Source organism: Verrucomicrobiia bacterium, from assembly GCA_023953615.1.
Classification (GTDB): domain Bacteria; phylum Verrucomicrobiota; class Verrucomicrobiia; order Limisphaerales; family JADLHS01; genus JADLHS01.
In genome coordinates, this window is the sequence record JAMLJH010000001.1 from 1,384,117 (window position 1) to 1,441,787 (window position 57,671).

Below are 57,671 nucleotides of genomic sequence, written 5' to 3' on the forward strand. Positions count from 1 at the left end.
TCCAGTTGCGCCCGCACCCGTTCGAATGGCGCGGGAATCAGCGCGCTGGTCTGTTGATTTTCTGGTCCTTCCCAGGCAAACGTCTCCACGTCGGCCCACAGCGCGCGTTGCGGCACGCGATCATGGACGCGACGCAGACGCCCGTAAGCCGCGGCGCTCTGCTCCGGCGTCATCCGCAGACAACCCACTTCGTCCTGGTAAGCGATGATGTCCACGTCGAGCTGTTCGAGCTGACGGGCGTAAGTGTCGTCGTCCACCGCCTTGTGCGTGAAATAGGGCGCGATCAGAATTTTCGTGTGTGGTAAAAGCTGACGTCCTTCGCGACTGCACTCGTTCACATGTCGCTGGAAGCTGTCCGAGTAATACGGCGTCAATCCCGCTTCATTGGGCCAATACCAACCGTAAAAACTGCGGTGCTGTCCATACCGCGCCGCCAGCTCTTGCATCATCTGGAAGCGTTTCGCCGTCAGGTCCGCGTCCAGTAACGTGCGATCATCCCAATCGCCATACCAGTCGCTGCTGATGAAAAATTTGACGCCGTGACGGTCCGCGCTGGTGAGCATCGCGCCGATGGGATCCGGACAGACCAGCTCCAGCTTGGGCAGCAGCGGCGTGTCGTAAAACGCGCGCCCGCCCTTGGCAACCGCCAGCAAAACCAGATATTCCAACCCGAGGTCCGCCATGTCTTTGATGGCCAATTGCCATTGTTCGGTGGTGAACCGGCGACACGTCTCGTTCCAGTAAAAATGCCGGTGATCGTCCCACCAAACACTGATCCAACTGCCGCGGATGGGCTGAATCCGACGCGCTGTCGTCGGGGCGAATGACGTGCCGCGACAACCCAGATTCAGCATGGCGAGTACGCCGCCCGCACCCAGCCCCGTCAGAAAATGGCGCCGATTCATGCGCTACAGTATGGGTAACTCAACTCCCGCTCGTCCACTTTTGCTTTTGCCCCGCGACGGGACGTCGGGTTGACTGGATCGCCGTCTTCGACGACGAATGCCATCAGAGCTTATTGGTGGTTTGATTTAAGTGAGTTCAAAAACTTCGTGTGCTCCGCAACGATCGTCGGCCAATTCGGACGTTCATTGGTGCGGATGAAATCCAGTGTGCCCTCCAGTCGGCGACGGAATTCCGCTTCAGATACCCGCTCGCTGCACTCGCCAGGTTCTCCCCGGTGAGCATCCGCACGGACTCCATCCCCGAAGTCAACGGGCACGATGATCCACCCTTTCTTTTCAAAAATCGTGGGCGGCTTGATATGAACATTCCAACGGGTCGGACGGTTAAAATACAGCAACACCAACTCCGGCGGATCACCTTCCCGCAAACCTGGCACGTAGTTGTAGTCGTTAGTCCAAACCATGAAATTGTTCATGCCTTCACTGGTTGCAGCGAGCGACTCCAGGCTCGAACCCCGCACGTTGGGGAACGGCTCACTTGCGTGCGTAAGGTCTCCACCACCGGGGTGCATCAGGTTGAGGAAGGCGAACATGATTTGCTTGTGACAAAACGGACGCCCCTGCCAATCCAGAATGAAAAAATAGTAACCGAGCGCCAAGCCAATCATGGCCAGCAACACGCCAGCACCCCAGCCAATCAATCGTTTCACGCGCATATCGTCAGCGACTCCCACAGCCATACGGCGATAGTTTGTGGCCGTCAAGGTTGGTGATGTCGGTCATTTTTACTGTGGCAACAGTTCCCGTAATCGGCGCGTAGTCGTGTCGCGATCAATTTGGTTCGTTGCCACATCCAGTATCAAACTTTCCCACGCCTGCCCCGGCTCACCGCCCCGTCAGCGCCAGGCGCACGGTAGCCCATTCGTAGGATTGGTAGGCGTGATGCGCCCGGGGATAGCACACGATGATATCTCCGGTTTCCCGATCTTCCAACAACGTGAAGTGCGAAAGGTCCAATCGCCCCTGCGCCTCGTCTTCGGGACGCTTCGTATCGAGCGTAAGCAGGGTGTTCCGCATCAGTTTCAAGCTGTGCGCATCCACTTCGCCAATAACCAACGGCCAACGCGGCAGATTACCTTCACAATTTGTCGTGGACCAATTGCCCGCCCAAAACACGCGTCCGCTCGAGTGCTTGAAGAGCGTGGACATGCTGCTGGGTGAAAAGAAAGCTTCGCCATCGGTATAAGTCCACACGGCCGGCTGGCTCCAGGTTTCTCCACCATCCTTTGAAACGCAGAACCATTTGCGGCTGGGCAGCTCGGACTGGGGATCCGCTTTGCCGCCGTTGCTGCCGCGCATCACCATGAGAATGCGTCCGTCGGCAAACTCAGCCAACGTGGGTTCGATCAATCCGCGCGTGGTTTGAAAAGCGTCGCCGCGAACCTGCTGACTGGCCGTCCAACGCAACCGCCCTTCCCGAGTCCAGGTGCCGATGAGCACCACGACCTCGGTATAAGTGAAACCGCCGGCGGGATTGGCCAGCTTGCCGTCCGAACCGACGACCGTCATTTGCGCCGGCACGAGCACGTGACCCTGGCGGGTAATGATTGGCAGACAGCCGACATCGCCGAGGTAGATGGCGTTTGTGCCCACCCACACGCCAGCCACCGGATGCTTCGCATCGTAGTCGCCCGTTTGAATGATGGGTTCATCACCGAGCCAGGTGCGCCCGCCATCCGCCGACACACGATAACGCAGATAATACGTTTCCTGCGCGATCGGCGGCTCAATGATGTTCGGGTCCAGGCCCGGGGTATCGAGCGCATTGAACACCACAAGGAGCCGGTCGGTGCGCGCATCGAGAACGGCGGTGACCGGATCGCGACGAAAGCCGTGCGGCAGGTCTACGGCAAAATCCGGCTTCCAGATGAGCGGCGACCAGCTGCGTCCGTTATCCTCCGAAACGGAACTCAGCCCGAACAACCGGCTGCCTTTCGGTTCGGCATAGATTGCGGAAAGAAACCCCGGCCGATTCGTCGTCACGACGCGACTGATGATCTGCAGAGCGGGCCTTGAGGGCACCGGTTCAGCTGCCGTGGATTGGACATAACCGCCACTCAGCGCGCCTAGCAACAGCCATGCGCCGTAGCAAGTGATCCAGGCAATCGGAGAGCAACGGTTATTCATGCGGCGGAGTATGAGTGATTCCACCGGGCCGCGTCCATATCCAGTTCTGGTGTTGCAATGCCAATCACTTCCGCAGAGAGACAAGGGAATGATTGGCAGAGGAATGGGGAATGGGGGAGGCGAATTACGAGGGATGATTTACGAAGGACGAGACATGGGGTGGTGGGGCGCGTTACCGGCTGATCCACTGCCAGTACGTCGCCTCCGTCCGCGAGGTTTTGGAGTGCGGCAGTCTTCTGCCGCTTTCCCGTTGCGGGCCGATGATTCCACAGCGGCAGAAGACTGCCGCAGTCCAAGACGCTGTCGCGCCGGTGCTCGCCCCGAATTCAGGGCGGTAGTCGTTCGCGTCTCGCGGACGACATTCAGGTTCCAAAATTAAGAGCCGCCGAGACGTTTCGACTTGGTTTGGTTGGAACTGCGGCGGGACGCCGCAGCCACCTTGTTGGCCGGGCACACGCTCACGACACCGCCGTCGTTATGTCGGGAGGGACATTTGAGGGTTCGTCCAGAACCGATACCCGCTGAAATTTTGCGCGCTCTTTCTGTCGCCCCGCTGGGGCTTGGGGTGGTGCAACATTCAACCCACGGCTCTCGCCGTGGGCTACCTTCGGTCGCGCTCCGCGCTAAGCCGGAACGATGCGGTTGGTCCAGGTGGAACGGCCAACTTGGCCGTTCTGGGCGGCAACCTGCCGTCCAGCCGAGCGCACGGAGATCGCACCCCATTGGATTCGCACGCTTTGCGTTTGGCGATCGGGCTGGTAGCCCGACCGAACGGGCCAGTGGCCCATTCCACCCAAACTCCAATCGAATCGTTCCGGCTAAGTTTTGCCAGCCTCCCAAACTGTGGACACCCTCTCGAGGATCAACAGTTCTTCCAGATACCGCAACCGCGCGCGCCACCGCTTCACTCCGTTACGCTCCGCGCGTCCAAAACCTCATGGAAAGAAAACCGGCGGAAACTCAGCGACCCGCTTGAAGACCCTCATAGACACTGCAGCGTCCTGATTAAGCATCGTCGTTCCAGTTACTTCTTCAATGCGAGCGGGGATTTCCATTGCTATCTACCCAAAATGACTCGTAAAGCGATTCTCCCAAGCACTTCCATACCTCATCTTCTGTTTGCTCACTCCGCGCACTGTTTCGTGACGCAGCGCAACCTGAAATAAAGATGATGGCAAAAATCAAAACCAAGCGATGCCAAAACTTCGAGAATACTTTCACAGACGCGATGATGCCCAAGCTCAGGGAGTCGGCACACCAAGGCTGAACGCCAGCCTGAACATTCTCGGATAACCCAAGACGCCATGCCGGGTTCGCATCAGTGACGTTGTTAGCAGTTCGTCGCATCTATCTTCTCCTCTTCACCACTTCACCAGTCGCCACGTCGAACTCGTAGAACCGATATCCCTCGGTGGACGGGATGTCCGATACCACTCTCCAGAATGGTCGCCCAACGAACCAACGTCTCCGCCTGCTCACCGCAAACCGCGGCTGTGATCCCGACCAAAGATGCACCGGGGGATCGAACTCCCAGCGTGGACCGTTTAATTGAGTATCAGACGACATATGACTGCGACCTTGACGGCTTCGCGCTGCAGCGCATGGGGCAACATTCTCGCGTGCTTGGGTGGCGGGAGATCGAGTGGAACGGTGAACGACTCTGAACCAATCTCCACGTCGAGATACCGATGGAGAACACCCCCACGCTTCTTCTCGCGTCCCACATCAATAATAACCAACCCTCTGGCATCCTCGTATCGGCTGCGTTCTGTCAGCTTGTAGTGATATGGCGGAAACGGAAGCATCATGGAACAAATCTCTCGATAGGATGTGCCTCCAGCGTAAATCGCGATCGAGTAAACGTTCGTCTGCGCCTGACAGCACAGCGAACCCACAATCAGCGATAGTGAAAGAATCGCTTTCAAATTACATGCGCGCTTACCATTCACGGTTGCCGTCTAACGTCCCACGCCACGCCGACGGGCGAGCGGCTCCGCTGGCTTGATAATCGTTGTATTACTCAAACCATCCATAAAACTCAAGGCGCAGTCGGCGTTGGCTCCAGCGCGGTGTTAGGCGACTGGTAAATCATCTGGTCTATCCTCTCTGATAACATCATGCGACCAAGGAAATGAACCGTGAATCTCTCTCGCGGCAATCTCCTCCGAACCGTAAAAACTCCCCTCTGAACCTTGTCGAACCCAACAATGCTCAAACTCGTCATCGCTATAATACTCGCTGCCGCAAGCAAAACCTCCGTCGTGACGTGCAATCAAATAAACCCGCTGCTTGCCATCTGGATGCGTCCATCGGCACACAACACGGCCAAGTTCAAAGGTCTGCCAAGCATCTGGAATGCTTTTCGTCCGACGCTTTGTGAACCATGTAATCATAATGCGCGAAGTCGCCTAACATTATAGGTGTCTAACTCATCCTCCAAGGCTTCGAGCGCGGCGTTGGTGTCGCCACGATGAATCTGCTGGATAAGTCCTGCCGCGAGAGAAAAGTCTGCTGTAGGGCGACGAACCTCTGGACTCATCAATTTGGCCATGTAGCTGTCAACTGTCCGCTTGGTCTGCCACTGTCCAATGAAGAATCCGGCGATGAGAGCCGCCAGAACCAAAACAGAAACGAGAAGCTTCGATTTCATAGTGCGCGTGGTAGGTGCCTAACAGTTAATTAGGTGGCATAAAATTTGGCTAAATCATCCAGACTCCGAATATCTGGCGTGCTTCTTGACAGATTGGTCGCACGAGCAACCAACTGACGAATAAACTCTCTGTCTGGTGCGCCGCTTGGTCTCAACCGAAAGCTCCCACCACCAAATACACTCGGAGGCGCGACAATCTCCGCAACAAACTGCTGGCCGGTCTCATCACAAAACTCATACTCGCCATTCTCGACATCAATCGTCTCAAACCAACCTTCTGCATTCGCAACTGTCGGCAAGACAAACAGCGAACCATCATCTTTTTCAAGTGCGATAACCATGCCGCCTAACATTATAGGTGAGCGACTGGATTGTCGTTCATTAGGTTCATGGGGTTGAAGGATAAATTTGGGATTAGGGCTTGTCCAGGCGGGAGTTTCTGAAAAATTGAGGGCGATTATTGAATCCGCAAAACCAACCATGAGCGAAGTCGGCCGCCCCCAGGGGAAATGCTGCCCCAATCCGAAGCTGAACGGTACCGACCAAAGGCAAAGTGTGGCGGGCGCGGGCGGCGTGGGGATAAATCAAACGTCAGTGTTGGCTGGTCCCGGTCGCTGAACGTGATCCTTGGCCGCACTTGACCGAAAATTCTTATGCCGTACGGAATGATAGCATTGAGCGTGTTCTGGATTGCGACCATCAAACTGTGGTTCACCGATGGTCCGAAGATTCCAGTCATTGGCATCATTTTATGGTTGATCCTTTTCTTCGGAGTCCCGTGGTTGCACTGGCCCGGCCTCGTCTTGACGGTGGCAGAAGCGATCATGGGTCTGGCTTTGTTGCTGATTGATAGATACAAGTCAGCATTGATGTGAAGCCCGCCGCCAGCGCGGTGGCGGCTTGGCGCGGCGAGCGGCGGCGGGCAGCGTGCGCTTTTTGCTTGAGCACACTGCGGGAATCGGCCAAGTCAGTAATCATGAATCCGCGAATGGTTTTTTCATTTCTGCCGCGAACCGCCACCTGGAGCGGAATGGCGGGATTGCTGAGTGCGCTGGCGCTATTCACCGTCCGGGCTGAATTCCGTGCCGCCACTTTCGAGGCGGACATCACGATTCCCATCGGACACGCGTGCATGGGCGGCGGCGTGGCGGATGCGCGGGAAATCGTTGATCCCCTGTTCGCCAAGGGTTTTGTGCTGCTGGGAGCGGGCCAGCCGATCGTGGTCGTGGCGCTGGATTGGTGTCAGTGCAACAACGATTCCTACGATCGCTGGCGCGAAGTCCTGGCGCGCGCGGCAGACACCACGCCGCAACGCGTGATGCTGGCGACCGTGCATCAACATGACGCGCCCATCAGCGATCTCACCGCGCAACGGTTGCTGGATGATCAGGGGCTGCCGGGCTGGAATTGCAATCCGGAATTTCACGAGCAGGCGGTGCAACGCACGGCGGCGGCTTTGCAACGCGCATTACCCACGGCGCGGCGGGTGACGCATTTTGGTCTGGGGCAGGCGCGCATTGAAAAACTGGCGTCGAATCGTCGCGTCGTCCGACCGGATGGAACAATCACTTGGGAACGTGGCAGCGCGAGCGGTAATCTCTACGACGCGCCGGAGGGCGAGATTGATCCGTGGCTCAAGACCCTGAGTTTTTGGAATGGCGAAACGCCGCTGCTCGCGTGGAGTTGTTACGCCATTCATCCCATGAGTTACTACGGCAAGGGCGGCGTCTCGGCGGATTTTCCCGGCCTGGCGCGGCAACGCCGGCAACAGGATGACCCGTCCGTGTTTCAAATTTATTTCACCGGTTGCGGCGGCGACACGACGGCGGGCAAATACAATTCGGGCGCGCCCACCAACCGCGCGGTGCTCGCGGATCGGCTGTACCAGGGCATGTTGAAAGCGTGGCAACAAACGCAACGCCAGCCGCTGACCCAGATCACCTTTCGCACGGCGGAATTGCGCCTGCCTCCGCGTGATACCGGAGCGTTCACCATCGAAGCCATGCGCGGAACGCTGGCCAATACCAACGCCACACGCTGGCAACGGATTTCCGCCGCGCTCGGTTTGAGTTGGCGCGCCCGCGTGAGCCGCGATCAACCCATCGAGGTGCCGGGTCTGGATTTGAACGGTGGCGCGGCGTTGTTCACCATTTTGCCGGCGGAAAGTTTCGTCGGCTACCAACTCGCCGCGCAACAGTTGCGGCCAAAATCTTTTGTCATGGTGGCGGGATTCGGTGATGGCGCGCCCGGCTACATTCCCACGGATCAATGCTGGCGCGACGGCTACGACGATCATTATTGCTGGGTGCAACCGATGACGGAAACCGCCATGCGCCGGGCGTTATCCCAGGCGCTGGGTTTGCCGGACCGTTGAGCCGATTCGGTTGGATGCAAAAATCTCCACCCGCTGACAATCCAATCAACCCCTTCCCCGCGCGAAATGAATTCCGTCCGCTTCGGTATAGATCAACTGCTGACCGCGCCGCCGTGGTCGCCGGGCCGCCGTTATGGACTCGTCACCAACGCGGCGGCGCGCTGGTCACAAGCTCCGCCCCGTTCCAGCCGAGAGGCGCTGCAATCGGCGGGTTTCAATCTGGTCCGGCTGTTTTCTCCCGAGCACGGCCTGGACGCCAACGCCGCCGATGGAGCCGCAATTGCCGATGGCCATGATCCGTTGACCGGTTTGCCAGTGGTCAGTTTGTATGGAGACCAACTGCGGCCGCCCCGGGCCAGTCTGGCTGACCTCGAGGCGGTGCTGTTGGATCTGCCCGATATCGGAACGCGATTCTACACCTACATCTGGACCCTGTCGCATGTGCTGGAAGCGTGCGCCGATGCTGGCGTTCCGCTGGTTGTGTTGGATCGGCCCAATCCACTCGGTGGCGATCTAGCCACGGCCGAGGGCCCGATGCTGGATGCGGAACGGCACGCCAGTTTTCTGGGCCGCGCGGCTCTCCCCATTTGCCATGCGTTGACAATGGGCGAGCTGGCACGACTTTGGAATTCCGAATGGAACCGACGCGCGCAACTCGAAGTCATTCCGTGCGCCGGCTGGCACCGTTCCATGCGCTGGCCGGCGACCGGACTTCCATTCGTACCCACTTCGCCCGCCATGCCGAGTTATGAATCCGCGCGACTTTATCCCGGGCTGGGTTTGTTCGAAGCCACCAACCTGAGCGTCGGTCGCGGCACGGCTCAACCGTTTCAAGTGCTCGGCGCGCCGTGGTTGCGCGCGCCAACTCTCGTGGCGCATTTCAAAGCCCACGCCATGCCGGGACTGACTCTTGAGGCGTTTGATTTCACGCCCACGCAGAATCCCTTCGCGAACGCGCGCTGCGCCGGGGTGCGTTTGCGAGTGACGCAAGATGCTCACGTTCGACCCGTGGCCGCCGGACTGCGGTTGTTATCGGCCATCATCAACTCGCATCGCGCCGAGTTTCAATGGGTCACCTATCCCACGACGGCGAACCCGAGCGGCGCCGGTCATTTTGAGAAATTGATCGGGCGCGCGGGAATCCGCGAAATGTTGCCGACCGGTCCCGACCATCTTGAAGAACAAATCCGCGCCTGGACCGACGTGACCGGTTGGGCGGAACGAGTGCAACCGCATTTGCTCTACACCTGAACCCACCGGGGCGGGCGCCGGTTGGTTTTCCGGAGATTGCTCCCCGCCGCCCGGTTCACGTATGATCGCCGGCGGCGCGCGCCCAACCAAAGCGACGCCCAATCGAATCCACACACATCATGGCTTTACTCAACGAACATTATCTGAAACTCAAGGCCGGTTATCTCTTCCCGGAGATCGGCCGCCGCGTCAAAGCTTTTTGCGAAGCCAATCCCGTCGCCGCGACGCGCCTGATCCGTTGCGGCATCGGCGACGTGACTGAACCGTTGCCGCCCGCTGTCATCACGGCGTTGCACCAGGCGGTGGATGAAATGGCGTCCCGCGACACGTTCAAGGGCTATGGTCCGGAACAGGGTTATCCCTGGTTGCGGGCGGCCATTGCGCAAAATGATTATCGCGAGCGCGGCCTGGACGTGGCGGACGACGAAATCTTTGTCAGCGACGGCTCGAAATGCGATTGCGGCAGCATCCTCGATATTCTCGGCGACAAGAATAAAATCGCCATCAGCGATCCGGTGTATCCGGTGTACGTGGACACCAACGTGATGGCGGGACACACCGGCGCGGCAAATGCCGCCGGGGCTTACGCCAAACTGGTTTACCTTCCCTGTCGTTCGAGCAACGGCTTCGTACCCGTGCCGCCCAAGCGACACGTGGACGTGATTTATTTATGTTCGCCCAACAATCCGACTGGCGCCGTCGCCACGCGCGAACAACTCGCGGCGTGGGTTCAATATGCCCGCGAACAGCGCGCCATCATTTTGTTTGATGCCGCGTACGAAGCCTACATCACCGACCCGGCAATCCCCCGTTCCATTTACGAAATTCCCGGCGCCCGAGAATGTGCGATTGAATTCCGCAGCTTCTCGAAAAATGGCGGTTTCACCGGCACGCGCTGCGCGTTCACGGTCGTGCCGAAATCGCTGCCGGCGCAGACCAAAGCGGGTGAAACGAAACCGCTGCACCCGCTCTGGGCGCGACGCATGACCACCAAGTTCAACGGCGTGAGCTACATCGTGCAACGCGCCGCCGCCGCGCTCTACACCCCGGAAGGCAAGGCGCAGGTGCGGGAGCTGATCGAGCATTATCTCGGCAACGCGAAAGTGCTCCGCGCCGGAGCGCGTAAAGCGGGGTTGAAAGTCTATGGCGGCGTCAACGCGCCCTATCTTTGGGTGCGCACCCCGGGCGGCATGACCAGTTGGCAGGCGTTTGATAAACTGCTGCACGAAGCCAACGTCGTCATCACGCCCGGCTCCGGTTTCGGCTCGAAAGGCGAGGGCTATTTCCGCATCAGCGCGTTCAACAGTCGCGCCAATGCCGAGGAAGTCGCGCGGCGCCTGACGGAACTAAAGTGGTGATCGCAGGGGGCAGTACGTGCGAGATAGAGAGCTGAAGTCCGCTTCACTATAGCGGTTTAATTAAAGTTGTAACCGTGGCACCGAACGAGTGTAACCCCATGAAGGTGGAGCCCCGATGGGGAATGTCACTTCTGTCCGCGAGGTTTTGGACTGCGGCAGTCTTCTGCCGCTTTCCGGTCGCGGGCCGATGATTCCACAGCGGCAGAGGACTGCCGCAGTCCAAGACGCGGTCGCGCCGGTGCTCGCCCCGAACCCGAAGCGATCGTCCGTTTGACCCAACGCTTGGCTTGAGGTTGGGAGGCCCGTTGCGTCATGTCGGCGGCTATAGGAATACTTAAAGTGCCCTGGCAGAACTCGAATAACGGCTGACCGGAAGCGATGATTCGGCGCCCAACCACTTCAGAGTTTTTCCGGTCGGCGGCTCGTTAAGCTTTTGACGGCGCGGCCAGGCCTCAGTTAAACCGTGTCGCTTCCTATTGCTCCAAACGGATGGGGGCGGGTTCACTACCACCGCCGTCCTGGCGATACACAGGCACCAAGTAACTTTCCCGAAAGTCCAGCCCCGCCAAATCCAGATGGATCACCAATTCCCAGAAGATCGCTTTCGAACCACGGTAACTGAGCGCGGTGCCCACCGCATCGGCCGGCAGGGCAAACTGCAACTCCTCGGTTTTGCCGGGCAAAATTTCGCACGGTTGGTCAAGGTGACCGATGCCGCTCCAGATTTGCTCCTGCACCAGCGTACGATTCCGGTTTCTTCCCGAACCACGCGTCTCATACCACTCCTCGACGCACCGCAAGGTGAACTTGCCGTTCGCGGCGCGCGTCATTCCTCGCGGCACCTGCCAGTAGAGCGATACCGTTTCGCCGGGACGAAATGGAAACCGACCGAATTCGATGCGCGACGGGCCAAATTTTATGGCCTGCCCCAGCGCCATGAACACCTGCCAGACCACCAGCACCAAAACCAAATCGAAGAGACCCACAATAATCTTCACCGGCCACGGACCGTTGTCCCCAAAGGCCCACCAGTTGAACATCGAAAGAAAGAGCGCCAGAAAAATCATCAGCCCGATTCCTTTGATGACCCGCGACCAGCGCGGTGGGGTAAAACCGCGTTGATCCCAGGGGTAATCCGCCAATTCCGGATTCCGCCCACCCAACTCGCGAAGCCGACGATTGGCTCGATGCAACCACCAAGCCATGTTCCAAACGACGCCGCCGGACAAGGTGAAAACCAATCCAAACACCGTCAATATCCAGAGTGGGGCATTCAGTTTCGGTGCTGCCAAAGGGAGGCGTCCGGTGCCTGCCAGGATTGCTCCAAGGCCAACCGCGACGAATGGCAAACCAAACAAAACCAGGACGAGGGCCGACATTCCGGCTTGCGACGCGCGCGCCTGGAGTTGTCCGGTAAGCCGACGGCGTTGGTCGGATGCTTCGTAGCGATCGAATCGCACGGGGCGTCATGATGCCAGTTCGGTTCAACCGGCGCAATGATACAGCGGGTTCGTTTCCGGCAGGCGTTCGACGAACCACCGGCAAAAGTCAAAAGCAGGCGCGCGGATGCTCCGACCAAAGCCCTGCGGAAGCTGGATGAATCATAGACCCGACCTTTGCAACCGGAAATATCGCTGTGGCCCGGTGATGTCAACTGGCACAACCCAATCCGCTCCGACCGCGACCGGCTCATTTGTCACCGGACTCCAGTCACCCGGCAAAACCGGCAGCGCCTCGGCGAATTCCAGGTGAAAACCGGATACATTCGTCGGCCAGCGCGCCTGCAGCGTGGACGAATCCGTCACCACGAGTTGTAACGCGACCAACTCGACAGAAATGCGGGCGCTGAGAAATGCCGAGCTGGAGAAACCGTCGGAGAATCGTACGATCAAAGTCCAATCGTTTGTAGCGTCCGGAACCTGCTCCAACGCCACCGAGCCTCTCCCGCTGAGGACGGTAACCTCCACGCTCATGCTGCCCGCAGGCAGAGACGGCGCAAGCTCGCTTAAGATGGAGGAAGAGGCCTCATAACGAATCTGCGCCGGTGGATCTTCCGGCCAGCTTGGAATCCACGCCAACGCCGCCAGATTGGTCACCCCATTAAGTGTCGAAGTAATTGTGGTGGCGTCATTGCGCCCGGAGTGGCGACCCACCGCCGCCCCGCTGCCTGGATGATACCACTGGGCCTTTGAACCCTGAAGCAGCAACAAATCCGTGGTATCAATGCGCGCGGTGATATCATACGTGATCTTCGTTTGCGCCCACGCAAGTCCGTGGGTGAGAATGATAGCCAGCGGCAGTAGTTTTCGAAGCGTTACATTTGCGTTCATTGGCCGATACCCTTCAGTGTAACTTTGCGATATCAACTAAACAAAACCACCGATAAAAAACCAAAAGGTGGTCGGGTTGATCATCGCGGCCCAGCATAGGCCAACGAGCGGGAACGCCAAGCTCAATTCGCCGTGAATTGGATGTGATTTGAAGGCAGCGGATCAAAGCGGCCGGAACTTCGACGCTCCAACGAACATTGCTTTCGCCGTCCGCGCACGGCACGCTAACCACCGAACTCGAAAGCATTACGCACAAAGTAAAATGGAAAGTTGATGCGCCATGGCCGTTTTAATCGTTTTTCTGATTGGGATCCTGATCAGCCTGCCCATTGCGTGGCTCATTGCTGAATTCTACGGCGGTCGCTGGTTACGGATTTGCTTGGGGGTTTTGGCCATTGGCATAGTCGCTCTCGGCACTTGGGCGCTAAACAGTGTGCTCACGCGATTCAACTACAACGCCTGGTACGGTGGAGCGACGGGTGATTTGATTCGAACTTCAATCAAGGAAACCGAAAACGGGAATTTTGATCGAGTGCTCAAAATCTGGCGTGGACTGGAACAACAATACCGACCGACCTACGAGAATCGCGCTCAATATAACGATCTGGTTAGAGAAGCGACATCGCGGATGCGTGGTGAGGTTCCTATTGAAGCTGGCTCTGACTGGGACGCTCCGGCATTTAATTCGGATACTTGGGTGGGCCATTGGGAGGAAGACTATGGATATTGGATTGTCATCAACAACCTCAAACGACCATTTAACATCGTGCGATCGGGTGACGTGCCCACTGAAATGCATTCCGTCACGATTTCGCCAGATTTCACCGTTCTCACCTTCAAGGAAGGTGATCGGTGGCTGCACACTTTGACGCTCACCAACCAATATGAAGCCCGGCATGAGTGGTTTGATCTGGAGCGAAAGGAGGTCTGGAAAACGCGCTTGATCCATAAATTGATCCGGGCTTCCACCGAACAAAAACGTATGACTCAACAAAAGCCCGTTTCCATCAACCTGCCGTCGCAACCCTTGCTCACCAACGCCTTTTCCGCGACGATTGATCCGCGGCGATAATTTTTATTCATCATGAAATCCACTCCGCTTCGTCTGGGTTTGTTTGGCATCGGCCTCGACACGTATTGGCCGCAGTTCAAAGGTTTGAAAAATCGCCTCCAGGGTTACCAACGGCGCATTGCCGCGCGGATTCGCGCCTTTGGCATGTTAAGTGATTACATTTTAGATCTCCAAGGCAACACGGCTGCAACCTCCTGAATGTCCGTCAAATACTCGCGGAACAAGGCTTCGAATCTTGCGCGTAGTGGCGGTTCGATTACGTCCAAATTCTCCTGGTGATCCCAACACACTAGAGTGTCTGCCAATCGCTCATCCAGTGGATCGCGTTCTGCCCCGCGCCGCTCATAGATCACCGCGCGAAACAGCTTGGGCAGTGTTTCGGAAAATGAGATCACACCAGCTAAGTACGCAAGAACGACAATCTGAACTCTTCGATGGAGAGGTAACGACACCACCGAGTGGATACGCAGAAGGCGCGCGAAATCAACCAAGTATGGCGAGTTCAAAGTAGATAGATCAATAATCCAGCTTGGCGGTCGTTCCATGGCCACGATGATCTCATCGGCCCACCGAACAATATCTTCTCGGCGTAGCAATTCCTGTTCAATGGCCTCAACGAGGATGGCAGACTGTTCGGCAAGGATCATTCCAGTTCGAGTTGCTGTAATGTTATCTCGATGGAGACCGAGTGCAAGCGGGGCTTTCCTAAAGACGGAGCACATGGTAAGTAAGCTCGATCTGATCTTGGCACTTCGTTCCGGTGCAGAGATTCCGTTTTTCAGGGGAATCGCCTCAGTAGCGGCAACGGTGGTTGCCAATGATGGCGGCGTTCGGTAAGTATCAAGGAAATCGTAATCGGTTTGATTGACGCCAACGGCTCGCGTTCGAAAGCGAGGCGCGCGCCAACAATTGCAGAGTTTTATTCATCATGAAATCCACTCCGCTTCGTCTGGGTTTGTTTGGCATCGGCCTCGACACGTATTGGCCGCAGTTCAAAGGTTTGAAAAATCGCCTCCAGGGTTACCAACGGCGCATTGCCGCGCGGATTCGCGCCAGCGGCGTCGAGTTGGTTGATGCCGGGCTGGTGGATCATCCGGCTCAGGCCCGGGCCGCCGCCTCGTTGTTCCGCCGCGAGGAGGTGGACCTGATTTTCCTCTACGTTTCCACCTACGCGTTGTCGTCCACGGTGTTGCCGGTGGTGCAGAGCACGCGCGTCCCGGTGGTGGTGCTGAATCTGCAGCCCGTGCCGCAACTGGATTACGCGCGTTTCAACGCGCTGGGTGATCGCGGCCGGATGACCGGTATGTGGCTCGAGCATTGCCAGTCGTGCGCCGCGCCGGAAATCGCCTGCGTGTTCAATCGCGCCAACATCCCCTACCACCTCGTGACCGGCCATCTGAGCGATCAGGAAGCCTGGACGGAAATTCAGGATTGGGTGGCCGCCGCCAAAGTGGCCGCGGCGCTGCGCCAAAACCGCGTGGGCGTGTTGGGCCATTATTACTGCGGCATGTTGGATGTTTACAGTGATCTCACCCAGCAATCCGCCGCGTTCGGCAATCACTTCGAGTTGCTCGAAATCTGCGCGCTGCACAAATTGCGTCTCGCGGTGACCGCCCGGCAGATCGAGGCGAAGTTGCGGCAATTCCGCCGCGAGTTCGTGGTGTCGCCCGAGTGTGAACAACGCGAACTGGTGCGCGCCGCCAAAACTTCCTGCGCCCTGGACGCGCTGCTAAAACAGCACGATCTCGGCGCGCTGGCTTACTATTACGAAAGCGAGGACGGCACGGCGTACCGCGACCTCGTCACGTCGGTGATCGCGGGCAACACCTTGCTCACCGGGCACAACGTGCCGGTGGCGGGCGAGTGCGAAATCAAAAACGTGCAGGCCATGAAAATCATGGACCTGTTCGGTGTGGGCGGCTCCTTCTCGGAATTTTACCTGACGGATTTCAAGGACGACGTGGTGTTTCTGGGGCACGACGGACCGGCGCATTTTGCCATCGCCGAGGGCCGCGTCGGGCTGGTGCCGCTGCCGGTGTATCACGGCAAACCGGGCAAGGGGCTTTCAATCCAGATGACGGTGAAGCACGGGCCGGTGACGTTGCTTTCGGTGGTGCAGGGGGCGGCGGGGAAATTATCCCTGCTGGTGGCGGAAGGCGAGTCGGTGGCCGGACCGGTGTTGCAGATTGGCAACACGAATAGTCGCTACCGCTTCCGCATCGGCGCGAAGCGGTTCATGAACGAGTGGTCCCAGGCGGGGCCGGCGCATCACTGCGCCATCGGCGTTGGCCACATCGCGAACCAGATCGAGAAACTGGGAGCGCTGCTGGGATTGGAAGTAAAGCGGATCGGTTGAGCGTTGTTCCGGAAGTCAGCGCCGCAAAGTTCTGCTGACCGCGCAAATTGTATTTGTGCATTGCGTTAGGGAATTCGGTTCGGAGAGGTTCGGAGGCAAATTATGAATGGAACAAAACGAGCATTGGGGCTGGTCGTCGGCTTCGCGCTGATGACCGGCGTGGTTTGTGGCGCGTTGCAACCGGCGCAACTGGAGTGTGAGCATCGTCTCAATCCGCTCGGTCTGGAAACGCCGCATCCGCGTCTCAGTTGGACTCTCCAAAGCGACGAAACGTCCGACCGCGATGGCCGCCAAACCGCCTACCAGATACTCGTGGCTTCCAGTGAAAAACTGCTGCGTCCGGGTCAGGCGGATTTGTGGGACAGCGGCCAGGTGAACTCGGAGCAAAGCGTGCTCGTGGATTACGCGGGCGCCCCGCTCGCCGCGCGGCAGGTGGCTTATTGGCAAGTGCGCGTCTGGGACGAGGCCGGTCACGCGTCCGCCTGGAGCGCGCCCGCCCGTTGGACAATGGGCTTGTTGCAACCCACCGATTGGCGACCGGCGCAATGGATTGGGGCGCGTGAAGCAGCGTCACCCCTGCGCGAGAGTTCGTGGATTTGGACCAGCGAACCCAGTGTCGAGGGGCGTTACCCTGCGGGCCGACGCTTTTTTCGCAAACGCCTGGAACTGGCCGCGACGACAAACCTGATTCAGGCGCGCATCCTGATGACGGCAGACAATGGCTTCACGCTGTGGGTCAACGGCAAGGAAGCGCTGCGTGGCGATCAATGGGATCTGGCTTACGATGCCGAAATTCGGTCGCTCCTGGTCGCGGGTGAAAATGTGCTCGCCGTCGAAGCGGTCAATGCCAGTTCAAGTGACAACGAAGCCGGATTGATCGGCCAACTGGAGTTGCGACTGGACGACGGCCGCGTTATTTCCGTACCCGTGGACGAGTCGTGGCAATCGCGGATCAGTGCGCCGCCCGGCTGGCAAACGTCCGCGGATGATTCGGGCTGGTCCGGCGTGCGCAAGTTGGGCGCGCTCGGCATGAAACCGTGGGGCGAGGTGCGCGTGCTGCTGGCACCGCCACCCGTGTTGCGGCGCGAATTTGAACTGACCCAACCCGTCCGCCGCGCGACCGTTTTTGTTTCCGGCCTGGGCCATTACGAACTTCGGCTGAATGGCGCGCGGATTGGCGATCGCGTCATGGACCCGGGTTGGACGGATTATCGCGACACCTGTTTATACAGCACCTACGACGTAACCAGCCAACTGCGGCCGGGGCGCAACGCCCTGGGGGTCATGCTCGGCAACGGCATGTATCACGTCACCGGCGGGCGTTACGTCAAGTTCACGGGATCGTTCGGTTCGCCCCAACTGATTTTGCAACTGCACCTTGAACACCCCGATGGCAGCGTCACGGTGATCGGCACGGATGATCAATGGAAGACGGCCCCCGGCCCCATCACCTTTTCCTGCATCTACGGCGGCGAAGATTACGACGCGCGCCTCGATTTGCCGGGTTGGGATCAACCGAATTTCAACGACGCGAATTGGTCTGCGGCGCAAATCAGCGACGGACCGGGCGGCACGTTGCGCGCGCAGTTGGCGCCACCCATCAAAATCATTCAGGAATTATCCACCGCCAAAATCACCGAGCCTCAACCCGGCGTGTTTGTTTACGACCTGGGCCAGAACTTTTCCGGCTGGCCGAAATTGAAAGTCACCGGCGCGACGGGAACGACGGTTAAAATGATTCCCGGTGAATTGCTGGATGGCGCCGGCCTCGTCTCGCAACGCAGCTCCGGCGGTCCCGTGTGGTTTTCCTACACCCTGCGCGGCGCGGGCATTGAAACCTGGTCGCCCCGGTTTTCCTATTACGGGTTTCGTTACGTGCAGGTGGAAGGCGCCGTCCCCGTCCGGGCCGCTGCCGATCATCCGGACCGGGCGCAGGTGCTGGAGTTGAACGGTCAATGGCTGCACAGCTCCGCGCGCGTGGTGGGCGACTTTGAATGTTCCAATCCGCTCCTCAATCAGATTCACCAACTGATCCTGGCGGCGATTCGCTGCAATCTGCAGAGCGTGCTGACGGATTGTCCGCACCGCGAAAAACTCGGTTGGCTGGAGGTTTCGCACCTGCTCGGTCGGGGGCTGATGTTCAACTACGCGCTGCCGAATTTTTACGCCAAGGTTTCACGGGACATGGATGAATCGCAGTTGGCGAACGGGTTGGTGCCGGACATCGCTCCGGAATACACCGTGTTCAGCGGCGGCTTTCGGGATTCCCCCGAGTGGGGCAGCGCCGTGGCCTTTAACCCGGCGCAGGTGCGGGAATTTTACGGCGACGCCAGTCTGCTGCGTAACCACTTCGCAACCCTCCAGCGCTACACGGATTATCTCTCCAGCCAGGCGAGCCAGCACATCGTCGCGCACGGCCTGGGTGACTGGTACGACATCGGACCAAAAGACCCGGGACCATCGCAACTCACCTCGCTGGGCCTGACCGCCACCGCCGTTTATTACGGCAATTTGCAAATCGTGGCCGACACCGCGCGCCAGTTGGGTCAAACGGAAACCGCCGAACGCTACCACCGTCTGGCAACCGAAGTGCGCGACACCTTTAACGCGCGCTTCTTCCATCCCGACTCGGGCCGCTACGATCGCGGCAGTCAAACGGCCCAAGCCATGCCGCTGGTGTTGGGATTGGTTGAACCGGCCCATCGCGACTCCGTGTTGGCCGCGCTCGTCAAATCCATCCGCGAACCGGGCAACCGTGTCACCGCCGGCGACGTTGGTTTTGCGTACGTCGTGCGCGCCCTGACGGACGCCGGACGCAGCGACGTGCTTTACGATTTGGTCACGCAAACGAACGGTCCCGGCTACGCCGACCAACTGCGGAAAGGCGCGACCACCTTGACGGAAGCGTGGGACGCGGACCCGCGGTCGTCACAAAACCACTGCATGTTGGGTCACGCCGAGGAATGGTTTTACACCGGCTTGGCCGGCATCCGCCCCGATCCGACCGCGCCCGGATTCAAACGCTTCCGCCTGCAACCGGCGATCGTGGGAGATTTGGCCTGGGTGAAAGCGCATCACGATTCGCCCTATGGCCGGATCGCCAGCGCGTGGCGTCGCACCGGCAACCGACTGCAACTGGACGTGACCATTCCACCGAACACCAGGGCGACGATCTTCGTGCCCGCCACCGACGCCCACGCGGTGCAAGAAAGCGGCCAGCCAGCCAACACGGCGCGCGGTTTGACTTTTCTCCGGGCCGATAATGGTCGCGCCATTTATGACGCCGGCTCCGGCCATTACCAATTCACCAGCGAACTGCCACCGCCTTGAAGCGTTTGAAGTATTCCTGAAGCCGATGTGAGGCGGCGAACCTCCCAACTTCATGCCAAGTGTCGGTGTCAAATTGACGGCCGCCGTTGGTTCGGAGCAAGCACTCGCGCGGTAGCGTCTTGGACTGCGGCCGTCTTCTGCCGCTTTGGAATCATCGGCTCGCGACCGGAGAGCGGCAGAAGACTGCCGCAGTCCAAAACCTCGCGGACAGAGGCGCCATTCCCCATCCGGACTCCACCTTCATTGAGTTACACCCGCTCTGGTTCGACGGCTGCAATTTTAATTGAACCGCGATAAAATACGCCATCCGGCAACTCTGAACTTTTCAAGTGTCGTTTCACCGGCTTAAGCTGCCCGCGTCAGTAGAACACCAATGACAAGAAAACCAATTTGACCAAAATATATTTCGCGTAGCTTCGGCTGCTGTCAGTAACGAAACCTAGGAAATTTCAACGAAAGACAGCGCTTGAGTGCGCCCCATCCGGGGCGCATGAAAGCGTTCTTTCGTGGGCCCTCCTAGGTGCCTGTTACTGGACGCAAGTAATGCGTCCCATTTTTTCAGGCACAAGGACCCCACGGAGACAGTCACCAGACAGGGCTGATTCGCGCGCGAGCGAATACAGCCATGCCTGCCAATTCAGACAAGGACGCTTCCGCCTTTCAATGGGGAGTCACCAATCCGCATCCGCTCTCGAAGCTGCACACGGAGCTGGTGTGGGAGGGGAAATATGACGAGTTCGGTCGCCGGCGCGAAGTGGACGTGGCGTCGCTCGCCATGCCGATGCAGCGCATCGAGACGGTGGACGAACCACGCCAACGCGCGGCGGCCACGGGCAATCTGGAGTTGTTCGAAAAGCAGCTTGCCGGACGCAAGCGTGACGATTTCCGCAACCGGCTCATCTGGGGCGACAACAAACTGGTGATGGCCTCGCTGCTCAAGGAGTTCAAAGGCAAGATTGATCTCATCTACATTGACCCGCCGTTTGACGTGGGCGCGGATTTTACGATGGACGTGCCAATTGGCGATGCGAAGGAAACCGTGGGCAAAGACCAATCCACGCTCGAAATGGTGGCCTACCGCGACATGTGGGGCAAAGGCACGGACTGGAGTCGTTACGCCTTCAAGATGTCGCGCCGCTCGATAGCCAAATCAGTGAAGCGAAGGCGGAGGAAGTTGTGCCGCAGCAACTGGTGGCGGAGCTGCCCGAACGGCTGCGCAAGGCGGTGGACGAAGCGGTTTCGCTCTACCTGTTCTTCGAGAAAAAGCAGGGGGTGAATTTTGCCCCGGTCTTCACAGCTTTGCTGGGGGTGATGGATGAGGCCGCGAGAGGGTTGCTGCTCCAGAAGCTGCAAAGTCACGTTCCGCTTGCGACACCCGACCAGACCAAGTGGTTTGAGCCGTATCTGGCCAAGGTGGATTCCAGGAGGCACCGGCATTACCTCGAGCTGGCTCGCAATCTTCGGAAGACGCTTGTCTATCAGACTGGCGTGTCGCCGCTTGGTTTGTTGCGGAACTGCTACGACTACGCTTTGAACGACGGAACAGCGCTGACGGGAGTATTTGACGCGGTGCGCGACGAGTTCCGTTCGCCGGGCGCCCGGGCGATGTATGCTGCGGTTCAGTCCGTCAATGAGTTTCGCAACACCAGGGTGGCGCATCAGGAGCAGCCGTTGACGGATGCGGTGGCGGCAAAGGCAGCCCTGCGGGATTGGGTGAAGACATTGGCCGCGTTATGGCGGAATGTTCGAGCCGCAACTGACGCCGGTCGGTAGGGTGTGTCACTTCGGGCGCGCCGCCATCAACTCCGATCACCTCGAACGCATCCTCACCAGTTGGCAGGGCGCAGCCTGATCTCGGGCGGCAAACGGTAAGCACACAAGCGGCAAGCACAAGCGGCAAGCAGACTTGCCACCAGTGCGAAAGCGGGTCACACTCCGCGTGGAATATCTAGCGAACGCTTGCATGGGCATCAAATTAACTTTTCACGGCGCGGCGGGCACGGTCACGGGCTCCGCCTATCTGATCCAGACCAGTCGGGCCACGGTCCTCATTGACCTCGGTTTGTTTCAAGGATTCAACAATCATAAAGATCACAATCACATTCCCCCCGGGTTGGAGGTCGCCAAGCTGGACGCCGTCCTCGTCACGCACGCTCATTTGGATCACACGGGGCGTCTGCCGTTGTTGGCCAAGCATAATTTCCGCAAGCCCATCTACGCCACCGAGGCGACGATTCCGCTGACCGAATTGATCCTGCGGGATTCCGCGCATCTGCAGGCCATGGATACCGAACGCGCCAATCGGAAGCGCCAGCGCGCGGGCGAACCGATGCAAGAGCCGATCTACACGGCCGAGGACGTGGGACGCATCATGCAGCAGTTTCAAGCGGTCCCGTTCGGCGAGCCGATGGAAGTGGCGCCGGGAATTCGGGCGCGTTGGGTTGAAGCCGGTCACATGCTCGGCGCAGCCAGTCTGCAATTATGCGTGCAGGACCAGGGCCTCACGCAAAGAATCGTCTTCTCCGGCGACCTAGGCCCGAAGGGGGCGCCGATCCTCCACGACGCGGTGGGTTTTGAAAAAGCCGACATCGTGGTGATGGAATCCACGTACGGGGATCGCGACAACAAGCCGTTGGTCGAAACGGTGCGCGAGTTTGAAACGCTTGTAAAAAACGCGGTCGCCAAGCGAAGTAAAATCCTCGTGCCGGTTTTTGCCGTCGGACGCACGCAATTGCTGCTCTATTTGTTGGCGTTGATGTTCCGCCGCCGGGTCGCGCCGAAGTTCCCCATTTTTTTGGACAGCCCCATGGCCGTTGAGGCCACCAAGATTTACTGGGCGCACCTGAATTTGTTCGACGCGGAATTTCAAACGCTGAACGCTGAACGCCCGGTGCTCGCCGATCTGGACACGCTCAAAGCCACGCCGACGGCGCAGGATTCAATGGCGCTCAACGAGCTGCATGGACCGCTCATGATTTTGGCGGGCGCGGGCATGTGTACCGGCGGCCGCATTCTGCATCATTTGAAACAAAATCTCTGGCGCGAGAATACGCAGGTGTTGATCGTCGGTTATCAAGGTGAAGGGTCCTTGGGACGCCGGCTCGTGGAAGGCGCCGAGCAAGTTTCCATTTTCGGCGAAAAGATCGCGGTGCGCGCCACCATCCACACGTTGAACGGATTCAGCGCGCACGCGGGGCAAACGGAATTGCTCCGTTGGTTCGGTCAGATGGCGCATTGTCGCCCCCGGCTCTTCCTGACCCACGGGGAAGCGCGCGGTCGCGAACCCCTGGCGCAATTGATCAAGCAACGGCATGGCATCATTGCCGAGCTGCCGGAATTGGGCGCGGTCGCGCACCTGAATGAACCCGTGGGGCAATGTCGGGAATCCTGCGCCTAGTGCATCATGAGCGATACCGTTTTCACCCTTTGCCCCCCCAAACGCATTGGCTTCATTTCCACCCGGTTTCACGGCACGGACGGCGTCACGCTGGAGGCGCGCAAATGGGCCGACATTCTCGCCAAGATGGGGCACGAAAATTTTTGGATGGCGGGATTGCTGGACGCGCCGTCCGACCGGCGCTACGACGCACCGCTGGCTTTTTTCAATCACCCGCGCGTGGCGGCGCTGCAACACAAGCTGTTCAACGTCACGAAACGAAATCGCGAGATCACCGACGAGATTCAAACCGTCAAGGAGCTGCTGAAGGATGAAATTTATCAGTTCATTACCCGGTTTCGACTGGAAGTGTTGATTCCGCAAAACATCATGGCGATCCCCATGCACGTGCCGCTGGGCCTGGCCATGGCGGAAGTCATCGCGGAAACCGGTCTGCCCACGATTGCGCACCATCACGACTTTGCCTGGGAACGCGAACGCTTCACCTTGAGCGCCGTGAATGATTACCTCCGCGCCGCGTTCCCGGCTTCCCTGCCCGGCGTGGAACATGTCGTCATCAATTCCATGGCGCAAAAGGAACTGGCGCGGCGTTGCAGTCTGCCGGCCTCCATCATTCCCAACGTGCTGGATTATGAAACGCCCGCGCCGGGATTGGATGACTATAACCGCGACGTCCGGCGGGAAATTGGACTGGCGGATTCGGATTGGTTCATCCTGCAGCCCACGCGGGTGGTGGCGCGCAAAGGCATCGAGCACGCCATCGAGTTGGTGCGTCAGTTGAAAGACCCGCGTGCCAAACTGGTCATCTCGCATCCGGCCGGCGACGAAGGCAACGCCTACATGGAAATGATGCGCGACCGCATCGAAGAGGCAAAAATTGACGTTCGGTTTATCGCGGATCGCGTGGGCGAAACGCGCGGACGCACCGCTGACGGCAAAAAAATTTATACGCTGTTTGACGTTTATCCACATGCTGATCTGGTGACTTATCCGAGCCATTACGAGGGATTTGGCAACGCCTTTCTGGAAGCAATCTATTTCGGCAAACCGGTGGTCGTGAACACTTACGCGGTTTACGCACGGGACATCGGCCCGCTCGGATTCCAAATCATCGCCATGTCCCAATTCGTCACCCGCGACGTGGTGGCGCAAACCCGCGAGCTGCTGGAAAACACCGCCTTGCGCGCCAGTTGGGCGGTCAAAAACTATCAGCTCGCGCTGAAGTATTTTTCCTACGCCGTCGCCCGACGCAAACTAACCGCCCGCCTCGCCAATCTGTTTGGTGAAGGCTTCTGAAGCATGACCATTGGACCACCTTACTTTTTAACATGAAGTCGCTTCGATTTTTCTCCCTGCTGACGATCGCGTTGATTTTACCGCCCGGCGCGGCGCGCGCCGACGAAACCCAAACCAACGCGCCCGCCAAGACGGAAGCCAAGGCCCCGGTGGCGACGGTTCCCGATGCGGCCACCCAACCGGTTTTCACCACCAACACCGTGGTCATCGCGGGAACGTGCGTCACTTATGTGACCGAGACCGGAATGTTGCCGCTGCTGAAAGCTGATGGAAACTCGCGCGCCTCGGTTTTCTACATCGCCTATTCCGTCGTCGGCGTCACCAACGCGAGCCAACGTCCCGTCACGTTCTCCTTCAACGGCGGGCCGGGTTCATCCTCGGTGTGGTTGCATTTGGGCGCCCTGGGGCCGCGCCGCGTGAAGCTGAATCCCGACGGCACGCTGCCGCCGCCACCGTTCGGTTTGATGGACAATGAATTCTCCATTCTGCACGCGACGGATCTGGTGTTCATTGATCCGGTGGCCACGGGTTACAGTCGCCCCGCCAAAGACGAAAAGGCCGAGCAATTTTTCGGTCAATCGGGCGACATTGAGGCGATTGGCGAATTCATCCGGCTCTGGACCACGCGGCACCACCGCTGGCTTTCGCCCAAGTATTTGTGCGGCGAAAGCTACGGAGTGTTTCGCGCCGCCGGGTTGGCGGACTATTTGCACTCCCGCTACGGCCTGTATTTGAACGGGCTGATCCTGGTGTCGGGCGTGTTGGATTTTGCCACACTTCAGGATAGCGTGGCCAACGACCTGACTTATCTGGTCTTTCTCCCCGCTTATACCGCCACCGCGCATTACCATCACAAGCTGCCACCTGATTTGCAGGCGGACCTGCCCAAGGCGTTGGCCGAAGCGCGGGAGTTCGCCCGGGTGGATTATCCCGCCGCTTTGTTGGCGGGCCACTCGCTATCGGCGGCGGACCGCGACCGGATCAGCGCCAAGCTCGCGCGCTTGACGGGTTTGCCCGCGGATTGGATCACCGCCAACAACCTGCGCATTTCCCCAACGGGGTTCCGCAAAAAATTGCTCGCAGCGGAAGGTTTGATCCTCGGCCGCTATGACGCGCGCATCACGGGGCGGGATGGTGACGCCGGTTCGGATCGCCCCGGTTTTGATCCCTCGTACGCCGCCACCTACGGACCGTTCGCCGCCGCCATGAACGCTTACGTGCGCGAAGAGTTGAAGTTTGAAAATGATCTGCCCTACGAAATTCTGGCGGGAGTGTATCCTTGGAATTTCGACGCGCGCAACAGTGCGCCCACGGTTTCTGAACGACTCGCCGGCGTGATGAATCAAAATCCATATCTACGCCTCCTGGTGCTCGGCGGATTGCGTGATCTCGCCTGTCCGATTGACGGCGTCCACTACAGCCTGAATCACATGCCCCTGGCCGAGCCGTATCGAACCAATATCATTTACGAAGAATACGAAGCCGGCCACATGATGTACGTCAACCAACCGGATTTGCAGAAGATGCAGCGGGATATTGAATCGTTTCTGCAACGGTAAACCACGGTCGGCCCATCCGACCGCCAAATCATGCACTGCTCAAAACTTGAAATGCTCCAATCACCTGACTCCCGCCACCGCGCCATCAGCTTATTGGCGCTTCTCGGGCTGTTGAGCGGTCCGCTTGGGTTCGCCGCGGATTTCCACGTTTCTCCAACTGGCGACGACACCAATCCAGGCAGTGAATCAAAACCGTTCGCTTCGCTGGAACGCGCGCGCGACGCGGTCCGCCAGAAACAGGCCGCCGGAGAAAAGATCACCGTATGGTTGCACGGGGGCGATTATCTCCGCACCCAGGCTTTCGAGCTGGGTCAGGCCGATTCCGGCCAACCGGATGCACCCATTGTTTGGCGCGCCTGGAAAGAGGAACGCGTTCGCCTGCTCGGCGGCCGAACGCTGACCGGATTTCAAGCCGTCACCGACACGAACCTTCTGGCGCGGCTCGATGAGAAGGCGCGATCGCAGGTGCGGCAGCTTGACCTACATTCCCTCGGGATCACCGACTATGGCGAAATGAAATCGCGCGGTTTTGCCCGCCCGACGGCGGCGGCGCACTGCGAGTTGTTCTTTGATCATCGTCCGATGACGCTGGCGCGCTGGCCCAACGCCGGTGAGTTCGCCCCGATTGCGGGCTACCCGGTTGGTGAAAAAGATGAGCACGGCGGCCAGTTGGGCGCGCTCACCAACGGCTTTTTCTACCGTGGCGATCGCCCGCGCCGCTGGCAGGATCGCGACAACCTCTGGGTGCATGGGTATTGGGCTTATGATTGGGCGAACTCGTATGAAGCGGTCGCCTCGATTGATCTGGAGCGGCGACTGGTGAAAACCGCGGCGCCGTACGGACATTACGGCTTCCGCAAAGACCAACGAATTTATTTTCTGAACGTGCTCGAGGAGTTGGATCAACCCGGCGAGTGGTTTCTTGAACGTCGAACCGGCCGGCTTTACTTCTGGCCGCCACCAACGCCCAGCGCCGCGCCGGAAACCCTTCTGTCATTGCTCAACCAACCTTTGCTCAGACTCAACTCGGTTTCCAACGTCGTCTTCCGCGGACTCACACTCGAAGCCACGCGCGCTCATGCCGTCGAAATCAATGGCGGCGCCAGCAATCGCATCACCGGTTGTCTCATTCGCAACATTGGCGACAGTGCGGTGGTGGTCAGTGGCGGGTTCGGACACGGCGTGGAAGCCTGCGACATTTTTGACACCGGCGACGGCGGGGTGGATTTGAACGGCGGCGATCGCCAGACCCTCACGCCCGCCGGACATTTCGTCACGAACTGCCATTTCCAACGTCAGGGGCGGTGGTCCAAATGTTATGTGCCGGCCATTCACCTGAACGGCGTGGGCCTGCGCGCGACGCATAACCTGATTCACGATCACCCGCACTGCGCCATTCTTTTCTGGGGTAACGATCATTTGATGGAGTTCAATGAAATCCATCACATTGCGCTCGAAACCGGCGACGTGGGCGCGATCTACACGGGACGTGATTGCACGTTTCGCGGCAATCAAATCCGACACAATTTCATCCACCACACCGGCGGCGTCGGCATGGGTTCGATGGGGGTTTACATGGATGACTGCGTGAGCGGCACGGAAGTGTTCGGCAATGTTTTCTACAAGGTGCATTGGGCCATGTTCATCGGCGGCGGCCGCGATCATCGCGTCGAGAACAACCTGTTCGTGGATTGTGATCCGGCGGTGCGCGTGGATGGGCGGGGGCTGGATCGTTCGCCCGTCTGGCGCAACATGGTGAATGACACGATGCGCCAGCGCCTGACCGCCATACCGCTTGATCTCTATCGGACGCGCTATCCGGAAATGAAATCGCTCGATGCGTATTACGGCCCGCCGGGCGGTTCAGCCATCACCGGTGACGCCTTTCAAGGGGTGCCACCGGAAGGGAACGTGGTGGCGCGCAATGTCTGTGTGGGCAAATGGCTCGAAGCAGGCTGGCACTCCACCGCCGCGATGTTGACGTTGGAAAATAATCTGACCAACGCCACCAGCAGCCTGGCCACAACAATCAATGACGCTTCCCCCAGTCGCGATTTTGCCTTGAAGCCGGACGCGCCCGCCTTCGCGCTCGGATTTCAAAAAATCCCGGTGGAAAACATCGGCTTACGAAATGATGAATTGCGCCGCGCGGTAACGCGCCTGAGCGCGATCCCATCACCTCGCTAAGCAGAATTGACGGGTTGGCGCGCTGGTTTCAGACCTGTTGCGGCACCACAAACGGCGCACGATAGTTTCGCGTGAGCATCGCGTTCGCGGCTTCATTGTTGACGAAGCGCTCGGCTTTAACCTCCAGATTGAGCGCGGCGCCCCACGTGAGCGGAGTTTGATCCAAATCCACCGCGTTTGCTTTCAAATGCTCTTCCATGCGGCCGTACGCCTCCGCCAAATCGGCGTTTTCGCGCACCTTGGCGCGCAGTTGATCCGGTGTCAGTTTTTGTCCGAGCCGGTAGGAGATGTTGGCCGTGTGACACAGGGCCGCAGAAACGTGGCCGACCTCAATGTCCGCGCGCAAATCATCCGCCTTTCGACTGCGCACGGCCGCGATGAAATTGGCGTAATGATCGCCGCCGCCTTCAAACTTTTTGATCTCCTTGTCGTTCCGGTCATAGACGATGGCCTTATTGTAACTGGGAATCACCATGCGACCTCCTTCACAATCAATCACCACCCCGATGCTGGCGCCGTGATAGTTGTCCATCTTGTCCTCACCACTCTTGGCCGGCAGACCGCGCACTTCAAAAATCAACGGCGCGGATTGGTAATCGTGATACATGACGAACGTATTGGGTGTCGTGCCGTCATCCACGTAGCCCAGCCGGCCGCCCACGGTGAAGACGCGCGGGGCGGATTCTGCCTCGCCCAACACCCAGCGCGCGATGTCCACCTGATGCACGCCTTGATTTCCCAGGTCGCCATTGCCGGTGGGCCAGACCCAATGCCAGTCATAATGCAGGTGCTTGCGCAGTAATGGCTCCTGGGGTGCCGGGCCGCACCACAGGTCATAATTCACGCTGGCCGGAATTGGTTGCGGCCCCTCCACTTTGCCAATGCTCGCCCGACGCTTGTAGCACAACCCGCGCGCGCGGAGGATCTTTCCCAATTGTCCCGACTGCACCCAGGCCACCGCCTCGATCAGTCCCTGACTGGAGCGGCATTGCGTGCCGCTTTGCACGATGCGCTGATACTTTCGCGCGGCGCGAACCGCCTGCCGCCCCTCAAATACGTTATGGGAAACCGGTTTCTCGACATATACGTCCTTGCCCGCTTGCGCGGCCCAAACCGTTCCCAGCGAATGCCAGTGGTTCGGAGTCGCCAACGATACCGCATCAATGTCCGGATTTTCCAAAAGCTTCCGAAGGTCCGCATAGGTCGCAACGGTGCCGCCGGATTCTTTAAGCTTGGCCGCGGTGCGATCCAACACTTCTTGATCCGCATCGCACACGGCGACCACGCGGACTCCCTTCAGTTTCAAGTAACTGGAAAGGTGATCGCGACCCCGGCCATTAAGGCCAACGACCGCAACGTGAATGTCGCTATTGGCGCCGGGAACCCGCAACGCCGTACTGGACTGCGCGGCAACCCGACTCCAAGCGGGCAGCAAACTGGTGGAGGCCGCCGCCAGCATTGAGTGTTTCAGAAACGAACGACGATCGAGCATTTTCATAAGCTTAAAAAGTTACTTGGATTGGAGGAACGCGGCAAAATGGTCGGCCACCCGGGCCTGTTTCTCATCTCCTTCATGGAGATAAAAACGGTAACGGAACGTCACACTCTGTCCAGCGGCAATGACCAGGTTGCCGGCCGTCTTGTCGGGCAGATTATCAAAATCGTGTCGCCCGAATGGATTGGCCGCAAACAGCCCGTAATCCCTTACGTGCCACCAGGTTGGAAAGCGCGGATTCTGGGGATGATCGAACACCGCAACGCCGACTATTTTGCCGTCCACTGGACCATAATAATCACACCACGCCGCGCGTTTGCCCCAGGCGGCATCATCGCGAACTCCTTCGCTGTTCACAATGTGACCGCCGGGTTTGCCGACGTTATCCCGGTTCGGCTTGACGCGCATGGTTTCCGCCAGACGCAAAGCCATGGTCCCTTCCTTGGTATCGCCAAAAGTCACATCGGTCTTCCCGGCGTGCAGCGTGATTTCAAAATCAAAGATGCGCTCGTGGTCCGGACGATTGTAGAAACGCAGCGTCCGATCGTCCGTGCAAAGCACCGTGCCATCCTTGGCCACCCATTGATTGCGCGCTTGAATCACGCCCTCTTTCGATCCGGATTGCAATCGAGTAAACTTTTCATGCCGAATCTGCCCCGCCCGATCCTCCTCGCTCCAAAAGTCCTGGCCGTTCACATTGCCATGCGCATACCAGAATGAACGTTGGTGTTTGTGGTCGTGACTCTCCGCAGGAACGGTCTGCATCGGCCAGTTACGCGTCATCGGCGTCTCTCCGGGACCCAACAGCGGGTAGCAAAACGGACGTGAGACCTCCTTGAAAACGTATTCCGTGAATAATTGGCCGTTGATCTCGACGCGCACCCGGTCGGACAATTCGGTAAGTTTCACGCCTTCGCCGTGCGGCGTGGCGCAACCCGTGCCCAACCACAATCCCAAGACCCCGAGGGCGCTCAACGTCATCCGCCAACGGCGCGACCAACGGACGCCGCGGGCGGCTGACGGGCAGCGGCGGCGTCCGTCAGGAATTTCAACAGTGCGCAATCTCATTTCGTAGCGGCTAATTGTGCCACCAACAGAAACAATTCCACCGCGACTTGTCGAGTCCCTATTCCCGAAAAATTTTTTGAAAGCTTTCCCGATCTCCAACGTCTAGTTAATTTAGTCCTGCCGATCAGGGCAGGCCGGTATGAGAAATACATCACGCGTCAGCTTCGCCGGGCATCTATTTGCCTATCCGCGCCGGACCATTCCGACGCTGGTAGTTGACCGGACCGGCCCCGCCTTCGCAATGGAAGCTTCGGCTCGCGATCGGCTGCACACGCGCCTCTACCAGCTCAAACGGCAGTTGTTGCGCTCAGTGCTGTCCGGCTCAACCCAACCCGAGTTGTTTAAAAATCTATCTCGTGCGGCCGATCGGGCGGCCGAGCTGGCTTGGAAAACTGAAAGTCCTTTACTGGTTTTTCCGTGTCTGTTTGAAGAATTGACCGCCAAAGTGCGACCGCCTCGAAGCGCGGTGCCGGCGGTGATCCACGCGATTCTCCCGGTGGATGCCGGTCTCGCCCTGGCGGCAGACCTGGCGCCCGCAATGTAAATTCTCCACCACCGCATTTCATCGCCGCGCATTGCGCCGCGCATCCGCTCCAGAGTACGCCCACGGTCGGGTGAAATTGCGCTTTCACAAGGCTGCTTCGCAATTCGCATTGGAAGCTGCCGCCGAGCTTTGGTAAGTTTCACCGGGAAAAACTTAATCAAACGCACGTATGCCTCAAGCCATCATGGATCCCGGCGAAGTTCGCCGGTTTGCTGAAGAGTTGAAGCGCTTCAATCTCGAAGTGCAGAATCGCATGTCGCTTTTGCAGGCGCGCTTTGCCGCGTTGGGTGACTCGTGGCAGGATCAAGAACACGCCAAATTTTCCGAGGAGTTCCGCGACACGATGAAGGTGCTGAAGAAATTCATCGAAAGCTCGAATCAACACACTCCGTTCCTGTTGCGCAAGGCGCAACGCATTGAGGAGTATCTCAACCAGCACTGAACCGCATGCCCGAGTCGCGCGCCAAAGTCACTTCGCTGGAAGCTCTCGAAGCTTTCCGCGCCAAACTCATCATCTACCGCACCAAGGCGCGAAGCGCGCTGGATGAAACCACCGACCTGGTGACCCGCACGCGGCTGTGGCTGGAAACGGATCGGCCTACTCATTGGCAGAACCAGATCCGCCGGCTCGAACGGGAATTGGAGCGTGCCAAACAGGAATTGCTCAGCGCGCAACTCTCCGACTTGCGTGACGCTTCGATCAACCAGCAGATGGCCGTTAAAAAACTGCGCCAGGCCATCGGTGCCGCCGAAGACAAGCGCCGCGCCGTTTCGCAATGGCAACGACAATACGATACTCGCGTCGAGATGCCCGCGCGCCAGGTCGAGAAACTCCGCCATTTTTTGGATCGCGATCTGGATCAGGCGCTCGCCTTTCTGAACGAGGTGGTTCGCCATATTGCCGCGTACACGGAACTCGCAGCCACTGGTTCGGCGGTGGTCGCCAAGGTTTCGAGCACGGACACTACCCATCTGCCGGAGGCGCCACTCTCATGAGCGCCATTCAAAATCGCCTGACCAGCCTGACCAACGAACTGAAAACGGAATGGGAGCAAACCAAACACTATTGGAACGACGCCAAAAGCCGGGAATTCGAGCAGCGCTTCATGAGCGAACTGACTCCAGCCGTCAATCAAGCCATCGCGACCATTGAATCTCTTGAACGCACTCTCGCCAAACTCCGCCAAGACTGTGAATAAACCGCGCAGCGTAACGGAAATCATCGCCCAACTGGAACGACTGCGGCTCGAAACGCATGCCTGTATCACGCGCCGGCGGGAATTGGAAACGGAAGCCGCACTCCGCGCCCACCAGCTTCAAGCTCAAGACAAGCAGGCGGCCGCGTCGGAGCGCGAGCACTGGAAATCAGCGACTGAGCGCATTGAGGCCAACGCCGCGACCAACCAGACTCATCAGGAATCGTATTACTCTCAGCGCCAGGAACGCTTGCGGCGCGCGCTGGAAAACGCCCGGTTACAACGTCAACGCGAAGCCGAACAGCTTGAGAGTAAAAACACGTTCGATAATCAGCAGGGCATTCTGGCGGCCGAGCAACGTCGCGACGAAGCCACCCGGCAAAATCAAGTTTCTCACGAACAGTTCAGCGCGGAGCTGGCCAACGAAGAAGCCGCGCTCCAGGAGCTGTCCCGACAATTTCACCAGACGCTGGCCGGCTTCGGCGGCTTGGCGCGCGCGGTTGAGGCCGAAGCTCCGACGGCACTCACGAAAACGGAAGCGACGCCTGACGAGTTGCTCAATCAACTTCGCGCGCAACGCGATTCAGCCGCCAGCCACATCGCGCGCTGCAAAGCTTTGGTACTCCCGTTGTTCTTCCGATTTTTTCGCCTCTGGTTCTGTTTCGTGTTGGTGGCAGTGCTGCTCTTGGTGTTGACGCCGGCCTTGCGTCGCTTTGACTTTACCGCGGTCCCCACTTCCGTTTGGATCGGTGGCGGCGTTGGTTGCATCGGCATTTTGGCGCTCTACTTCCTCACGCGAAAACTCCTGACCCGTCCGGTGAAAGCGGCGGCGACCGCATGGGCTTGCGGACGTCAACTTGCCGGTTTATGCGCGCAGCGGTCCGAGGCTCATTTTCAAGCTGAGGCGGAACGAATTCAATCCACGTTCGCCACGGCGAGTCAGCAAATCAATCACGCCTGGAAACAGGCGCACGCGCAAAATCGTCAAACCGGGCAGCAACACGCAATGCAGCTAAACGAGCGTGCCGCGCGACTACATCAAACTGTGGAGCAAAGGCATCAGCACCGGCTCCATCAAATCGCCACCGGGAAGACGGAAGCCCTAGCGCGCCTGAATGAACAAGTCGTCGCTCAAAGCCGGGCGCGCGAAAGCCGTTATACGGAAAGTCTGGCGCGCAGTAATGAAACGCGTGAAACCGGATGGCGCGCGATTGAAGACCAATGGCAGACCGTCGTGCTGCCAATTTTGAGTTCACTCCACGAGCTGGCCGCTCAATCGCAAAAAACTTTTCCGGCCTGGGTTTCCGACTATTGGCATACTTTTGAGGTGCCGGATAATTTCCTTGCCGTCGCCCCGTTCAGCTCCTTGCGCCTCGACCTGGAACAATTTTGTGACGTGCCGCTTGCCGAAACGCAATTATTGTCGGCCGAGCAACGGCAGTTGAACGTCCCGCTGCAATTGGTGGTGCCCAGCCAGGCTTCGGTTTTATTCGAGACCAAAACGTCCAGCCCAACGCCGATCATTGGCGCGTTGAATAATATCATCCTACGCTTGCTCACCAGCGCGCCGCCGGGCCGATTGGCTTTCACCATTTTTGATCCGGTCGGGCTGGGACAGAACTTCGCCGGTTTGATGCACCTGGCCGATTTCGAGGAGCGCCTCATCCACAGCCGCATCTGGACACAACCCGCGCAAATCGAGGAGCGTCTCGCGGAGCTGAACGAGCACATCGAAAAGGTGACGCAAATGTATCTACGCAACGAGTATCCCTCGCTCGCGGAATACAACGCCCAAGCCGGGCGGCTGGCCGAGAAGTATCATTTTCTGGTCATCGTTGATTTTCCGACCAGCTTCACGGAAATCGCCGCCAAACGCCTGTTGAGCATTGCCGCCAGCGGCCCGCGCTGCGGCGTGCATCTCCTGTTGCACTGGGATCAACGCAAGGTGGCCCCCGCCGAATTTTCTCCCGATGAACTGCGACGTAACACGATTCGCATCGTCAGTCGCGGCGATGGGTTTACTCTCGCTGGAGCGCCAATCGGGACAACCGCCACCGGGACCGAATCGCCGGACGGTTTGGGAAAATCCGCGCCCATCAGTGAGACCACTCCCACCAACTGGAGTGGCGTGCAACTCACGCTCGACCAACCACCGGACGCCGAATTAACTACCCGATTGCTTCAGCAAGTCGGAAAGGCCAGCACTGATTCCTTCCGCGTGGAGATGCCGTTCGAGGAAGTCGCCCCGCCCGCGGCGGAGTACTGGAGTCTGGATACCACCCACGAATTGCGCGTTCCCATTGGCCGCACCGGGGCGACCAAACTGCAATATCTCGCGCTCGGCCAAGGCACGCGCCAACACGGATTGGTCGCGGGCAAAACCGGCTCCGGCAAATCCACATTGTTCCACGTCATCATCACCAACCTCGCGCTCTGGTGCAGCCCGGATCAGGTGGAATTTTATCTCGTGGACTTCAAAAAGGGCGTCGAGTTCAAGACGTACGCGACGCACCAATTGCCGCAGGCGCGCGTCATTGCCATCGAGAGCGATCGCGAGTTCGGTCTCAGCGTTTTGCAGCGCGTGGATGACGAACTCAAACGGCGCGGAGATTTATTTCGAAAACTTGGCGCGCAAAATATCGCCGGTTACAAGGCGGCGGTAGCCGCGACGTCTCCGTCGCCAAACTCCCCCCGAACAGAAGGCGACGAAGTCGCCGCCGCTACCGCGATGCCGCGCGTGCTGCTGTTGATTGATGAATTTCAGGAGCTGTTTGTCGAAGACGATCGCATTTCGCAAGGCGCCGCGCTGTTGCTGGATCGGATCGTCCGGCAAGGTCGCGCGTTCGGCATTCATGTGCTGCTCGGTTCGCAAACCCTCGGTGGCGCGTACACGTTGGCGCGGGCGACAATCGGCCAAATGGTGGTGCGCGTCGCGTTACAGTGTAATGAAGCCGACGCCTACCTGATCATGAACGAGGACAATCCCGCGCCGCGATTGCTGTCCCGGCCCGGCGAGGCCATTTACAATGATGCGGGTGGAGCGATTCAAGGCAACAGCCCGTTTCAAGTCGTCTGGCTGCCGGATCAAGTTCGCGACCAATGGCTGAGCAAAGTGGCCGCATTGGCAACGCAACGAGCGGCGGATTTACCAGCCTTGGCGAAACACGTTCCCATCGTTTTTGAAGGCAACGCGCCCGCCAATGTCGCCGACAATCTCGTGTTACAATCATTGCTGGATTCGACCGCACTGCAAGCCACCAGCTCCCCGCACGTTTGGCTGGGCGCGCCCAATTCCATCAAAGGCCCAACGACAGTCGAGTTTCGCCGGCAAAGCGGTAGCCATTTGTTGATCGTTGGTCAACGTCATGAGGCCGCTCTCACCATGCTGGGATTGGCGGCGCTGGCCTTGGCGACCCAATTACCAAAAAATCAGGCGCGGTTTCTGGTGTTCGATTGCAGCCCAGCCGATTCCGCCGAAGCCAGATTTTTGACGCGGATCGCCGCGTTGATTCCGCATGAGATCAAAATTCTTCACGCGAACGAAATCGAGGCGACCCTGTCCGCACTGGCAACTGAGCAACAGGCTCGCGCGGAGCAAACCGGCGCCGCAGGTCCGGAAACTTTCGTGCTGGTGCATGGCTTGCAAACTCACAAGAAACTGCGCTTTGACGAGGAGAAGAGCTTTTCCCTGGATGCCACCATCGCGTCTGATCCCGGTCTGCAATTCAATCAACTCATCACCGAAGGCGCGGGACTGGGCTTTCATGTGATCGCCACTTGCGACAGCTACAACAACGTGATGCGTTTTCTGAGCCGCAAAGCGGTGAGTGAATTTGAAACGCGCGTGGTGTTCCAGATGAGCTCGAACGACTCGGCCAGTTTGATCGAATCGCCAGCCGCCAATAATCTCGGTCTGCATCGCGCCATCCTTTACAACGGTCAGGAAGGCTGGACGGAAACCTTCCGACCGTATGCGCTGCCAGATGCGGCCTGGCTGGAACGGGCGCAACGCGCGCTGGCCCGTTTGCACGCTTGAACCACGCCTACGTTTCGTCACTTCAACCGCGCCACGCGCGCAACCGTTACGGATAACGCAGGCGGAAGAACTGTTCGGGCACGTTGGAATCCGGTTGATTGGTGAACCAGAAGGTGCCGGTGGGATTGACCACGTTGGTTAACACTGACCAATCGGTCAGGTTCGTGGACGTTTGAATCTCCACCGCGAATCCGGGATCACCCGAGATTTGCAACTGCAAACCTGTCGCTCCCGCCTGAAACGTCGCGAATTTCAACGGAGCGCTGGGCGACAGGGCCAAGGCGGCCAGACTGCTCGTCACGGTGCCGCTCGCGTTGGTGATCACCACGGAATAATCTCCCGCGTGAATTGCCTGGGCGCCGGCAATCGCATACGTGCTGGAATTGGCTCCGGTAATGTTGGTGCCGTCGTGGCGCCATTGATAGGTCAACGGTGCGGTGCCGCCGGCAGTGGCGGAGAACGAAACATTCGCACCGGTGGCGGCCTGCACCGACGCCGGTTGCGTTGTGATGTAAGGCGGCACGTTGGTCACGAACCGCTCCACGCGGACGTTGTCCACCAAACCAAAACTGAGGTTGGCATTGTCGGAAACAGAAGCGTACGCATCCCAATAGCCAACAAAGATATTGCTGGCGGCAAGATTGGCATTGGGCACCGAGGCAATTTTCAACCCGTCAATCCACCATTCCACGGTGTTACCGATTTTGTTGACGATCACATCGCGCCAAGCGAAACCCACTGTGCCCGTCGGTAACGCGCCGGTTTGTTGCGGATAATTGGCCTGCTGAAGCGCCGGGGCAGTCTGGCCACCGGGGAAAGTGGCGGCGTAATAGGAATGTCCGTTGCCACGAATCTCGGTTTCCGTACCGCCCGCATAAACCCCACTGCCAGCCAGTTGCACTGTGCTACCGATAAACGCCTGCCAATCACTCGCCGTCACGGCCGAATCCGCCGCGCCGCCTTCGCCATCCACGGCAAACCAAACTCCGTCCGCCGTGCCCGAGTTCCATTGCACGCGATTACCTGCCGTGCCCACACCAGCGGTGAGATGCTCCGTCGAACCGGTACCGCCATCCGGAAACGGTCCATTGGCATTGATCCACATGTCAAAATGCAGCCGATAATCGCCGCCAAAACTTTGGCCCACCGGAGAAATGTTCAACGCCGCAACCACGCCGTTGGCCAGATTCGCCTCGAACTTCACGCCGCGCGTCGTACCGCCGACCGAATTGGGCGCGGAAGCAATTCCATCGGTCGCATAATTGTAATTAAAAGTGATCCGCGTATCGGCGGAGCTGCGATTCAGAATCCAGTTGCTCATGGTGTTGATTTCAAAATTATCACTGAACAACGTCTGCAGCGGCGGCAACATGGCTTCCACCAACACGGGCGTACTGGCGGCCTGTCCCCAGGCGTTGGAAATCATCACGTCATAAAAGCCAGAATGTGCCGACTGGACGTTGGCGCGCGTGTAACTGGAACTGGTGGCGCCCGGGATATTGACTCCGTTAAAACGCCATTGATAACTCAACGGCGCCGTGCCACTTGCCACCACCGTCAGTACGGCATTCGAGCCAGTGACGACCTTCCCGCCGGTCGGGGCCACGACAATTGCCGGCGGCGCGTTGGTTACGGGCGGCACGCCCAGGAAGTTCAAAATGTTCTGCATGTATTCATTGCGCCGCACCGAGCTGGTGATGGTCTCGAACGGGAATCCAAAGACGACCACCCGGCCACCGCCGTTCGCGCCGTCGTATTGCACCGCCGCCGCCCCGGACCCATTGGCGTAATTCAAGGCAGTCGTGGCGCCGGTTACGGGCAACAGAACGTCGGGCGCTTTGACCCAATAAATTCCGTTATTGCCGTTGTCAAAAACGCCACTGCTGCGACCCGCAAAAATCCCCGTGGCCACGGCGGTAACCGTGTAGCTGCCGGAATTATCCGCGCCAAAACCGGCGCGCAATTGATTTTGTAGAAAGTTGCGATCCGCCGGCGTAGGCCCGGAAGGTCGTCCCAAATCGTAGGCCATCTCACTACCGGAGGCGAATAGCGCCCCACCGGAGTTGAGGTACACGGTCAGCCGACTTTGCTCAATGCTCTTGAAAGTTTCATCGGTCGTCCCTTGGTTGCCCGCCGCCCAGATCACCACGGCATAATTCGCCAGCGCAATCTGGCCATTCGCCACGGTCTCGTTCTGGCACGAATCAAACGCCCAACCGGCAGCACTGATCGCTTTGCCATGCGCGACGACATAGTCAAACGCGTTGTTCCAACGTGGATAGACCCGCTCGATGCTGCCGGCGTTTCCAGGGCGGGTCCAGTTTTGCGCCACGACGTTCTGCCGCAGGTTGGCCGAACGATCCATACGGTCAAACGCATTAACCACCAGCACTCGCGGAGCATCAGGACTCGCTGCGGCGCGGCAACCCACCGTTTCCGAAGGCATGGATTCACCACCCGCGTTGGCGGCGGTGACGCGGAAATAATAATCCACACCTGCGGTAAGATTGGAAATCGTGTAGGCAGTTCGGTTGCCAACGGAAATTGGATTGCCGAAGCCATAACCATTGGCCGAGCGATAAATAACATAGTTCGTAGGCGCCTGACTGCCGCCTTGGACCACGGGCACTGCCCACGCCAGATTGATCTGGCCATTGCCGCCAGCCGCCGCGCGCACGTTCGAAGGCGATTCCGGCAGAAACGCCAACGGCGGCGGATTGTTCGTATCGTATTGATTCATGAATTTGATCACCGCGTGCAGGGACGAACGCGCCACCGCCGCCCGCACCTTGGGATCCCGCATCAACGCGGCGTCGTTGGCGTTATCGTGAAAGGCCACTTCAATGATCGTGGCGGGCATTTCATAGTTGAAATAGCTCCCGGTAATTTCTCCATACGCGCCGGTATAGGTGACGCTGTTGCCACGGTTGTTCCACGCGTATTCCAGCGGTGGCGAACCAAGCGCCACCAGATCATCATTCACCTGTTTGCCGCACATGAAAGCCAGTTCGCTTTGAAAGGGAGTCGGCGTGCCGGTAATCAAACCCATGACGCCGCGCCCGCCGCCGGCATTGGAGTGAAAATTGATGTGAATCCGATCCATAATCGTTCCGGCAGCCTCACGATTCATGTGCGCGGACATCTTGGGCGGCGCGGACCAGCTATCGCTTTCATCGTCGCCTGATCCATCATAAAGCGAACTGGATTGGCCCTGCCCCAAGTTGGCTTGCACCCAGTAACGCATGTTTTCGTCTTCGCGCGGATACCCCGATACGCCGCTGCCCCGATTGACCGAGCCCATCCCATTGCCGAAGCGAATGGCATCCGCAATCACCACCGTGCCAGTCGGCGAACCACGCAAATTACTGACGACAACGGAGCCGAGCGCCGCATTCGCTCCCGCGTTGAAATAATATTCGCCCAGGTAAATCCAGCCATTCCCCACCATGTGATGCGGAATACGCACCTGCGACTCACCGCCCGTGTGTCGGATGCGATAAAGCTGATCACCACGATCTGAACCGTTCAGCACCCAGGTATAAACCGGATAAAAACCCGCGACGGGAATATTGGGAGTGTAAGTAGCAATCGCTGTTTCCGTCGCATTTAACGAGGCAAACCGATAAGGGACATCACCGGGCGAACCCCAAAAGACAGTTTGAACGCTGTCGGACCAACTGCCGGTGAACGTCACTCCCGGATCATCGTTATCGAGAATCACCTCGTTGGTTTGGTGTCCCAACGGTCGAAACGAAACCACCGTGGCCCCGGCGTTGAAGCAGTATTGGGCGAAGAAATTCAGTTGATCCAGGTTGCCGTAATCCTCGTTCATGTCGTTGCCCACGCCGCGTTGCAAACGCCAGTAAGTGGGGTCAAACGTCCAACCATGACCGCTGTTCATATAGACAATTTTCCCCGACAGCGCGCCCTGGCGTTGTTGCACGGACGAAGCGTAAGCGCCAAACAACGCGACTTCGGCGGGAGACGGTTCCGTCACCGGCGGCACGTACCCCTCGGAAATCTCGGGCGTCTGCGCGGCGACCAGCTCTTCGGGTGAAACTTCGACCCACCGATCTTCTGGTCCAGTAATCGGCAAGGCCGCCCAACCCGACAAAGGCAACAGCAATCCAACCAAACCAAAAAGCCCGGCGCCGAAATGACGCCGAGCTTGACTGAGTGAAACCCTAAAATAACGACTCATACAAAATATAACTCCCAGATTAACGCGGATTAGCCTACCTCAATTTGTGAAAACCGCCAAACCACTTCCTCAGAATTCGAGGACATAAAGATGCGTTCAACCCCGATGCCTTTCAGTCGTCGAGAGATCGAAGCGCAGCCTAACGCGACGTTACTTGGAAGGTTCGCGAAATGGTTGTCGCGCCCGATACAACTTTTGCAGTTCGGTATTACGCGCCACCAGATCGGCCTGATTGCTCGCCGTCGCAAGCTCAATGGTCTTTTGCGCCGTCGCGACAGCAGCATCAAACTGGCCCGCTTCCGCATAAGCCGCCGCCAGTGTGCCGAGAAACAACGGTTGCTGGAAGCCGGTCAACTCACAGGCACGCTCAGCTAACTGCACGGCGCGCGCTCCATCCCGCACTTTAGCATCCGGACAAGCCGCCAATACCCAAGCCAGATTGTTGTGAAGCTCCGCAGATTCCGGAGCTAAGGCCAGAGCTGATTCATACGCGATCACCGCAGTCGCAAACTTTCCTTCGGCCTGAGCTTGCCCGGCTAACAACAGTGTAATCTGGCTATCCTCTGGGAAATGCCGGTGCAGCTCCTGCAGTTGCTCAAGCGCCTCCGGTGCGGCCACAACTTGATTCAGCGCCTGCGCAAATCCGGCGCGCGCTTCAGCATCATCGGGTTGGGCAGTCAGGAACAGTTTATACTCGAGCGCCGCTTGAGCCGGCTGCCGCAATTTTTCATACGTCTGCGCCAGGTTAAAATGAGTTATGACCAAGTCTGGCGTTTCGGCCAAGACGTCCTGAAGCAGGTGCAACGCCTCATCGTAGCGACCTTCTCGCAAAAGAATCACCGCCAGATTGTTTCGCGCGCTGGGGAGCTTGGGATAAAGTCCCAGCGCGGTGGTAAATTCTTGCTTTGCTTCGGCATCCCGACCGACCCGGGTTAGCTCCTCGCCCAGTCCTTGATGCGCCATGAAATTCCCCGAGGTCACGGCCAGCGCATGTCGAAACAAGGCTTCAGAATTCTGCCACACTCGCGTTTGTTGATAGGTCCGCGCCCCCAGGACCAGCAACCATCCGCCAAGCAATACACGCCAAAAATAAGAACCTTTGGAACGCCGATTAAAAACAGCCGTCAGTGGCCAGATCAACGCCAGACTCCACCCCAATGACGGCAGATAGGTATAACGATCCGCATGCGCCTGCAGACCCGCTTGAGTCAACCCGCAGACGGGAAAAAGAACGATCAGATACCAGAGCCATCCCGTCGTAAACTCAGGATGTGAACAGTGCGTGTGCCAGGCTAAAACGCTTGATCCGACAAGGACAGCTACGGCCGTGAGCAGAACGCCAAATGACCAGGAATGCATCGGATAAAACATGGCCAAACCAACCGGCCAGAAAAATTGGCGCAGGTAAACCAAATACGAGTGCAGGACATTGGTGAATCGAGTTGGCAAGGGGAGTTCACTTAAGGATTGGATTGCCTGACTTTGATCCTGGGTTCGCCAAGTGAGATAGGCCACCCCACCCACCAGTAGGAAGAAGGGAATTTTTTCCCAGAGCCGCCAACCCAAAACGCGTAATCGAGATGCGGCGTTTGTGGATTGGATCCGTTGTAGTGGCCACCAATCCAGCAGCAGCAACAGTAACGGCCAGGTCACCAGCATGGGTTTACTCATCAAACCGCACGCCAGAAAGCTCAAGGCTGCCGCGTACCAGATTTTTGGTTTGGCGCTCCAATGGGTAAAGGTGGCCGAGGATGAAGGCGCGGGCGATTTGGCTCGAACGTACCCCCAATAAGCGAGCAAAGTTAACAAGCCGAAGAACGCACTCAGGACATCTTTCCGTTCCGAAACCCAGGCAACGGACTCAACATGCAGGGGATGCAGGCCAAACACGGCTGCCGCCACCGCACTGGGCCACAAGGCTCCAGTAAGGACTCGCAGCAATGCGAAACTGAGAAGCACATTCAGCAGGTGCAGCATCAGGCTGGTCACATGGTGACCCGTCGGCTGTAACCCGTAAAACTCCACATCCGTAAAATGGCTAAACCAGGTCAACGGATGCCAACTACCCATGAATGCTGTGGAAAGCGCCCATTTTGTCCCCTCCCAAGTCCATCCGTTCGAGACCAACCGATTTTCATAGACGTAGCGTGTGTCATCGAAGTTAACAAAATTTGCCTGGAAAACGGGGACGTACGCTGCCGCCACACAAATGACCAATAACAGCGAAAGCCGCCAGAAAGAACGGTCAAAGATGGAACAGAACACTGGCTTGGCTGTCATTGCTCGAAAGGATTCATCAGCGGATTGAATGAAGGGACATCAAGCGGCGAATGTCACTAACCAAGTTGCTCGATTTCCAAGACGGTGATTCCATTGAAATCGCCGCGATCAACCGTCAACAGCTTTTCCGCTTGGATCTTTTCCGCCGCGACAGCGTGCAAGTAATCATGCACCCGCCCGCCGCGCAGGCCCTTGACATGAGCCAGTCGTAGCGCCGCCACCACCTCCGTCTGGTCCAAATCTTGCGCCAAATTAGCAATGGTGCGCGCCGCTTCATCGGCACCTTGCCGAATCGTTAAATCGCCTCCGGTAAAAGCCGAGAAAACCTCGACCAAGCTATGGGTGCGCGTAACTCCGCGTTCCCGATGCAGACGCATCCGGATTTCCGGATTAATCCAGGCAGCGATAATTGCGGAACTGCCCCAGTAAGCCGTCATCGTGCTTCGCGATCTGCGCGCAATGCCGCTCGGATGGTTTCCCGACTAACTTTAACTGGAGAAACGAGCAGCCCGTCGGCGAGCTGAACCGACTGAACAATGGGCACATTTTTTTCCACCAATTCAACAATGCGCACCGTACCATCCGGTTGACGGCGAACGTCAAACGTGGCCTTGGGTCGAAATAACTCCATACACGTCAACCGCCCTTTATCATCTGCTGTCAACCTCATGGTGGGATTATCCCGCCGCATTACAGAACCTCAAGTAAACTTTGAATTTAAGTGGAATGTAAAATTCTCCTCAGCATAAAAGTGGCAGTACGGTTTCATTGTAAAGCCACAGAATGAGGGGGGAAGGATTAGAGCGGATTAAATAAAGCCGTGGTCGCTTGATTTTTTCCTTCATAGCAGCGGGCCTCCCAACCTCAAGCCAAGCGTCGGGGTCAAACGGACGACCGCCCTGGGTTCGGGACGAGCACCGGCGCGACCGCGTCTTGGACTGCGGCAGCCCTCTGCCGCTGTGGAATCATCGGCACGCGACCGAAAAGCGGCAGAAGACTGCCGCAGTCCAAAACCTCGCGGACAGAGGCACCATTCCCCATTCGTGCTCCACCTGCATTGGGTTACGCTCGTTCGGTTCCACGGCTGCAACTTTAATTAAACTGCTGTAGCCGCCGAGACACCGAGGTACAGAGGATGGGGCAGAATTAGAGCCGCAAAGAACTCAAAGAGTACAAAAACACCTTTGTTTTTGCGTTTTATGCGCTTTTTTGTGCTATCCTTCCGAAGCTTTCCTCGTTCGCGTATTTCGCGTATTTCGCGGTTATATTTTCTCTAATCGACAAGATGACAGGATGGACAGGATAAGGTGGAATTGAAGCCGTAAAGAACTCAAAGATCACAAAGAAAGGTCTTTGTTCCTGTGCTTTATGCGCTTTTTTGCGGCTATCTTTCCCAAGCCTTCTCCGTTTCCGTATTTCGCAGATCATTCCATCCTGATCATCCGGTAATCCTTTCAGTTGGAGGCGGCAGGGATGTCGTCCACAAGGGCGCGAACGACTACCGCAGAGAACAGCGATGTTCCCCGATTCCTACCCCCTCGCCTTTCCGTTTACGTATTGTTGGGATGCGGTTGAACTTGTCCTCCTCAAGGAGCGAATAAAAAAAGAGCCGCTCCTAAGAGCGGCTCTTGAAATAGACGGATTAGATTACTTACGGCGGCGGAAGATCAACAACGCCGCTGCACCCAAACCAGCCAATGCCATGCTGGTTGGCTCAGGAATGGCAATCACCATACCGGCAGGGAATGAGCCTGATGTGGCAATCGGCGTCCCGGCTGGCACCGTTGTCGGGTTTCCAGTCTCACTCATAGTAAAGATGGCACTCCACCCTGTCGCGGCTCCTTGAGCAAGTGCTTCATCCCACGTCGCAGCCGTGCCCAACCAGCCCCGCACGACCAGTGCGGTTGCACCGCCTGGCGCTATTCCTGGTATTGTAATCGTTCCCCCTGAGAAGCGACCAGCCGAGATGAATCTCGCAGCCCCATCTGCAGTAATGTTTCCACTTGCTGCATTTAAGGTCGGTTGGAATAAAGATAAATCTGTCGTTCCAACTGGCGCCCACAATAATTGGACGAACCCACTATTAGCCGCGGCGGGAACTAGTCCTTCACCGAGATCTACGTTAACAAGAGTAGTCCCTGAGTTATTAAATTGCACGAGACCTTGCCCGTAAGCAACTGTACCTATAGCAACTGCTGCTATTGCTGCTATCAATGTTTTTTTCATAAGTAATTTACTTTTATTTTTTAGTATTCGTTTGATATTTCACTAACTGCGGTGACTAAGACTAAATATTAGGGATTCAAGGTTGTTGACCAAGTCAAAGCGGCACCCGTGTTGTTGTAGAAGAAGCCTTCAGCAACCCCCACTGAAGGGCCGTTCTCATCGTCAGATGTCCATCCGAACCCGCCAATGTATTCAAAGGAGTTCCAACTATTGCCACTCCAAGTGAACACTGAGTCTCCGTCATTACCAACACTTGAGCCAGGCGCCGGGCCAGCCACAGGAATCTTACTTCCAACCAAGCTCAATCCAGACCCTAGAGTGGTGGTTGTCGTTCCCGTAGCAACTTCTCCGACGAATGTTATTGTTTGGTTACTGGAAGGATTGATGAACGCCACTTCGCCTAAACCAACATTGATCGCATCGGTCCAACCTAAGCCATCGATCCATTCGGTCGAAACCCAACTGGCTGTGCCAGTGTTCCAAACAAAAGCTTGGCTACCATCAGAACTACCATCAGCAAGCTTGAAGGTGTTGTTGATATCATTATTACCATCTGTCGGTATCAGTGGGTTGCTAACAAGCGCCAACTTATTGGCTTCCAACTGGACATTAACATATCCAACGATATTCAGTGAATACACATTGGACTGCGCTGTGGAGTACAGAGCTCCGGCCGCGATGAATGCCGCGGCTGCAAGTATTGTTTTTGTTCTCATAGTTTTATGGTTTTTAGTTACCGTGCGCGTTGACTATCTCAGAAGGGGGACAAGCCGTCAATAGTTTTATATGTTTTTTTGAACAATTTTTCATTTTATTTTTTAAAACGTAACTTATTGCACATAAGTCACTTAACGCTCTATACTCAATTGCTGACCGCCATTTCTGCCTCTAAAATCGCGATGTAAGGGGGACAAGAAGTGGGTTTTTCAGAGTATTTCCAGTGAGCGCGTTTAGGGCATTTTAAGTATTCCTATAGCCGCCGACATGGCGCAACGGCCTTCCAACCTCAAGCCAAGCGTTGGGGTCACGCGGGCGACCGCCCTTGGTTCGGAACGAGCACCGGCGCGACTGCGTCTTGGACTGCGGCAGTCTGCTGCCGCTGTGGAATCATCGGCCCGCGACCGGAAAGCGGCAGAAGACTGCCGCAGTCCAAAACCTCGCGGACCGAGTCGCCATTCCCCATCCGGACCCCACCTTCATGGGGTTACACTCGTTCGGGGCCACGGCGACAACTTTAATTAAACCGCTATAGTTGGAAACAGGAGTGAAATTCGATCCAGTATTTTCATCGCCAGCAACCCACACGGCAACTGAATCTATCAGCAAGTCATGCAAACCAAACAACTCAACGCAGCGGCGGTAGTGTTGGAAGTGGCGGCATGCGACCCGCCTCCACCGCATCCCGAGTGCGTTCGCGTTCCACTTCAATCAGCGCTCGCTGCGCTTCGGGAGTGAGGGTGCGCGCATCAATCTGATTTCCGCCCGATCCATTGCCCCTACCGCTCACCGTGCTTCCCGCGCGCAAGGGACGAGCGGGCAGAGAGTTGGCCGCCGTGCCAATGGTGGTTACGCCCGTACCGCCGGCCCCGGCCGTGGTGCGTGGCGCCGGAACACCCGGCAGGTTGGGCCGCGCGCCGGGCGCAGCATTGGCCGGTGGAGTGGCAATGGCGGGACCGGGCACGGGCTTTGCCCCATCATCCTTCAGGTTCAAGGAAACCAATTCGCCTTGATTTTTGAGGCTAACGGTTCCGGCATACGCATCCATGGCCACGATTTCAATGTCCCCCTCCTGCTGCCCCACCTCCATTACCAAAGCCTTCTCTTTGGCCGGGTCGGGCGCTTTGGCGGCAATCTTTGCTTTCAATAATACCTGGGGGCGACCCAAAATGGTGGTGAATCCCTGCAACTCGATGCCCGGCGCCGGATTGGGGGTGGTGGCCGTTGGCGCGTTGGTCGCCACAGGCGGAGTTTTCAAACCAAAGACATTCCGTCCCGCGATAGCGTCGTAGGGCGGCTGCTCCGTTAACGCGGCGACCGTACTGATCGCACTGATTAAAACGCCCAGCCCCACGGTGCTTCGCTTGAGGCCGCTCAGCGAGAATCCAAAGTTGCGTTTCATATCAGGACTTTAATCGTACTAACACCGGAACACCACGCGGAATTTTTGGTTGCGCGCGATGATCATCGGGTCACTGACGCGGTCGTTGCGGCGAGTGAGTCGCCGGGGCGAGCGCTTTACGGGGCGTATCCAGCGTATAAAGCCCGCGCGGAAAATGCGGGGAATCAAACCAATCCGCCAGCAACTGTAATTCAATTGAACTGAACCCAACCGTCGAGGACCGCGCGAACGCGAGGGTTTGCGGCGTCTCAGCGGTCATACTGGTGGCGCAAAAAGCCAGATTGGTGTGCAGCACCTGCAGCCATGGCGCCCCAGCATTGGTGTGGGCCAACTGGGCGCGACTGAAAGCCAGCCGCATCAACTGACCGATCTGAAGCCAGTTGCCCACCTGCGGGCCGGAGTTTTCCCAATCGTAATAGACCAGATTGGGTTCGGCTTCCAACTTTTGAATAAACTCCACCGGCAGCGAGCGATTCGTTGGGGCATTAGCCACAAACCCACCTTGGAGAGCAGTGCCAGATCGCGTGAAGGTGGGATTGCAAAACGGCACTCCTTTCCAAGTCACCTGATCAGCATTTGTTGCCCAGGTGAAGACGCCGAGACGGTTTGGTGCCAGTTCCGGATTCACCTGCTCCAGCAAGAAATCCTTGAGGGCCAGAAACTGTGATTTTGCGTCCGGAGACTGGGTTGTGAAAAAGTGCAGCCACGGCGCCTGGTCCTGTGACCAGAAAAAAATCTGATCCGGCGCAGCCCCCAATTGGTGCGATTGCCAAAAGGGTAATGACTCCAAGTACGGCTTGAATCCGCGCAAGGCAGAGAAGCTGATGAGCGGCTGGCTGATCGAATTGGAGGGGATGTTCCATGCTGCCAACGGCAGTGGCAATGGGTTCGTAAAAGTCACGGTGCCGCGAGTTTTAACGGCCTCACCGGTGCCAAACATCCCCAGGCGCAATGATTCAATCGCTGGTAGCACGGCGGTACGACCAATCAGACTCCGCATCAATCGGGCATCATCCAGTTGCAACTCCAGGAAATAATTCGTGCTCGAACCTCCCGTTGCGGCCGACAGCGTTAAAAGTCTTTGGCGAAAGTTCGCCAACAAGTCGGGAGCCGATTGGGTTGATTCAGGTGATGTCAGCGTCAGCAGGGTCCAATCCTGCAAATGATCCCACTTGATTGACGGGGTGATTCCGATTTCGGAAGCGAGCGGATTGAGAATGGTGGTTATATTACTTTGCCAGAGTTCCACCCGATCTGATGGCAGGCGCACAGCCAACTCCAACTCAATCGGACCGTTAGTGGTGCCGCGCAGTTCCCCGACGGATTCTTCCCGCAGCAAATCATCGAGTATGCCGCGAAGGGCTGCCGTGCTCAGCGGCGACGGTACCGCGTTGGTGGCAACCGCTTGGCTCAGAGCTGCCGTCAGCTTGTCGAAAATTTGCGTCTCAAGTTTAACACTCTCGGGCAGTTCCCAGATTTGCTTCAACTTCCAGGTATTGGTGGCGGTCAGGATCTGGGTTTTCCCGACCCAATGAAATTGTCCGAGGACCCGGAAGTCCGATTTGAAGGGGGCGGTTGAATCCGCATTTTGCTCCGAAGCAGTTCGCTTACACCCGACCAGGGCAATTGCGGCAACGAATAAAACCAACCACGCCTTAACTTCACGCATAACGGCAAAATCTTGCCTGAAATCTCAGTTCCGAAAAGGGAAATTCTACCGGGTTAAGTCCTTGCCTTTCAGAACCAGCAAATCGTCAGTCAAGCGTCCGGATGTTGAACTGGAATCAACTGGTCGTTCATTTCGTCGCCAAGCACCGCAGGCGGAACTGAACTCCCTCAGCGCCGCCCGAACAGGTTCTTGGCTTTGATCAACTCCGCCACGGGTGCGGGCACCTGTGTTTCCCAACTGGGATCGTTGTTTTGCAACGCGGTGATGACTTGATTCGAGCCGACGGCCAGGTAATCCGGATTGAAGTTGCGGATCGGTTCGAGAAATCCGTTGGCACGCAGATGGGCGTACAGATGTTTAATCTTTTCCGGCGGTTGATAGTTGTCGAGCGTGATCACCTGACCGGTCGCGCGATCCAGCCACGGATACACATACAGTTTCACGCCGGGGCGACACATCTGCCCGAGCGATTCCATCAAGCCGCCGCCCAGATCGGTGTAACTGTTTTCGTCCAGCACGTCGCGCAGGCGGATCAGGCCCAACGGCAGGCCGATCATCTTTTGCGTGTACCGGGAGAGAAAATGGATCAGCCGATGGTAACGGCGAAAGTTGGAGATCAACACCGGGCGATTCAAAGTCCGCAGCAGGTCCACGCGATCCAGAAAATCGTGCCGGTCAATGGCGTCGCCAACCTGCAATTGTTTCAAGGTCATTTCCAGCAGGATCACCGGCGCCACGCCATCCAGGCCTGGTTCAATTTCAAATTGTTCGCGGGCGCGTTCGAGCATGTCGAACATCGGCGTGGTCAACGGTCGAAAACTGCCGCGCTCCACCAACACCGGTTTTTGCCACAGAGTTTCCCCCGGAATCACCGTTTCGCCGTCCGCCAGGAACATCGCCGCCTGCGTCAGCCCCTGTTCCACCAGTTGCAGCGTCATCAGTCGGTTGTCCACCGCGGCGAAACACGGACCGGACAGCTTGATCATATCCACTTCCACGCGCTGCCGGTTCAAGCCATCAAGCAATGAACCGAGCAAGCGTTCCGGTTGCGACCGCAGAAAATACGCCGCGTAGATCAGGTTCACGCCGATGATGCCAATGGCTTCCTGTTCGCGGGCGGGTTCGGAATCGAACAGCCGCACGTGAACGATGATCTCGGAGAAGGATTGGCGCGGCTCGCCCTGGAAGCGGATGCCCATCCAACCCTGGCCTTCCTGTTTGCGGGTGTAACTATGGGTTGCCACCGTGTTGGCAAAGCTGAAAAACGTGGTGCGCTCGCCACGGATCGGGTCCAGGCGATGCAGCAAGAGCTGGTATTCCCGATCCAACATGGCCTGCAATCGCTGGCGGCTGACGTACCGCTCGGTCGGACCATAAATCGCGTCGCTCACCGCCATGTCATAGGCGGAAATGGTTTTGGCCACCGTGCCCGAAGCGCCGCCGACGCGGAAGAACCGCCGCGCGACTTCCTGTCCGGCACCGATTTCAGCGAAGATGCCATACTTCGCGTGGTCGCGATTAATCTGCAACGCTTTCTGGTCCGGGTCCAGTTGTGTTTCGTCTGCGCGGAAAAAATGCGTCTGTGTGTCGGCCATGTTGCTAAAATGAAAGCGTCGGTGCTTGGTTCGTTGTGACGGATCGGGACCGCGTTGGCGTCCCAGTTGCCTGATTTTGAAAATCCCGGTTCAGTGCGGTCAATCTTGATTTTGTCACGATTTTGTCACGCGCTCATCACCTTCAACGCAACCGCAGGAGCAAGTCCTTGCTCTCGACGGCTTCGCCGACCTGCACTGACAATTGTTCCACCACGCCATCGCTGGGCGCGTAAATGGTGGTCTGCATCTTCATGGCTTCCAGCACCGCCAGCTTATCGCCCTTGGCCACTTTGGCGCCGAGACTGACGGCCAACGCCGTCACCAAACCGGGAATCGGCGCGCCGACTTCCTGCGGCTTGGCCGGATCAGCCTTGGCGCGCGCTTTGACCGTCGCCTTGACGGACTTGTCCGGCACGGAAATCTGGCGGGTCATGCCATTCAACTCGAAATTCACCGCGCGACGCCCGTCCGGGTCCACCGCGCCGATGTTCACGAGCCGGATGAACAGCGTCTTGCCCGGTTCGATGTCCACCGAAATTTCCTGGCCGGGTTTCATCCCATAGAAAAACGACGGGGTCGGCAGCACGGATACATCGCTGTGCGCGTTCACCTTCCGGGCATAATCAGTAAATACGGCGGGATACATGACGTAACTGAACACGTCGTCCATCGTCGCCTCGCGCTTGAGCTTGGGGGTCAGCTCGTCCTTGATCTTATTAAAATTCAGCGGCTTCAATTCCGCACCGGGACGACCCGGCAACGGCTTGCGATTACCCAGCACGACGTGCTGCAATTTCCGGGGCCAGCCCCCGAGCGGTTGCCCCAATCCTCCGCGCAACATATCAATCACCGATTCCGGGAACGGCACGCTGCCCGGCTCCAGATTCAACACGTCGGCGGGTTTGATGCCGCGCGTGACGAGGAACATGGTCATGTCGCCAATCGCCTTGCTGCTCGGTGTGACTTTGATCACGTCGCCGAACAATTGATTGACCTCGGCATACGTGCGCGCAATTTCCGGCCAATGACTCGCCAACCCCATCGCGTTGGCCTGCTCCTTCAAATTCGTGAACTGGCCGCCGGGCATTTCGTGCAGATAAACCTCCGCGCTGCCGGATTTGGGCGAGGTATCGAACGGCGCGTAATAAGTGCGAACCTGCTCCCAATAATCGGCCAGCTCATTCAGCGCGTCCAAATTCAAACCGGTATCGCGCCGGGTGAATTGCAGCGCCGCCACCACCGAGTTGAGGTTCGGTTGACTCGTCGAACCGCTCAGCGAAGCGTTGGCCAGGTCCACGATATCCACGCCCGCTTCCGCCGCGCTCAAAATGCTGGCGGCCGCAATGCCGCTGGTATCGTGCGTGTGAAAATGCACCGGCAACCCGACTTCTTCCTTCAACGCCTTGACCAATACCCGCGCGGCCGGCGGGCGACACAACCCCGCCATGTCTTTCAAGCCGAGAATGTGCGCGCCCATCTTCTCGAGTTCCTTGGCGAGCTTGATGTAATACTTCAGCGAGTACTTGGCGCGCGCCGGATCGAGAATGTTGCCGGTATAACACAGCGAGCCTTCGCAAATGGCGTGCGTTTCGTTCACCGCTTCCATCGCCACCTTGAGGTTGGGCAGGTAATTCAGCGAATCGAAGATGCGGAAAATATCCATGCCCGCCGCCGCGGCGTGCTTCACAAAACCCGCCACCGCGTTATCCGGGTAATTCGAGTAACCCACGGCATTCGAGCCGCGAAACAACATTTGGAAACAGACGTTCGGAATTCGCGCCCGCAACGCGCGCAACCGCGCCCACGGATCTTCATGCAGAAACCGCAGTGACGCGTCAAAGGTCGCGCCGCCCCACATTTCCAGCGAGAACAATCGTGGCGTGCAACGCGCCACCACGTCCGCCACCGCCAGCATGTCGAAAGTGCGCAAGCGCGTGGCGAACAGCGATTGGTGCGCGTCGCGGAACGTGGTTTCCGTGACGAGCAGTTGTTTCTGCCGGCGCGTCCACTCGGCGAACTTCTTCGGCCCCAACTCCAGCAACAACTGCCGCGTTCCGGCGGGCGGCGCTTGTTTCTGGTCGCACCCCGGCACGCGGGCCGCGCCCAACGTTTCCTTGGGCACATAACCTTTCGCGTGCGGATTGCCGTTCACCGTCACGTCGGCCAGGAAGGTCAGCAGCTTGGTCGCCCGATCCCGGCGCGGCTTGAACTTGAACAGCTCCGGGCTGGTGTCAATCAACGTGGTGGACGCCTGGCCGCTTTTGAAAATGTCGTTGTGAATGACGTTCTCCAGAAACGGAATGTTCGTCTTCACGCCGCGGATGCGGAACTCCGCCAGCGCCCGATCCATCCGCTGCAACGCCGCCCCAAAAGTCGGCCCGCTCGACGTTAGTTTCACGAGCAGCGAATCGTAGAACGGCGTGATCACCGCCCCGGCGAAACCCATGCCGCCATCCAGGCGCACGCCAAATCCACCCGCCGAGCGATAGGTCAGAATGCGCCCGTAATCCGGCTGAAACTTATTCTCGGGGTCCTCGGTGGTGATGCGGCATTGCACGGCGTAACCGTTGCGCGCGATCTGGTCTTGCGGCGGAATCCCCACCTCCGCGTCGTGCATCCGCTGACCGGCGGCAATCAAGATTTGCGAACGCACCAGGTCCAATCCCGTGACCACTTCCGTCACCGTATGTTCGACCTGGATGCGCGGGTTCATCTCGATGAAGAACCATGCCTTGGTGTCTTGATCGTAAAGAAATTCCACCGTGCCCGCGTTGTCGTAACCAATCTCCCGGCACAACCGCACCGCCGCCGCGCACAGCTCGCGCCGCACCGTTTCGTCCAACGCCACGCTGGGCGCAATTTCAATGACCTTTTGATGCCGCCGCTGCACCGAGCAATCGCGCTCGTGCAAATGCACCACGTTGCCGTGTTGGTCCCCGAGAATCTGCACTTCGATGTGTTTGGCGCGCGGAATGTAGCGCTCGAGGAAAACGGCGGAATTGCCGAACGCGCGCCCCGCCTCGCCTTGCGCTTCATCCAGTAACGCGGCGAGATCGCCCGGTTTCTGCACCACGCGCATGCCGCGACCGCCCCCGCCGAACGCGGCTTTGATCATCAGCGGGAAACCAATTTGCTTGGCAATCTTCAACGCCGCGTTCCGATTGGTCACCGGATCCTCCGTGCCCGGCAACGTCGGCACGCCGACTTTCTGCGCCAGGGCGCGCGCGGCGGTTTTATCGCCCATCAAACGCAACAATCTGGCCTGCGGCCCAACAAACGTAATTCCCGCCGCCGCACAGGCGTCCGCGAAGTCCGCGTTCTCGGCCAGGAATCCGTAACCGGGATGGATGAAGTCCACGCCCTTTTCTTTCGCCAACGCGATGATCCCCGGGATGTCGAGGTACGCGCCCACCGGGCCTTTGCCCACGCCGACCAGGTACGCCTCATCCGCTTTGAAGCGATGAATGGCCAGCCGGTCCTCCTGCGCGTAGATCGCCACGGTTCGCAGCCCCAACTCCGTTGCCGCGCGGAAAACGCGAATGGCAATTTCGCTGCGATTGGCAACGAGCAGTTTACGCGGCAGCGCGGATGGAGTTGACGTGGCAGAACTCATAAATCAAAGCAGCGGGTATGAAACTCCATTCACCCCTCGCAAGCAATCTTGGAATGGCCGCGCCGACGCTTTACCGCTTGAGGACGCCTCAATAAATCACCGCTTGGGCCGCGCCGGAAAGCGCCCGGGTTGAAATATCGTGAACGGCGCTTGCGACAAATCGTTGACCGGATATGGTGATCGCGCGGCGACGATAAGGCCGCAACCCGAATGAACCATCCCATCATTGACCGGCAGAGTGACCATTACTTCATGGGCGAAGCGCTGCGTCAGGCGCGCAAGGCGCACGCGGCGGAAGAAGTGCCCGTGGGCGCGGTGGTGGTTCGCGCCGGACAGATCATTGCGCGCGCCAGCAATCAGGTGGAATTGCTCAAGGATGCGACCGCGCACGCGGAAATGCTTGCCATTACTCAAGCCGAGGAGGCGGTCGGCGACTGGCGTTTGAGTGACTGCACGCTGTATGTCACCAAGGAGCCGTGCCCGATGTGCGCGGGAGCGATTGTCCATGTGCGCTTCCAACGCGTGGTGTTTGGTGCCGGTGATCCCAAAGGCGGCGCGGCCGGGGGCGCGATGAATCTGTTGCAATTTCCCACGTTGAATCATCGTTGCGAAATCACCTCGGGCGTGCGCGAAGCGGAATGTCGGCAACTGCTGCTCGATTTTTTTGCGCAACAACGTGCCCGAAAAGAACAGGCACGCCAGCAATCGGAACGAAATTAACTCGCGCCAACCAATTCACGCTCGTGCAGTGACAAAAAATCCGGCGCATTACCCGACGGAGCCATCTTGGCGATTTTTCATTTTCAAGAAACGTATCGCCGAAGCAACTCCCGCCGACTAATCTGCGGCGGTGGCTTCACGGCATCTGGCAACAGCGTTGGCACTTTTGAGTCTGGCTCTCGGCGCCGGACTTCCCGCCCGCGCACAGATTGATCCCTACGCGCGCAACCTGCTCCAACTGGGTTACGATCAACCGTTGGCCGGGCGCGGCCCCCAGGCGGCTTACGCCTATTACTATTACAACAACCCCCACTTTCAGCGCACCAACCTGGCGCTGCGGGTGGCGGTGGCCCCGGTTTATTTTGACGGCGAACTGGGTTTCCGCGAGGCCCTTTCGCCTCACACCGATCTTGGGCTGGCGGTGAGCGGCGGCGGGTTCAACGATAATTACTATGAGATTCGCCAAGGCCATTACCACCGGGACGAAAGTTTCGAAGGTTACGGCGGCGGCGCGGCTTTGAAGTTGTACCATCGCCTCAACCCGGACCAACTGATTCCGTTGAATTACGTGTTGAGTGGCGGCTTTCACTATTCCACCTACGACACCACCAGTGAAACCGCGCCCGCGTTTGAATTGCCGGATGAGCGGGTGAACCTGTCCGTGCGCACCGGTTTGCGGCTGGCCGGACGCGAACCCGTGCTGTACCCGGATCTCGCCATGGAATTATCGGTTTGGTACGAGCACGAATGGCGGCTGGTCGAAGACCGGTATTATGGATTTGGCAACGATCGCAAGGTCGTTCCCAGTGTGGGCACCTACTGGCTGTATGCGGGCTTGAATTATTCCTGGACCAACAGCGGCACGCAATTCACTGCGGCGCTGACCTCCGGGGGTTCGCATCACTCCGATCGCTTCAGCGCCGCACGGCTGGGCGGCGTGCTCCCGCTGGCGGCGGAATTTCCGCTGACCCTGCCCGGATATTATTATCAGGAAATTTCCGCCGCGCGTTTCACGCATCTGAGCGTTTCCTATTTGGTTTCGCTGTCCGCGAATCACCGCTGGCAACTGCGCCTGGGCGGCACTTCTTCGCATGTGGAATACGTCTCCGGCTTCAACCAGTCCACGCACTGGCATACCGGCGTCGGTCCCGATCTTTCCTACACGTCGCCGAATGACACCTGGCGCGTCATTTTGCGGTACGGTTATGGCATCAACGCCGAACGTAATCACGGCTCGGGCGCGCACAGCATCGGACTGCTGTGCCAGTTTAATTTTGGTCCCGAACCCAATTGGCGACACCTGCTCCGGTGGTAAATCGCGCCCGGCTCGGGAGCAAAACTTCAACTCGCTTCGCGGCGCCGGCTTTTGCTAAAGTCCCCACCCTGATTTGGGCTGCGGATTCGCCGCCCGGATCAGAGCTTCCGCCAATGATCGGAAGCCGCCGGATTCCGTTTACGAATCGTCAAGCGACGCTTTACATGACCTCATCACAAATCCGCCAGTCGTTCCTCGACTTTTTTCAGTCGAAGCAACACACCATCGTACCCTCATCAAGCCTCATGCCGGACAGCCCGAACCTGCTGTTCACCAATGCCGGCATGAACCAGTTCGTGCCCATTTTCCTCGGCCAGACCCCATGCCCCTACCAACCCGGGCGCGCGGCGGACACGCAAAAGTGCATCCGCGCCGGTGGCAAACACAACGACCTCGAAGACGTCGGGCTTGATACGTATCACCACACGTTTTTCGAGATGCTGGGCAACTGGAGCTTCGGGGATTACTTCAAAAAGGAAGCCATCGAATGGGCGTGGGAACTGGTGGTCGGCAAATGGAAATTTCCACCAGCCCGCCTCTACGCCACGGTTTTCTGTCCGTACCTCGGCGAACCCGGTTGGGAGAAAAAATGGGCGATCGAACTCGAACAGGTGGCCGCGCTCACGCTGACTTCGCGCACGTTCATCGCTCCGGATCCCAACGCGTCACCCTTTGAAGTTTCCGATCAGGAAGCCGCGCTGTATTGGGCCCGCCAGTTTATTGCGGCCGGACTCGACCCGAAAACGCACATCATCCCCGGCAACAAAAAAGATAACTTCTGGATGATGGGCGAAACCGGGCCGTGCGGGCCGTGTTCCGAACTGCACGTTGACCTGACGCCGGATGGAGACACCAAAGGCTCGCTCGTCAACCAAGGCAGCGCCGAGTGCATCGAGATTTGGAATCTGGTCTTCATTCAATTCAACGCGCAACCCCGTGGCGGCGACGCCTCGTCGCTGAAAGGTGGCGGCAGCGCCCCCGCTGCCGATTCTGCGACGGGAGCGGCGCAGCCACTCGTTGAGTTCGTCCCGCTTTCTCAGAAGCACGTGGATACCGGCATGGGTTTCGAGCGCGTCACCAGCATCATTCAGGGCACGAAGAAATTCACCGATTTCCAGAACGCAAAAATTTCCAACTACGAAACCGACATCTTCCGCCCGATCTTCGACGCGCTGGAGCGGCTTTCGGGCAAAAAGTATCGCAGCACGCTTCCCGGTCGCAGCACCGCCGGGGGAGCACCCGCGCCCCAAGCGCAGATTGAACAGGAAAAAATTGACGTCGCGTTCCGCGTGATTGCCGATCACATCCGCACCTTGGGTTTTGCCATTGCGGACGGCATTCA

Annotated in this window: 43 protein-coding genes (2 of these 43 only partly in view); 22 read left to right on the forward strand and 21 right to left on the reverse strand. The window is 58.1% G+C overall.

From position 1 onward, the window contains the following. From M9920_05815 to M9920_05845, 7 genes are all read right to left on the reverse strand, one after another. A protein-coding gene (locus M9920_05815; protein MCO5051801.1) for a DUF4434 domain-containing protein crosses the window boundary here: on the reverse strand, positions 1 to 905 show its 5' portion. Its footprint begins 169 nt before the window's first position; the window shows 905 of its 1,074 coding nt (coding positions 1-905); the start codon lies at positions 903 to 905; its stop codon lies off the left edge, out of view. A 110-nt stretch (positions 906 to 1,015) separates the two neighbouring features. Beyond that, positions 1,016 to 1,645, reverse strand: a complete 630-nt coding sequence (locus M9920_05820) for a hypothetical protein (GenBank protein ID MCO5051802.1) — start codon at positions 1,643 to 1,645, stop codon at positions 1,016 to 1,018. 145 nt (positions 1,646 to 1,790) lie between these two features. Further along, entirely contained in the window at positions 1,791 to 3,092 is a 1,302-nt protein-coding gene (locus M9920_05825) for a glycoside hydrolase (GenBank protein MCO5051803.1), read from the reverse strand. 1,544 nt (positions 3,093 to 4,636) lie between these two features. Continuing rightward, positions 4,637 to 5,017: a hypothetical protein gene (locus tag M9920_05830; GenBank protein MCO5051804.1), complete on the reverse strand. Its 381-nt coding sequence runs from the start codon at positions 5,015 to 5,017 to the stop codon at positions 4,637 to 4,639. Positions 5,018 to 5,164: 147 nt separating this feature from the next. Next, positions 5,165 to 5,485 (reverse strand): hypothetical protein, encoded by a 321-nt coding sequence (locus tag M9920_05835; protein ID MCO5051805.1) that lies wholly within the window; start codon positions 5,483 to 5,485, stop codon positions 5,165 to 5,167. Further along, the gene (locus M9920_05840; GenBank protein MCO5051806.1) at positions 5,482 to 5,742 is read right to left on the reverse strand and encodes a hypothetical protein; all 261 of its coding nucleotides are present in this window, start codon (positions 5,740 to 5,742) and stop codon (positions 5,482 to 5,484) included. The genes M9920_05835 and M9920_05840 overlap by 4 nt, the downstream gene beginning before the upstream one ends. Positions 5,743 to 5,771: 29 nt before the next feature. Continuing rightward, positions 5,772 to 6,224 carry a hypothetical protein gene (locus M9920_05845; GenBank protein MCO5051807.1) on the reverse strand — a complete coding sequence of 151 codons (453 nt, stop codon included), beginning with the start codon at positions 6,222 to 6,224 and terminating at the stop codon, positions 5,772 to 5,774. Positions 6,225 to 6,407: 183 nt separating this feature from the next. Between M9920_05845 and M9920_05850 the strand changes: the two genes are divergently transcribed. The 4 genes from M9920_05850 to M9920_05865 all read left to right on the forward strand — a co-directional run bounded on the left by M9920_05850 (position 6,408) and on the right by M9920_05865 (position 10,725). Then, a complete protein-coding gene (locus M9920_05850; GenBank protein ID MCO5051808.1) occupies positions 6,408 to 6,617 on the forward strand; it encodes a hypothetical protein in 210 nt (69 codons plus the stop codon). Between the two features lie 113 nt (positions 6,618 to 6,730). Further along, entirely contained in the window at positions 6,731 to 8,116 is a 1,386-nt protein-coding gene (locus tag M9920_05855) for a hypothetical protein (GenBank protein ID MCO5051809.1), read from the forward strand. 66 nt (positions 8,117 to 8,182) lie between these two features. Next, positions 8,183 to 9,367 (forward strand): DUF1343 domain-containing protein, encoded by a 1,185-nt coding sequence (locus M9920_05860; protein ID MCO5051810.1) that lies wholly within the window; start codon positions 8,183 to 8,185, stop codon positions 9,365 to 9,367. Between the two features lie 119 nt (positions 9,368 to 9,486). Beyond that, positions 9,487 to 10,725, forward strand: a complete 1,239-nt coding sequence (locus M9920_05865) for an LL-diaminopimelate aminotransferase (GenBank protein ID MCO5051811.1) — start codon at positions 9,487 to 9,489, stop codon at positions 10,723 to 10,725. 473 nt (positions 10,726 to 11,198) lie between these two features. On the opposite strand, the gene M9920_05870 is transcribed toward M9920_05865, so the two are convergent. Both M9920_05870 and M9920_05875 read right to left on the reverse strand, forming a co-directional pair. Then, positions 11,199 to 12,185 (reverse strand): hypothetical protein, encoded by a 987-nt coding sequence (locus M9920_05870; GenBank protein MCO5051812.1) that lies wholly within the window; start codon positions 12,183 to 12,185, stop codon positions 11,199 to 11,201. A 141-nt stretch (positions 12,186 to 12,326) separates the two neighbouring features. Next, positions 12,327 to 13,055 carry a hypothetical protein gene (locus M9920_05875; GenBank protein MCO5051813.1) on the reverse strand — a complete coding sequence of 243 codons (729 nt, stop codon included), beginning with the start codon at positions 13,053 to 13,055 and terminating at the stop codon, positions 12,327 to 12,329. 280 nt (positions 13,056 to 13,335) lie between these two features. On the opposite strand from M9920_05875, the gene M9920_05880 reads away from it, so the two are divergent. Next, the gene (locus M9920_05880) at positions 13,336 to 14,127 is read left to right on the forward strand and encodes a hypothetical protein (GenBank protein ID MCO5051814.1); all 792 of its coding nucleotides are present in this window, start codon (positions 13,336 to 13,338) and stop codon (positions 14,125 to 14,127) included. A gap of 12 nt (positions 14,128 to 14,139) precedes the next feature. Then, positions 14,140 to 14,325: a hypothetical protein gene (locus M9920_05885; GenBank protein ID MCO5051815.1), complete on the forward strand. Its 186-nt coding sequence runs from the start codon at positions 14,140 to 14,142 to the stop codon at positions 14,323 to 14,325. Here the strand turns inward: M9920_05885 and M9920_05890 are convergent. Beyond that, the gene (locus M9920_05890) at positions 14,283 to 14,774 is read right to left on the reverse strand and encodes a hypothetical protein (GenBank protein ID MCO5051816.1); all 492 of its coding nucleotides are present in this window, start codon (positions 14,772 to 14,774) and stop codon (positions 14,283 to 14,285) included. The two genes, M9920_05885 and M9920_05890, sit on opposite strands and share 43 nt — an antisense overlap. Positions 14,775 to 15,055: 281 nt before the next feature. On the opposite strand from M9920_05890, the gene M9920_05895 reads away from it, so the two are divergent. From M9920_05895 to M9920_05930, 8 genes are all read left to right on the forward strand, one after another. Continuing rightward, positions 15,056 to 16,483 carry an L-fucose/L-arabinose isomerase family protein gene (locus M9920_05895; GenBank protein MCO5051817.1) on the forward strand — a complete coding sequence of 476 codons (1,428 nt, stop codon included), beginning with the start codon at positions 15,056 to 15,058 and terminating at the stop codon, positions 16,481 to 16,483. A 102-nt stretch (positions 16,484 to 16,585) separates the two neighbouring features. Beyond that, on the forward strand, positions 16,586 to 19,813 hold the full coding sequence (locus M9920_05900) for a glycoside hydrolase family 78 protein (GenBank protein MCO5051818.1): 3,228 nt from the start codon (positions 16,586 to 16,588) through the stop codon (positions 19,811 to 19,813). A gap of 625 nt (positions 19,814 to 20,438) precedes the next feature. Next, entirely contained in the window at positions 20,439 to 21,089 is a 651-nt protein-coding gene (locus M9920_05905; protein MCO5051819.1) for an adenine methyltransferase, read from the forward strand. Beyond that, complete coding sequence (locus M9920_05910; protein MCO5051820.1) at positions 20,990 to 21,586, forward strand: hypothetical protein; 597 nt, start codon at positions 20,990 to 20,992, stop codon at positions 21,584 to 21,586. The genes M9920_05905 and M9920_05910 overlap by 100 nt, the downstream gene beginning before the upstream one ends. Before the next feature lie 190 nt (positions 21,587 to 21,776). Beyond that, on the forward strand, positions 21,777 to 23,210 hold the full coding sequence (locus M9920_05915) for an MBL fold metallo-hydrolase (protein ID MCO5051821.1): 1,434 nt from the start codon (positions 21,777 to 21,779) through the stop codon (positions 23,208 to 23,210). Between the two features lie 6 nt (positions 23,211 to 23,216). Then, entirely contained in the window at positions 23,217 to 24,506 is a 1,290-nt protein-coding gene (locus tag M9920_05920; protein ID MCO5051822.1) for a glycosyltransferase family 4 protein, read from the forward strand. 32 nt (positions 24,507 to 24,538) lie between these two features. After that, positions 24,539 to 26,065 carry a peptidase S10 gene (locus M9920_05925; GenBank protein MCO5051823.1) on the forward strand — a complete coding sequence of 509 codons (1,527 nt, stop codon included), beginning with the start codon at positions 24,539 to 24,541 and terminating at the stop codon, positions 26,063 to 26,065. A gap of 30 nt (positions 26,066 to 26,095) precedes the next feature. After that, complete coding sequence (locus tag M9920_05930; GenBank protein MCO5051824.1) at positions 26,096 to 28,252, forward strand: right-handed parallel beta-helix repeat-containing protein; 2,157 nt, start codon at positions 26,096 to 26,098, stop codon at positions 28,250 to 28,252. A gap of 28 nt (positions 28,253 to 28,280) precedes the next feature. Here the strand turns inward: M9920_05930 and M9920_05935 are convergent, their stop codons facing one another. Together M9920_05935 and M9920_05940 are read right to left on the reverse strand one after the other, a co-directional pair. After that, complete coding sequence (locus M9920_05935) at positions 28,281 to 29,750, reverse strand: Gfo/Idh/MocA family oxidoreductase (GenBank protein MCO5051825.1); 1,470 nt, start codon at positions 29,748 to 29,750, stop codon at positions 28,281 to 28,283. Between the two features lie 12 nt (positions 29,751 to 29,762). Then, positions 29,763 to 30,815 (reverse strand): PmoA family protein, encoded by a 1,053-nt coding sequence (locus tag M9920_05940; GenBank protein MCO5051826.1) that lies wholly within the window; start codon positions 30,813 to 30,815, stop codon positions 29,763 to 29,765. Positions 30,816 to 30,954: 139 nt separating this feature from the next. Here M9920_05940 and M9920_05945 point away from each other — a divergent pair, with 139 nt between their 5' ends. The 5 genes from M9920_05945 to M9920_05965 all read left to right on the forward strand — a co-directional run bounded on the left by M9920_05945 (position 30,955) and on the right by M9920_05965 (position 36,591). Further along, positions 30,955 to 31,359: a hypothetical protein gene (locus M9920_05945; protein MCO5051827.1), complete on the forward strand. Its 405-nt coding sequence runs from the start codon at positions 30,955 to 30,957 to the stop codon at positions 31,357 to 31,359. A gap of 169 nt (positions 31,360 to 31,528) precedes the next feature. Continuing rightward, positions 31,529 to 31,801, forward strand: a complete 273-nt coding sequence (locus tag M9920_05950) for a WXG100 family type VII secretion target (GenBank protein MCO5051828.1) — start codon at positions 31,529 to 31,531, stop codon at positions 31,799 to 31,801. Between the two features lie 5 nt (positions 31,802 to 31,806). Beyond that, positions 31,807 to 32,355 carry a hypothetical protein gene (locus tag M9920_05955; GenBank protein ID MCO5051829.1) on the forward strand — a complete coding sequence of 183 codons (549 nt, stop codon included), beginning with the start codon at positions 31,807 to 31,809 and terminating at the stop codon, positions 32,353 to 32,355. Beyond that, positions 32,352 to 32,558 (forward strand): hypothetical protein, encoded by a 207-nt coding sequence (locus M9920_05960; GenBank protein MCO5051830.1) that lies wholly within the window; start codon positions 32,352 to 32,354, stop codon positions 32,556 to 32,558. Before M9920_05955 ends, M9920_05960 begins: the two co-directional genes overlap by 4 nt. Continuing rightward, positions 32,551 to 36,591, forward strand: a complete 4,041-nt coding sequence (locus M9920_05965; protein ID MCO5051831.1) for an FtsK/SpoIIIE domain-containing protein — start codon at positions 32,551 to 32,553, stop codon at positions 36,589 to 36,591. Before M9920_05960 ends, M9920_05965 begins: the two co-directional genes overlap by 8 nt. Before the next feature lie 46 nt (positions 36,592 to 36,637). Here the strand turns inward: M9920_05965 and M9920_05970 are convergent, their stop codons facing one another. From M9920_05970 to M9920_06010, 9 genes are all read right to left on the reverse strand, one after another. Next, on the reverse strand, positions 36,638 to 40,792 hold the full coding sequence (locus M9920_05970) for an immunoglobulin domain-containing protein (GenBank protein MCO5051832.1): 4,155 nt from the start codon (positions 40,790 to 40,792) through the stop codon (positions 36,638 to 36,640). Positions 40,793 to 40,942: 150 nt separating this feature from the next. Then, positions 40,943 to 43,072 (reverse strand): tetratricopeptide repeat protein, encoded by a 2,130-nt coding sequence (locus M9920_05975; protein ID MCO5051833.1) that lies wholly within the window; start codon positions 43,070 to 43,072, stop codon positions 40,943 to 40,945. A 56-nt stretch (positions 43,073 to 43,128) separates the two neighbouring features. After that, positions 43,129 to 43,509: a hypothetical protein gene (locus M9920_05980; protein ID MCO5051834.1), complete on the reverse strand. Its 381-nt coding sequence runs from the start codon at positions 43,507 to 43,509 to the stop codon at positions 43,129 to 43,131. Positions 43,510 to 44,719: 1,210 nt separating this feature from the next. Beyond that, entirely contained in the window at positions 44,720 to 45,298 is a 579-nt protein-coding gene (locus M9920_05985) for a PEP-CTERM sorting domain-containing protein (protein ID MCO5051835.1), read from the reverse strand. 68 nt (positions 45,299 to 45,366) lie between these two features. Next, on the reverse strand, positions 45,367 to 46,014 hold the full coding sequence (locus M9920_05990) for a hypothetical protein (protein ID MCO5051836.1): 648 nt from the start codon (positions 46,012 to 46,014) through the stop codon (positions 45,367 to 45,369). Between the two features lie 629 nt (positions 46,015 to 46,643). Continuing rightward, positions 46,644 to 47,417, reverse strand: coding sequence for a hypothetical protein (locus tag M9920_05995; GenBank protein ID MCO5051837.1), 774 nt, complete (start codon positions 47,415 to 47,417; stop codon positions 46,644 to 46,646). Positions 47,418 to 47,487: 70 nt separating this feature from the next. Beyond that, positions 47,488 to 49,086 (reverse strand): hypothetical protein, encoded by a 1,599-nt coding sequence (locus M9920_06000; GenBank protein ID MCO5051838.1) that lies wholly within the window; start codon positions 49,084 to 49,086, stop codon positions 47,488 to 47,490. Between the two features lie 167 nt (positions 49,087 to 49,253). Further along, positions 49,254 to 50,681, reverse strand: a complete 1,428-nt coding sequence (locus M9920_06005) for a TonB-dependent receptor (GenBank protein ID MCO5051839.1) — start codon at positions 50,679 to 50,681, stop codon at positions 49,254 to 49,256. A 142-nt stretch (positions 50,682 to 50,823) separates the two neighbouring features. Then, entirely contained in the window at positions 50,824 to 54,294 is a 3,471-nt protein-coding gene (locus M9920_06010) for a pyruvate carboxylase (protein ID MCO5051840.1), read from the reverse strand. 210 nt (positions 54,295 to 54,504) lie between these two features. Between M9920_06010 and tadA the strand changes: the two genes are divergently transcribed. The 3 genes from tadA to M9920_06025 form a co-directional block, all read left to right on the forward strand. After that, positions 54,505 to 55,014, forward strand: a complete 510-nt coding sequence (gene tadA / locus M9920_06015) for a tRNA adenosine(34) deaminase TadA (GenBank protein ID MCO5051841.1) — start codon at positions 54,505 to 54,507, stop codon at positions 55,012 to 55,014. A 130-nt stretch (positions 55,015 to 55,144) separates the two neighbouring features. Next, complete coding sequence (locus M9920_06020) at positions 55,145 to 56,329, forward strand: hypothetical protein (protein MCO5051842.1); 1,185 nt, start codon at positions 55,145 to 55,147, stop codon at positions 56,327 to 56,329. 164 nt (positions 56,330 to 56,493) lie between these two features. Further along, a protein-coding gene (locus M9920_06025; protein ID MCO5051843.1) for an alanine--tRNA ligase-related protein crosses the window boundary here: on the forward strand, positions 56,494 to 57,671 show its start. 2,416 nt of this gene lie beyond the right edge of the window; 1,178 of the gene's 3,594 nt are visible here — the first part of the coding sequence; the start codon lies at positions 56,494 to 56,496; its stop codon lies beyond the right edge, outside the window.

What these genes read in the sequence shown, in the direction of transcription:
- M9920_06010 (MCO5051840.1), bottom strand. Translation starts at nt 54,294, where the DNA reads ATGAGTTCTGCCACGTCAACTCCATCCGCGCTGCCGCGTAAACTGCTC.
- M9920_06005 (MCO5051839.1), bottom strand. Translation starts at nt 50,681, where the DNA reads ATGGCCGACACACAGACGCATTTTTTCCGCGCAGACGAAACACAACTG.
- M9920_05945 (MCO5051827.1), top strand. Translation starts at nt 30,955, where the DNA reads ATGAGAAATACATCACGCGTCAGCTTCGCCGGGCATCTATTTGCCTAT.
- M9920_05855 (MCO5051809.1), top strand. Translation starts at nt 6,731, where the DNA reads ATGGTTTTTTCATTTCTGCCGCGAACCGCCACCTGGAGCGGAATGGCG.
- M9920_05885 (MCO5051815.1), top strand. Translation starts at nt 14,140, where the DNA reads ATGAAATCCACTCCGCTTCGTCTGGGTTTGTTTGGCATCGGCCTCGAC.
- M9920_05935 (MCO5051825.1), bottom strand. Translation starts at nt 29,750, where the DNA reads ATGAAAATGCTCGATCGTCGTTCGTTTCTGAAACACTCAATGCTGGCG.
- M9920_05920 (MCO5051822.1), top strand. Translation starts at nt 23,217, where the DNA reads ATGAGCGATACCGTTTTCACCCTTTGCCCCCCCAAACGCATTGGCTTC.
- M9920_05840 (MCO5051806.1), bottom strand. Translation starts at nt 5,742, where the DNA reads ATGAAATCGAAGCTTCTCGTTTCTGTTTTGGTTCTGGCGGCTCTCATC.
- M9920_05950 (MCO5051828.1), top strand. Translation starts at nt 31,529, where the DNA reads ATGCCTCAAGCCATCATGGATCCCGGCGAAGTTCGCCGGTTTGCTGAA.
- M9920_05895 (MCO5051817.1), top strand. Translation starts at nt 15,056, where the DNA reads ATGAAATCCACTCCGCTTCGTCTGGGTTTGTTTGGCATCGGCCTCGAC.
- M9920_05865 (MCO5051811.1), top strand. Translation starts at nt 9,487, where the DNA reads ATGGCTTTACTCAACGAACATTATCTGAAACTCAAGGCCGGTTATCTC.
- M9920_05905 (MCO5051819.1), top strand. Translation starts at nt 20,439, where the DNA reads ATGCCTGCCAATTCAGACAAGGACGCTTCCGCCTTTCAATGGGGAGTC.
- M9920_05845 (MCO5051807.1), bottom strand. Translation starts at nt 6,224, where the DNA reads ATGGTTGGTTTTGCGGATTCAATAATCGCCCTCAATTTTTCAGAAACT.
- M9920_05990 (MCO5051836.1), bottom strand. Translation starts at nt 46,014, where the DNA reads ATGAGAACAAAAACAATACTTGCAGCCGCGGCATTCATCGCGGCCGGA.
- M9920_05850 (MCO5051808.1), top strand. Translation starts at nt 6,408, where the DNA reads ATGATAGCATTGAGCGTGTTCTGGATTGCGACCATCAAACTGTGGTTC.
- M9920_05970 (MCO5051832.1), bottom strand. Translation starts at nt 40,792, where the DNA reads ATGAGTCGTTATTTTAGGGTTTCACTCAGTCAAGCTCGGCGTCATTTC.
- M9920_05875 (MCO5051813.1), bottom strand. Translation starts at nt 13,055, where the DNA reads ATGAACGCAAATGTAACGCTTCGAAAACTACTGCCGCTGGCTATCATT.
- M9920_05880 (MCO5051814.1), top strand. Translation starts at nt 13,336, where the DNA reads ATGGCCGTTTTAATCGTTTTTCTGATTGGGATCCTGATCAGCCTGCCC.
- M9920_05955 (MCO5051829.1), top strand. Translation starts at nt 31,807, where the DNA reads ATGCCCGAGTCGCGCGCCAAAGTCACTTCGCTGGAAGCTCTCGAAGCT.
- M9920_05825 (MCO5051803.1), bottom strand. Translation starts at nt 3,092, where the DNA reads ATGAATAACCGTTGCTCTCCGATTGCCTGGATCACTTGCTACGGCGCA.
- M9920_05930 (MCO5051824.1), top strand. Translation starts at nt 26,096, where the DNA reads ATGCACTGCTCAAAACTTGAAATGCTCCAATCACCTGACTCCCGCCAC.
- M9920_05900 (MCO5051818.1), top strand. Translation starts at nt 16,586, where the DNA reads ATGAATGGAACAAAACGAGCATTGGGGCTGGTCGTCGGCTTCGCGCTG.
- M9920_05890 (MCO5051816.1), bottom strand. Translation starts at nt 14,774, where the DNA reads ATGATCCTTGCCGAACAGTCTGCCATCCTCGTTGAGGCCATTGAACAG.
- M9920_05940 (MCO5051826.1), bottom strand. Translation starts at nt 30,815, where the DNA reads ATGAGATTGCGCACTGTTGAAATTCCTGACGGACGCCGCCGCTGCCCG.
- M9920_05995 (MCO5051837.1), bottom strand. Translation starts at nt 47,417, where the DNA reads ATGAAACGCAACTTTGGATTCTCGCTGAGCGGCCTCAAGCGAAGCACC.
- M9920_05960 (MCO5051830.1), top strand. Translation starts at nt 32,352, where the DNA reads ATGAGCGCCATTCAAAATCGCCTGACCAGCCTGACCAACGAACTGAAA.
- M9920_05980 (MCO5051834.1), bottom strand. Translation starts at nt 43,509, where the DNA reads ATGACGGCTTACTGGGGCAGTTCCGCAATTATCGCTGCCTGGATTAAT.
- M9920_05915 (MCO5051821.1), top strand. Translation starts at nt 21,777, where the DNA reads ATGGGCATCAAATTAACTTTTCACGGCGCGGCGGGCACGGTCACGGGC.
- M9920_05820 (MCO5051802.1), bottom strand. Translation starts at nt 1,645, where the DNA reads ATGGCTGTGGGAGTCGCTGACGATATGCGCGTGAAACGATTGATTGGC.
- M9920_05925 (MCO5051823.1), top strand. Translation starts at nt 24,539, where the DNA reads ATGAAGTCGCTTCGATTTTTCTCCCTGCTGACGATCGCGTTGATTTTA.
- M9920_06000 (MCO5051838.1), bottom strand. Translation starts at nt 49,086, where the DNA reads ATGCGTGAAGTTAAGGCGTGGTTGGTTTTATTCGTTGCCGCAATTGCC.
- M9920_05985 (MCO5051835.1), bottom strand. Translation starts at nt 45,298, where the DNA reads ATGAAAAAAACATTGATAGCAGCAATAGCAGCAGTTGCTATAGGTACA.
- M9920_05860 (MCO5051810.1), top strand. Translation starts at nt 8,183, where the DNA reads ATGAATTCCGTCCGCTTCGGTATAGATCAACTGCTGACCGCGCCGCCG.
- M9920_05975 (MCO5051833.1), bottom strand. Translation starts at nt 43,072, where the DNA reads ATGACAGCCAAGCCAGTGTTCTGTTCCATCTTTGACCGTTCTTTCTGG.
- M9920_05835 (MCO5051805.1), bottom strand. Translation starts at nt 5,485, where the DNA reads ATGATTACATGGTTCACAAAGCGTCGGACGAAAAGCATTCCAGATGCT.
- tadA (MCO5051841.1), top strand. Translation starts at nt 54,505, where the DNA reads ATGAACCATCCCATCATTGACCGGCAGAGTGACCATTACTTCATGGGC.